Below are 53,030 nucleotides of genomic sequence, written 5' to 3'. Positions count from 1 at the left end.
TGGGGCCACGCCTGTCGTGGGCGGCCGCCAGCCGTGGGTTGATGTCTTCTTCCGGGCGCTCGGTCGACGTCGGGTTCTCGTCTCGGGTGTCAGCGGGCCGAGGTGGTGGCCCGTACCCAGGGCAGGGCCAGACGCTCGACCAGGCTCAGGGCGGCGTAGAGCGCGATGCTCATCAGCGCCACCAGCACGATCGCCGCCCACGCGGTAGCGGTGTCGCCGACGCCGTTGTACTGGAGGATCTGGTAACCCAGGCCCGGGCGGTCCGAGTAGAACTCCCCGATCACCGCGCCGATCGCGGCGAGCGGCATCGCCACCTTGAGACCGACGAAGATCTGCGGCAGCGCCGCCGGGAAGCGCACCTTGCGGAACGACTGCCACCACGAGGCGTTGAGCGACCGGCCCAGCTCCGCCAGGTCCGCCGGGGTGGTGGTCAGCCCGGTCGCGGTGGAGAGCACGATCGGGAAGAAGCAGAGCAGGAACACCATGGTCAGGATCGGCTTCTGCCCCCAGCCCACGGCCACCACGAGCAGCGGCCCGAACGCGATCTTCGGAACCGCGTTCACCGCCACCAGCAGCGGCGCGAACATCCGTTCCACCCGGCTGGAGGCGGCCAGTGCCATCCCGATCAGCACCCCGGCCACCGACGAGAGCACGAAGCCGAACACCGTCATCCAGGTGGTGATGCCCAGCGCGGGCAGCAGCACCTCGGTGGTGCCGGCGAGGGACTTCCCCACCGCCTGCGGCGGGGGCAGCGCGGCCGGGTGCACCAGGTTCAGGCCCGAGGTGACCAGCCACCAGGCCGCCACCGCGATCACCAGGCCGAGCGCCGGCAGCCCGACCGCCGCCGGGCGTACGGCGATCCCGCGCCGGACTCCCGGGCGCGGCGGCGCCTCCGGCCGGGCCTCGGTCGACTGTGTCAACGTGTCCTCCTCTCTGCGCCGGTCGGTGTGACCGGCACGCGAAGGGGGTGCGCCCCACCGGGGTGTCCGGCGGGTCGCACCCCCGTTGGCCCGAGCGGGCCGGTCAGGCCTTCGGCGCGAGGTTGAAGTCGATGATCTGGTCCGGGGTGAGGTTCTGCTTCAGCGCACCGGCGCCCTGGAGCAGCGCGATGCTCTTGGCCACCCGGCCACTGTCCAGCGTGCCGATCGCGGTGCCGGAGTTGCTCGACCGGACGTACGCGGCCATCAGCTGAAGCTCGGCGGACGCCGCGGCCGGCACGGCGGCCGGCACGTTCTTCTTCAGGATCTCGCCCGCCTCGTCCGGGTTGGCCAGCGAGTACTCCAGGCCCTTGAGCAGCGCGGCGGTGAACTTCTTCACCATGTCCGGCTTCTCCTTGGCGATCTTCGACGAGGTGATCAGCGCGTTGCCGTAGAGGTCCTGCATCACGTTGCTGTACGGCAGGACGACCGGCTTCTTCTTGGTCACCGTCTCCACCGTCGGCTGGCCGACGACGAACTGGCCGATGCCGTCCACCGAGCCCGAGCCGAGCATGCCGATCAGGCCCTGCGCCTCACCGTTGACCCAGGTCACCTTGCTGCCGTCGATGCCGGCGAGCCGCGCGTACGTCGGGAAGAGGTTGCGCACGACGGACGTCGGGGTGTCGGCGAGCTTCTTGCCCTCGAGGTCCTTCGGGGTGGCGATGTTCTTGCCCTCGACCGTGACGATCGCGGCCATGGTGCGCTGCTGGATCGCGGCCACCGCCACGAAGTCCTTCGCCTGGCCGTTGCCGAGCTGCAGGATGCCACCGGTCAGGTCGATCGGGCCGAAGTCGGCCTGACCGCCGGTGATGGTCTGGATCACGGAGCCGGTGCCCTGACCGGGCTTGATGTCGACGTCGAAACCGGCCTCCTTGAAGAAGCCCTTGTCCTTCGCCACCCAGGCGTAGGAGTCACGCCCGAAGTTGCCGAACGAGGTGAGGTACGTCACCTTCTCCAGCGCCGCGCCGTTGCCGCCGCCGCTCTCGGACTTGTCCGAGTCGCTGCTGCAGCCGCCCACCAGGGCGAGGGCGGTGGCCAGAGCCGCGGCGGCGACCGTACGGGTCAGCCTTCTCATCAGTGCACCATGTCCTTTCCGACCAGGACTTCTTCGCCGGTCGGGTCGTGGGTCCGACGGGGTCGGCACGTGGGTTCGGCCGACTGGACCGTCGTGAGGGGACTCTTCGCGCGCAACAGCGTACGAGAAGCCAGATGACCTGCCGTCGCCGTCCCGGTTGCGGAACGGAAACGAAGTTGCGTGACGGAAAGCGGACTGACGTCCACCCCGGACGGTGCTATAAGCACGGTCCGCTACGCTAGCCCGGCTCGCGTTCGGACGACGTGGAAGGGAGCCGGCGGAAGATGATCCGACTGTCCGGGGTGTCCCGCACCTTCGACGGCCGTTCGGGGCGGGTGGAGGCGTTGCGCGGCATCGACCTCGACGTCGCCGAAGGCGAGTTCGTCGCCGTCCTCGGCCGGTCCGGCTGCGGCAAGTCCACGCTGCTGCGCATGATCGCCGGCCTGCTCCCGGTCACCGGCGGCGAGATCACCGTGGGCGGTACGCCGATCACGAAACCCCGCCGCGACGTGGCGATGCTGTTCCAGCGGCCGGCGCTGCTGCCCTGGCGCTCGGTGCTGGACAACGTGCTGCTGCCGGTGGAGATCTTCGGCTGGCGCCGCGCCGAGCACCGCGACCGGGCCCGCCAGTTGCTGGAGATGGCCGGGCTGGGCGGCTTCGAGAAGCGCCTCCCGCACGAGCTGTCCGGCGGCATGCAGCAGCGCGTGTCGCTGTGCCGGTCGCTGATCGGCTCACCCCGGGTGATGCTCATGGACGAGCCGTTCTCCGCGCTCGACGCGCTCACCCGCGAGGAGCTCTCCGGCGAACTCCAGCGGGTGCACATGGAGACGAAGGCGACGATCGTCTTCGTCACCCACTCGATCGACGAGGCGGTGCTGCTCGCCGACCGGGTCGTCGTGCTCAGCCCGCGCCCCGGGCGCATCCGCGAGGTGGTCGAGGTGAACGTCCCCCGGCCACGCACGCTGGGCCGCCACGAACACCTGGAAGACGTCGCGCGCATCAGCGCCGAGCTGCACGAACTGCTGATGGAGCGGGACGCCCCCGGCGTACCCGTGGGAGGACGGTGACCATGCGGGTCTCGGTGTTCACCGAACCCCACCGCGGTGCGGACTACGACGACCAGCTCCGGTTCGCCCGGCTGGTCGAGGAGACCGGCTTCGAGGGCTTCTTCCGGGCCGACCACTACCGGGCCATGGGGGACGAGCCGGCGCTGCCCGGCCCCACCGACGCCTGGCTGACGCTCGCCGCGCTCGCCCGGGAGACCTCCCGGATCCGGCTCGGCACGCTCGTCACGTCCGCCACGTTCCGGCTTCCCGGGCCGCTGGCCGTCATGGTCGCCCAGGTCGATCGGATGAGCGGCGGCCGGGTCGAGCTGGGCATCGGCGCCGGATGGTACGAGCGCGAGCACACCGCGTACGGCATCCCGTTCCCGCCGGTGAGCGAGCGCTTCGACCGGCTCACCGAGCAGCTGGAGATCGTCACCGGGCTGTGGCGCACCCCGTCCGACGAGACGTACAGCTTCACCGGTGAGCACTACCGGCTGGTCGACGCGCCCGCGCTGCCCAAGCCGGTGCAGCAGCCCGGCCCGCCGGTGATCGTCGGCGGCCGGGGACCGAAGCGCACCCCCGAGCTGGCCGCCCGCTACGCCGACGAGTTCAACATGCCGTTCAAGAGCGTGGTCGAGACCGCCGCCGCGTACGAGCGGGTGCGCGAGGCGTGCGACCGCGCCGGGCGGGACGCCTCCGGCCGCGCGCCGCTGACGCTCTCCGCCGGCATCGTGGTGGCGATCGGGCGCACCGACGCCGAGGCGCAGCGCCGGGCCGCGCCGCTGCACGTCACGAGCGCGCTGCCGCCGGAGGACCCGGTGGTCGGCTCCCCCGCCCAGCTGGTCGACCGGATCGGCGAGTTCGCCGCGATCGGGGCCACCCGGGTGCACCTGCGCCTGATCGACTTCGACGACCTCGACCACGTGGAGCTCATCGCCGCCGAGGTGCTCCCCCGACTGGACGGACCGCGATGACCGAACTCTCCGCCGACCTCGAACTCGGCCCGGTTGGCCAGGAGATCGTGTACGAGAACGACCGCGTACGCGTCTGGCACATCCGGCTGAAGCCGGGTGAGCGCCAGCCGCTGCACCGCCACGACCACCCGTACCTGGTGGTGGCCATCCAGGGCGCCAAGAACGTGGTGCAGACGATCGACGGCACCACCATCGACGCCGACGAGCCGACCGGCGGCGTGGTCTACCGCGACCCGGGCGCGGTGCACATGCTCACCAACGTCGGCGACACCACCTACCTCGCGCGCCTGGTCGAGCTGAAGTAGCCACACCGGCAGGTTCGCCGCGCCGCGCGGCGGCAAGGTGGCGATCGGGGGCACCGGGCCGTAACGTGCCCGACATGGCCTTTCGGACGTGGGGCAGGCTGCTGCTCACGGCGCTCGGGGTGAGCGTACTGGCCGGGGCCGGCCAGTTGGGGATCGCGTACGGCTTCGGAGTCGTACGCCTCGACGGCGCGTTCGTGGACGTCTCGGTCAACCGGTGGCCCGCCCAGCTCGTCTGGGTGGGCTGGTTCGCCGCTGTCGCCACGGTCGCCGGAGCCGTCCTCACCGAGCGCTTCGCCCGCCGTGACGACAGTCCCGGCGGCACCACCGAACTGCTCTCCATCGCCGGCGTCAGCGCGCTGGGCGCGATGGTGGTCGCCCCGCTGTGCATGCAACCGGCCCGCGCAGCCGAGCTGGGCGGATCCGTCGACCCGGTCTGGGCCGCCGGCATCTGCGCCGCCCTCGGCGCGATGGTCGGGGCGGGCGCGGCGATCGCCGTCCTGCTCAAGCCGCCGTTCGGCTGGGGCGTGGCGGTCACCGCCGGCATCGTCTGGCTGCTGGCGCTGCTCTCCGTCGCTCCCACGATCGTCGCCAACCGTCCGCTGGCCACGGTACGGCTCGGCGTCCTCGAACCCTCCTGGCTCGATCCGGAGGCGGCCCAACGCCTGTCCATGCTGCTGCTGCCGGTGCTCGCCCTGCTGGCCGGCGGGGCCGTCGGCGTACTCGCGCGCCGGGCCGAATGGCCGCCGCTTGTCGGCGGCGCGGCCGGGGCTGCCGGTCCGGTGCTCGTCGCGTTCGCCTACCTGACCGCCGGCCCCGGCTCGGCGACCGACCGCTACCAGGTCGCGCCCTACTACGGCGCGCTGATCGCCGTGATCGCCGGGGCGCTCGGCTCGACCGCCACCACCGTGCTGCCCCGCCCGGTCACCGCCACCGGTGACCCCGACGCGGTCGAGGCCACCGACATCCTCGCGCCGCTGCCGCACTCGTCCACTCCGGGCGTCCCGGCCGCCCCGCCCGAGCCGCCGGTGACGAGCGGCGCCGCCGCGCCCGCGCACTGGAACTGGCCGGAGCCCGGCGGCGCGGCCACGGCGACGGTTCCGGCCGGTACCGATCTGCCCGCCGCCGGCCGGCCGGGTCTCACGGATCTGCCCGCCGTCGATCAGCCGGCCGTTGCGGACCGGCCGGTGGGTGAGCGCTCGGCCGTCGCCGACACGGGCCACGGCCAGCCCATGCCGGGTCTGCTGCCCCCGGGCCGCCGGACCTCGGCCATCGACGTCCTCGCCGCGGGCCGCCCCGACCCGGTCCCGGGTCCAGTCCCGGGCACGGGCACGGTCGGGGGTCCGGGCACGGGCACGGCCCACGCGAGCGACACCGGCGAGGCGGCCACCGCGGATCGTGCGACCACTCTCGACCCGGCCGTCGCCGGTTCCGGACCCGCCGATGCCACACCGGAGCCGGAAGCGGCGACGACCACACCACGGGTGACCCGGCCGCGCCGTACCCGTGCCGGCCGGTCCAGCGGGACGACCGACGGGCCGGTGTCACCCGCCGACGGCACAGCACCCCGCCCGGGGGACGACTCCTCCCCGAGCGCCGGCGCGGGCACGTCACAGGCCACCGGCGGCACCGCCGGCAGCCACGTTCCCGGCCCGCGTTCGGACAGCGGCGCCCTCGCCGGACCGGTCACGGCCGACGCGGACAGCGACACCCTCGCCGCGCCCCCGGCCGAAGCCGCTGGAGACACCGGCGCGACGGGCCGTACCACCCGCCCCCGGCGTACCCGCACGCCGAAGGCCCCGCGCGCCACCGGCCCGGCCGCCCCCGACTCCACCCCGGCCTCCCCCGGGTCCGGGCCGGCCGACACCGCGCCGACGACACCGAGCGGCCACACCGACGCCGCGCCGACGACGCCGAGCGGGCGAGCCGACGCCGAGCCGGCACGCACCGGCGCCGAGGCCGCGACGACGGCGACCGGCGGGCGGACCCGACCCGCCCCGGACGCCACGAACGCCGCCGCGATCCCCCAGGCCACGAACCCGCACCGGGACGGCACGGGCACCGACTCGAACGAGATCGCACCGGCCGGACGTACCGGACGCACCTTCTTCTTCGACGACCCGGCGCCGGCCCCGTCGCCCCGGCCCCGGTTCCCGATGTTCGAGGACGTGACCGGGGCGCCCGGCGAGGTGCGCCCGGCCTGGCCGATCACCCCGGCGGCCCGCCCGCACCGCACGACCACCGACCCTGACGCACCGGCCCGGGACGGCGCGGAGGCGACCGCCCCGGCCGAACCGGCGCCGCGTCCCCGGCACCGGGGTCTGCCCGAGCCGGGCGCGAGCACCGGATGGGACGCGCTCGCCACGAACGCCCGGCCGGCGGGGCCGCTCGCCCGGCCGGAGGCGGGGAAGCCGGTCGCCCGGCCCGAGGCGGCGACCGCCGCACCGGGCGCTGCCGCGCTGCCGGACACCACCGCCGCACTGCCGGACACCGCCGCGCTGCCGGAGGCCACCGCCGCGGAGACGGACTCCCGGCACGGGCGGCACGCCGGACCGGACGACGCCGACGCGTCCGGCGGGAAGCCGAAGCCCCGGCGCGGCCTGTTCCGGCGCAACCGGGCCAAGGACGAGCCGGAGCCGGCCGAGCGTACGGCCGAGCCGACCACCGCTGCCGACGACGAGTACGTCGACTGGGTCGCCGGTCTCGCCTCGGACGACAACGCCGACGGCGCCCGCTCGCTGCGGACCGGACGGCACCACCGCGACTGACCGACGGCCGGGGCGGACCGGATCGAAACGGCCCGCCCCGGCCCCGCTCACGCCAGCGGCAGGTAGACCCGTGACCCGCCGGCGACGAACTCCTCCGACTTGCCGCGCATGCCCTGCGCCGCGTAGTCCTTCAGCTCCTGGGTGATCTTCATGGAGCAGAACTTCGGCCCGCACATCGAGCAGAAGTGCGCGGTCTTGGCGGGTTCGGCGGGCAGCGTCGCGTCGTGGTACGCCCGCGCGGTCTCCGGGTCGAGCGCCAGGTTGAACTGGTCGGACCACCGGAACTCGAACCGGGCCTTGGAGAGCGCGTCGTCCCACGCCTGCGCGCCGGGGTGCCCCTTGGCCAGGTCGGCCGCGTGCGCGGCGATCTTGTACGCGATCACGCCCGCCTTCACGTCGTCGCGGTCGGGCAGCCCGAGGTGCTCCTTCGGAGTGACGTAGCAGAGCATCGCGGTGCCGAACATGCCGATCATCGCCGCGCCGATCGCGGAGGTGATGTGGTCGTACGCGGGCGCGACGTCGGTGGTCAGCGGCCCGAGCGTGTAGAACGGCGCCTCATGGCACCACTCCTGCTGGAGGTCCACGTTCTCCTTGATCTTGTGCATCGGCACGTGCCCGGGGCCCTCGATCATCACCTGCACGTCGTACTCCCAGGCGATCTTCGTCAGCTCACCGAGCGTACGCAGCTCGGCGAACTGCGCCTCGTCGTTGGCGTCCGCGATGGAACCGGGGCGCAGCCCGTCGCCGAGGGAGAACGTGACGTCGTACTTCGCGAGCAGCGAACACAGCTCCCGGAAGTTCGTGTAGAGGAAGTTCTCCTCGTGGTGCGCCAGGCACCAGGCCGCCATGATCGAGCCGCCCCGGGACACGATCCCGGTGACCCGGTCCACCGCCAGCGGCACGTACGGCAGCAGCACCCCGGCGTGCACCGTCATGTAGTCGACGCCCTGCTCCGCCTGCTCGATGACCGTCTCGCGGAACACCTCCCAGCTCAGCTTCACCGGGTCGCCGCCGACCTTCTCCAGCGCCTGGTAGATCGGCACCGTGCCGATCGGCACCGGCGCGTTCCGCACGATCGCCTCGCGGGTCTCGTGGATGCGCTTGCCGGTGGACAGGTCCATCACGGTGTCCGCGCCCCACCGGGTGGCCCAGGTCAGCTTCTCCACCTCCTCGGCCACCGACGAGGTGACAGCCGAGGTGCCGATGTTCGCGTTGACCTTCACCAGGAACGCCTTGCCGATGATGGCCGGCTCGCACTCGGGGTGGTTGACGTTCAGCGGCAGCACGGCCCGCCCGGCCGCGATCTCGTCCCGGACGAACTCCGGCGCCACCGACTCCCGGACCGCCACGAACTCCATCTCCGGTGTGACGATCCCGGCGCGGGCGTACGCGAGCTGCGTCGGTCGCTTCCCGTCCACACCCGCCAGCGGCGTGCCGGCCCCGCGTACCGGTGCGACGTCACCGCGCTCGGCGATCCACGGTCCGCGCAGCGCGGGCAGCCCCACGTCGGGGTCGGAGCCGGGACCGGAGGTGTCGTAGAGCCGTACCGGAGGGTTGTCCCCGGTCAGCGTCACCTCGGCGAACGGCACCCGGATGTCCGGGCGTGACCCTTCCACGTACACCTTGCGACGTGCCTGCATGACAGCCTCCCTGTCGCTCATGCGGACCAGCCGAAGTGGTCCAGCGGGCCGCGTCCCGCGCCCAGCTCCCAGGTCCGCGCGCCGGTCAGCGCGCGGGTGACGTACTCCTTGGCGGCGGCCACCGCGACCGGCACCGCGTCGCCCGCGGCGAGCCGGACCGCGACGGCCGCCGAGAACGAACAGCCGGTGCCGTGGTTGTGCCGGGTGTCCACCCGGGTCGCGCGCAGCAGCCGCGTGGTCCCACCGCCGGCCAGCACGTCCACCGACTCGCCGTCGGCGTCCACGTCGCCGCCGGTCACCACCACGAACGCCGGTCCGCGCGCCGCCAGCGCCTCGGCCGCCGCGACCATCTCCTCGACGGTGCCCACCGGGCCTCCGGTGAGGGCCGCGGCCTCCGCGCAGTTCGGTGTCGCCACTTCCGCGTACGGCAACAGCCGCTCGACCGCCTCCACCACGCCGAGCCGGTGCCCGCTCGTGGCGACCAGTACCGGGTCGACGACCAGGTGCGGCAGCCGCCCGGCCCGAGCCGCCTCGGCCACCGCGTCGGCGACCGCCGGGGTGCCGAGCATCCCGGTCTTCACCGCGCGCACGTCGAAGTCGCCGAGCACGCTGTCCATCTGGTCGCGCACCGTCTGCGGGGGCAACGGCAGGACGGCGTCGACACCCCTGGTGCTCTGCGCGGTGACTGCGGTGAGCACTGTGGTGCCGTACGCCCCGAGCGCGGCGAACGTCTTGAGGTCGGCCTGGATGCCCGCTCCCGCTCCGGAGTCGGAGCCGGCGATGCTGAGAACTGTTTTCGGCGTCACTGCTTTCCTCCACCGGTGGTTGCGGTTGAGGGCTGCGGCCGACCGTGCCCACTCCGGGCGGTCAGGCTTGATCCCTGCGTGGTCACGGTCGGCCGCAGCCCTTCTCGTGTGGGCCTTCGTCGGATCGCGCGGGGTGGGTGCCTGTCACACGGGTGGCCGCCTCCTGGAAGGCGCTGCCCAGCGTGGTGGCAGTTTCGGTGGGGTCGTTGGCGCGCATGACGGCTCCCAGGACTGCTACTCCTGTTGCGCCCGCCTCAACGCAGGCCGCTACCTGAGCTGCCGTTTCGATGCCGCCGAGGGCGAGCACCGGGACCGGGCTGGCTTTCACCAGCTCGCTCAATCCGTCAGGTCGCAACGCCGGGCCGTAGCCGGGCTTCGTCCTCGTCTCGTAGACCGGGGACACTGTCGCGTAGCGCTCGGTGGTGAGCCGGGCCAGTTCGGCGGTGTCGTGGCAGGAGCGGCCGACGAGTCCGACGGCGGGCGGCGGGTACGGGCCGGCGGCGGGCAGGTGCACCGCGTCCCCGTCGAGCGGATCGGGTCCGGCCACGATCAGCGTGCCGCCCGCCTCGGCGAGGATCGCGCGCAGGTCGGCGGCGAGCGCGAGGCGTTCGGCGCGCGGCAGATCCTTCTCCCGCAGCACCACCCACCGCACTCCCCCACCCACGGCCCCCGCCACGACGTCGACGAGCGCCCCCCGAGCGACCCGCCGATCGGTGAACACCACGACCCCACTCGGCCCGCCCTGGATCTTGGTACGCGGCCGCCCGTCCAGGGGCGCCTCCGTACCAAGATCCGCAACGCGTAGGGCGGTCACAGGTCGGGCCGTCCGTCGTCGGGGGTGGACGGCAAGGCGTGGAAGCGGCGGGTGATGCGGCCCGCGCCGTACGCCAGGCGGCCGGCCTCGACCGCGTACCGCATGGCCGTGGCCATCGCCACCGGGTCGGCGGCCCGGGTCACGGCGCTCGCCAGCAGCACCGCGTCGCAGCCCAACTCCATCGCCAGCGCCGCATCCGAGGCGGTGCCGATGCCCGCGTCCAGCACCACCGGCACGTCCACCGCCGCCCGGATCAGCCGGATGTGGTGCGGGTTGCCGATGCCCAGCCCGGAACCGATCGGCGACCCGGCCGGCATCACCGCCGCGCAGCCCACGTCGGCCAGCCGCCGGGCCAGCACCGGATCATCAGAGGTGTACGGCAGCACGGTGAACCCGTCGGCCACCAGTTCCTCGGCGGCGCGCAGCAGCTCCACCCCGTCGGGCAGGAGCGTGCGCTCGTCGCCGATCACCTCCAGCTTCACCCAGTCGGTGTCGAACGCCTCCCGGGCCAGGTGCGCCGTCTTCACCGCCTCCACGGCGGTACGGCAGCCGGCCGTGTTCGGCAGCAGCCGTACGTCGCACCGCTCCACCAGATCGAGCAGGCCGCCCGACCCGCCGGGCGTGGTGTCCACCCGGCGCAGCGCCACCGTCACCAGCTCGGTGCCGGAGGCCCGGATCGCCTGCTCCAGCACGTGCAGGTTCGCCGCGCCACCGGTGCCGAGGATGAGCCGCGAGCCGAACGTGACCCCACCGATCTCCAGTGTGGACATGCCGTTCACCCGCCCTGGGTGGCGCTGAGCACCTCGACCCGGTCGCCGTCGCGCAGGACGCTCGCCGACCAGCCGCCGCGCGGCACCACCTCGCCGTTCACCGCCACCGCGAGCCCGCGCTCCCGGTCCGTGACGGTGCGGACCACCTCGGCGACGGTGACACCCTCGGGCAGCGTCCGGCCGGTGCCGTTGACGATCAGTTCCACGTGTGCTCCTTCCCGAAGCGGTCCGGGGTGAAGGGGGCGAGCGCGGGATCCGGCTCGCCGGTGACGATCAGCTCGGTGACCAGGTCGGCGGTGACCGGGGTGAGAACGATGCCGTGCCGGTGGTGCCCGGTCGCCGCGAGCACGCCCGGCTGCCCGGGCAGCGGCCCGATGATCGGCGCGTTGTCGGGCGTACCGGGGCGCAGCCCGGCGACTGCTTCCACCAGCTCGTACTCGACGAGTTCCGGCACCAGCTCGGCGGCGGCGCGCAGCAGTGTCAGCACGCCACCGGCGGTGACAGCGGTGTCCGCGCGCTCCTCCACAGTCGCCCCGACCACTACCTCACCGCTGTCCCGGGGCACCAGGTAGACCGACTCGCTGTCCGCGTACCCCCGGATCACGTGCCGGAAGCCCGGCGGACCGCCACCCGGCGCGCGCAGCCGCAGCACCTGGCCCTTGACCGGGCGGACCGGCAGGCCGGTCAGCGCCGCCGCGCCGCAGCCCGCCGCGACCACAGTGAACCTCGCGTCCACCTCGGACAGCGCGCCGACGCGGGCCGGGCGCAGCTCCACTCCCACGCGTTCCGCAGCGGTGCGCAACGCGGTGACCAGCCGCCGCGGGTCGACCTGGTGGTCGCCGGGGGCGACAGCGCCGCCGCGCACGCGCGGCGACAGCGCCGGTTCGCGGTCGCGCAGCTCCGACGGGCGCAGCGACGTGATCGGCAGTCCCAGACCCCGTTGGTACGACCACAGCCGCCCCGCCTCGGCCAGGTCGTCGGCGGTGAGCCCGACGACGAGCGTGCCCTCGGTGCGGTAGCCGAGGTCGACGCCGCTCGCCCCGGTCAGCTCGGCCGCGAAGCCGGGCCAGCGTGCGGCGGACTCGACGAGCAGGGCGGTCAGCTCGTGCTCACCGAAGTACGCCTCGGCGACCGGCGACAGCATCCCGGCGGCCACCGACGAGGCGCCCGACCCGGGCCGGTCGTCGTGCACCACCACACGCAGTCCGCGCTGCGCACATCGCCACGCGATCGCCCACCCGATCGGCCCGCCCCCCACCACCGCCACATCGGTAAGGAAGGGCCCCCTATTAACGCCTCCGGTAGAGGAAGGGCCCCCTTTTAACACGTCAGGGCCCGCAGCAGCTCAGCCGTGGCGTGCGCGGGATCGGCGGCCAGGCTGAGCGCGCCGACCACCGCCACCCCGTACGCCCCGGCCGCCCGCAACGCCGGCACGCTCGCGGCGGTCACCCCGCCGATCGCGATCACCGGCACGGTCACCGCCTCGGCGACCGCCCGCACCCCGTCAGGGCCGATCGGATCCGGCAGGCCGGGCTTGGTGGTGGTGGCGTGGCACGGGCCCACGCCCAGGTAGCTCGCGCCCGCGTCCACCGCCGCGCGGGCGCCGGCCGGCTCGCGGGCGGTCGCGCCGAGCACGGCGTCCGGGCCGAGTACCCGGCGGGCGGCGGCGACCGGCAGGTCGTCCGCGCCGACGTGGCCCCCGGCGGCGTCCACCGCGAGCGCTACGTGCAGCCGGTCGTTGACCAGGCACTGTGCGCCGTACGGCCGGCACGCCTCGGTCACCCGGCACGCCAGCTCGTACGCCTCCCGGTCAGTGGCGTCGTCCTCCACGCGCACCTGCACGACGAGGTCGGCGCCCGCCACGGGCAGGGCGGCACGCAGCACGGCGAGCGGGTCACGCCCCGGCCGGGTGTCGGTGATGAGATGCAGTCGTCCCAGGGACAGCACGGCAACGCTCCTCCCTGCGCCGGCATTACCCGGATCAGGTTCGACGGTCGGGGGCTCCCAGCCCCCCTCTCAGCCCGGTCCGCACCGGGCTCCCGTGGGTCACTTGCGGCCTACCGTACGACGCCTCCCGCCCGTACGGAAGCCCGGGTGAGGTTTTTCCCAGGAACCGTTCACATGGCGTACCGGGACAGCGGGTGACCGTCCCATCACGACACGCTGCCCGAATGTCCGTTCCCGCCCGCGTTCCGCGCCGCCTGGCGGTCCTGCCGTTCCGGGGCAGCAGTGCCGTCTCCGATGGGCTGCTCACCTGGACGATGCTGCGCGGGCCGACGTGGATCCGCCTGCTGCCGGACGTGTACGTGCACCGGGACGGATACCGCGCCGGCGACCACGGGATGTGGTGCGAGGCGGTGTCGTTGCGCCTGCCGCCGGATGCCGTGCTTGCCGGGCGCAGCGCCGCCTGGTTGTTCGGCGTGGACGTACTCACCCGCGACGCGCCGGTGACCGTGGTGCTGCCGACTGCTGCTCGACTGCGCCCCCATCCGCGGTTGCGCGTGGTCCGGTCACCGCTGGCGGCGCGGGACCGCACCCTCGTCGGCGGGCTGCCGGTCACCACCCCGCTGCGCACCGCGTTCGACCTGGGCCGCCACGGCAGCCGCGTCGAGGCGCTCGTCGCCGTCGACGCGCTACTTCACCGCCGGCTGGTACGGCTACCGGGTCTGCGCGACTTCGCAGCGGCCCGAGCCGGGTGGCCAGGTCTGTCGCTGCTGCGGGAGGTGCTGGCGCTGGCCGAGCCGCTGAGCGAGTCCCCGATGGAGACACGGATGCGACTGCTCCTGCTCGACGCCGGCCTCGGCCCGCTCACCGCTCAGCACGAGGTACGCGCCGGCGGACGTTTCGTGGCCCGGGTGGACCTGGCCTGGCCGGCGCTCCGCCTCGCGGTCGAGTACGACGGCGACCACCACCGCGAACGGGCGCACTTCCGGCGGGACGTGGGGCGCCTGAACGCGCTCCGCGCGGCCGGGTGGGTCGTGCTCCGGTTCACCGCCGACGACGTGCTACGCCGCCCCGACGCCACAGTCGCCCTGGTCCGCCAGGCCCTGGCAGAACGTCGCGCCACCGCAGCAGACCACTGATCCGCGCCCGCACGCCACCAGCCTCGCCCCGGCCCGCCGGTTCGCCACCTGCCACCCGCCACCCGCCGTGCCGCCCGGTTCGCCACCCGCCACCCGCCGTGCCGCCCGGTTCGCCACCCGCCACCCGCCGTGCCGCCCGGTTCGCCACCCGCCACCCGCCGTGCCGCCCGGTTCGCCACCTGCCAGGGGTCGCCCGGTACACCACGGGCGTCAGAAGACCACCCGCAGACACCCATGGCGTTCCACTCGCGACTGGATCTGCCGACGAGTGGAACGTCATGGGTGTCTCAAGGCCCTCTTGACACCCATACCGTTCCACTCAGAGGCAGCGCTGACGATGGGTGGAACGCCATGGGTGCCTCCGCGCGCGGGCGGCCACGGTGGGCGCACGCCCGCCGCGTGGGGCAAGCCCCGTCGCTCGCACGCCGACGAGTGGACGCACCTGCGACGCGCGGGCGCACCGAACACGGGCGCACCGAACACGGGCGCACCGAACACGGGCAGACCGAACACGCGGACGGAGCCAACGCGCGGGCGGGCGCGCCGGTGCCCGTCAGCGACGGTCAGAGGATGGCGTCGAGGGCGTCCAGGTCCTCGTCGGACGGCTGCCACGTCCCGGCCTCGGCGTTCAACCTCACCTGCTCGGGAGTCGTGGCGCCGGCGATCACGGACGTGACGGCGGGACGGGCCGCCAGGCCACCGATGGCCACCTGCAGCATGGTGATGCCGCGCTCGGCCGCGTACGCCTCGATCGCCTCGATGACGTCCCAGCGCGCGGCGGCCAGCCGTTCGGCGTACCGGCCGCCACCGGCCAGGCGGCTGCCCGCCGGGGGCGCCTCGCCGCGCTTGTACTTGCCGGTGAGTAGCCCGTTGGCGAGCGGGAAGAACGGCAGCATGCCGAGGCCGAACCGCTCGCAGGCGGGGATCACCTCGTCCTCCACACCGCGCTCCACCAGCGAGTAGTGGTTCTGCGCGGAGATGAACCGGGTACGCCCCTGCGACGACGCGGTCCAGTCGGCGTCGGCGATCTGCCAGCCGGCGAAGTTGGAGTTGCCGAGGTAGCGCACCTTGCCGGCGGTCACCAGGTCGTCCAGCGCGGCGAGCGTCTCGTCGATCGGGGTGCCCGGGTCCGGCTCGTGCATCTGGTACAGGTCGATGTGGTCGGTACCGAGGCGGCGCAGCGACGCCTCGACCGCGCGGGCGATGTAGCGGCGGGCGCCCCGGGCACCGTGGTCCGGCCCGTTCGCGCCGTTCATGTCCATGCCGAACTTGGTGGCCACCACCACGTCGTCGCGGCGGCCCTTGAGCGCCTGGCCGAGCAGTTCCTCGGAGGCGCCCTGCGGCTCGCCGTAGATGTCGGCGGTGTCGAAGAAGTTGATCCCGGCGTCGAGCGCGGCGTCCACCACCGCCCGGGTGCCGTCGAGGTCGAGTTTGCGGCCGAAGTTGTTGCAGCCGATTCCGACCACTGACACCACGAGCCCGGAGTCGCCCAGCCGGCGATAGGTCATCTCACTCACGAGATCCACCCTATGCCCGCTGCCCGGGTGTCATCCGGAGAGCGGCAGCACCTCGGCGGCCAGCGTCCGGGCGGCGGCGATCGTCGCCGCCAGCTCGGACGGGGTACGCCCCGCCGCGCCCAGCAGCGCCTGCGTCCGCTCGGCGAAGTCCGGCGGCGCACCGGGCAGGCCCCCGGCGGAGGCGATCATGCCCTTCTCGTTGACGAGCCACCGTCCGGCGCGGCCGTGCAGCGCGTGGACCAGCACGCCGACCACCCGGAACAGGCAGCCCGCCACGTAGCCGGCGTCGCCCCCTGCCGCGCCCTTGGCCGCACCGTCGAGCAGCAGCCCGGTCTCCCAGCCACCGGCGACCAGCGCGGCGCCGAGCGCGGGCGGGTAGTCGACGGTCTCGGCCCGCAGCGCGGTCAGTTCGCCGGTCGGGTCGCCGAGCACCCGCCCGAGCGCCACCTCCCCGGCGTACGCGTGCGAGTAGAAGCCGAGCGGGTGCCCGGCCTGCGCCTCGACCGTGTAACGGCCGGCCCGGCAGTCCGCCCACACCCGGTGCACCCGGTCCAGGTCGCGGTAGATCCAGTCCACCGCGACGCCGCCGACACGCAGCCAGCCGCCCCCGTCGACCCACGGTCCCCAGCCGCCCGGTGCGGTGAGGTCCACCGGCCCGTCGGCGATCGAGGCGGCCACCGCGCGCAGCCCGGCCAGGTCCGGCGTACCCCGGTAGTAGAGGCCCAGGTCCCAGTCGGAGTCGGGCCGGTGGTCGCCGCGGGCGCGGCTGCCGCCGAGCGCCACCGCGACCACACCGTCCACCGCGCACAGCCGGTCGGCCAGGTCCTGGTCGATCATCAGCCCACGTCCCAGACCGGCTCCGGCGTCTCCACCACGTCGCCGTCGCCCCGGAACAGCACGAACCGGTCGAAGGTACGGGTGAACCACCTGTCGTGTGTCACAGCGACCACAGTCCCCTCGAACGCGGTCAGCCCGGCCTCCAGCGCCTCGGCCGAGGCCAGGTCGAGGTTGTCGGTGGGCTCGTCGAGCAGCAGCAGCGTCGCCCCGGACAGCTCCAGCAGCAGCACCAGGAAGCGGGCCTGCTGCCCGCCGGAGAGCGTGCCGAACCGCTGGTCGCCCTGACCGGCGAGCTCGTACCGGGACAGCGCCGCCATCGCCGCGTGCCGGTCCATGCCGGCCCGGTGGTCGTCGCCGCGCCACAGCACCTCGACGAGCGTCTTCGCCATCAGCTCCGGCCGGTCGTGGGTCTGCGAGAAGTGCCCGGGCCGGACCCGCGCGCCGAGCCGCACCACCCCGCCGTGCGCGACAGGTGCGAGCGCGCCGGCGCCGTCGACGGGGGTGTTGCCCGGTTCCGGGTCGGTGCCGCCGCGGGCCAGCAGGCGCAGGAAGTGCGACTTGCCGGTGCCGTTCGCGCCGAGCACCGCGACCCGGTCGCCGTACCAGAGTTCCAGGTCGAACGGGTACGTCAGGCCGTCCAGCTCCAGTTGCTCGGCGATCACCGCGCGCTTGCCGGTCCGCCCGCCCGTCAGCCGCATCCGGATGTCCTGGTCCTTCGGGGGTACGGGCGGCGGCCCGGCCTCCTCGAACTTGCGTAACCGGGTCTGCGCGGCCTGGTAGCGGGACGCCATCCCGTCGTTGTACGCGGCCTTCTGCTTGTACATCAGCATCAGCTCGCGCAGCTTCTGGTGTTCCTCGTCCCAGCGTTTGCGCAGCTCGTCGAGGCGGGCGTGCCGGGCCACCCGCGCGGAGTGCCAGCTCGCGAAGCCGCCCGGGTGCACCCAGGCGCTGCCGCCCTCCACCGCGACGACGCGGTCGGCGGTCTGCGCCAGCAGTTCCCGGTCGTGCGAGACGTACAGCACGGACTTGCCCGACTCGCGCAGGCGCGCCTCCAGCCAGCGTTTGCCGGGTACGTCGAGGAAGTTGTCCGGCTCGTCGAGCAGCAGCACCTCGTCCGGGCCGCGCAGCAGCAGTTCCAGCGCGAAGCGTTTCTGCTGGCCGCCGGAGAGCGTGCGGACCGGCCGTTCCCGCGCGCTGTCCCACGGCAGGTCGAGCACGATGGTGGCGACGGTGTCGAAGAGGACCTCGGCGTCGTACCCTCCGGTCTCACCCCAGGCGGCGAGCGCCTCGGCGTACGCGAGCTGGGTCTTGGCGGCGGCGGAGCTGTACTTGCCGCGCACCTCGGCCGCCCGCATGGCCGCCTCGGTCTCGGCGAGCCGCCGCCCGGCGTCGCGCAGCGCCGGTGGCGCCAGCGACAGGGCGAGGTCGGCGAGCGTGGACGCGTCGCCGATCATGCCGATGAACTGCCGCATCACGCCCAGCCCGCCGGAGCGGGCGACAGCGCCGGTCTTCACCGGCAGGTCACCGGCGACCATCCGCAGCAGCGTGGTCTTGCCGGCGCCGTTCGGGCCGACCAGCGCCACCTTGGCACCCTCACCGACCCGGAACGACACGTCGCTGAACAGCTCACGCCCGTCCGGGAGGATGTGCCCCACTCCTGCCACGTCCACGTATCCCACGCGGGCATCCTGCCCGAGCCGGGTCGGTGGACGACACCGGATTACCGGGTGACCCGCAGCACCCGGTAGCCCTTCTGGCTGGCGTGCCGCTCGACGGACCAGCCCTGCTCGACCAGCCAGCGGTGCAGCGAGTCGCCGCCGAGGTGCCGGGCGACGACCAGCCAGGCCACGCCGTCCGGGGCGAGCCGGGGCAGCCAGCGCAGCAGCAGGCCGTGCAGTTCCGGCTTGCCGATGTGGATCGGCGGGTTGGACCAGATCTGGGCGAAGGTGACGTCGTCCGGCAGTTCGTCGGGCGCGACGGCGCGTACCCGGTCGGCGGCGCCGACCCTCGCCGCGTTGTCGATGGTGAGGGCGCGGGCCCGCTCGTTGACGTCCACGGCCCAGACGGTGGCCTTCGGCGCGACAGTGGCGAGGACGCAGGTGATCGGGCCGAAGCCGCAGCCGATGTCGAGCAGCGCGCCGGTGACGTCGGCGGCCGGCAGGTCGGCCTTGCGCAGCAGCACGGCGGTGCCCGGGTCGAGCCGGTCGGCGGAGAAGACGCCACCGGCCGAGCCGAGTGTGTAGTCGCGCCCGGCGACGGTGAACTCGACCTCGCGCGGGCGGGCCGGGGTCGAGGGTTCAGCGGTGAAGTAGTGGTCGCCGGTCACGCAGGCATTCTCGCACCGGGCCGGGGCGGTTCCGGCGACGGTGTCACCGGCGGAGCCGGACGCCACTCCGCCAGAATTTCCCGATATTACCCCTGAAAGGGACAATCAGCCCTACTCTATGCCACATGGTGTACCGGTACGAGTCCGATGAGGACGCCTTCCTGGAGTACCCGACGCCCGGGTCGGCCCCGAACGGGCCCGCAGCCACGACGCCGCCGCCCGCGGGTCCGTCACGCTCCCGGTTCCCCACGCCGTCGCTGCCCCCGCCGCCGCGCCCGCAACCGGCGCTGCCGCCGGCCGGCACGGCCGAGCAGGCCATCCCCGACGGGCAGGCGGTGGCAGACGACGCCCGCGCACCCGTTCCGGCACCACCGGCCCCGGCGCCGACACCCGGACGGCCCGCGCCACCACGGGAGCCCTCCCCGGTGCCGCAGCCCGCGCCGCCCATGCCCGCGCCCGTACCGGCGGCGGTGAACCGGCCGACGGTGCCGATCCCGGCCAGCCCCACCGCCCGCGCCGCCGACGTCTCCGAGCTGCCCCGGACCCGGCGCGCCGAACGCCGCGGCGGCGGCCGGTTCTGGCAGACGCTCGTCGGCGGCGCCGCCGTCCTGCTGCTGCTCTCGCTCACCGGGCTCGCCGTCGCGGCCCTGCTCGACGAACGCACCGCCACGCCCCCGGCCGGCCAGCCGACCCCGCAGCCGACCGAGTCCAGCACCCCGTCCGGCGGCACCGACCTGGACTCCCGGGACACCGACCAGGCGTCACTCACCGCCAAGGAGGTCTTCCCGGCAAAGGATCTGGTGGTCACCGACGGGAAGCCCGCGTACCGGGTGCTGAAGACCCAGGCCAGCACGAAGTGCCAGGTAGCGGCCACCGGCGAGATCGCCGACCTGCTGGTCCGGCTCGGCTGCAACCAGGTCGTGCGGGGCACGCTCCGCTCCCCCGACGGCGACCACCTGATCACCGCCGGTCTGTTCAACCTCACCGACGTGGCCACCGCCCAGCGGGTACGCGACCGCATCCGGCCGCTGCTCGACGCGCGCCAGGGACGGTTCCGTGGCATGGCGGCCGGCGACGACACCGAGGCGGTGGAGAAGGCCGCGGCCCGGGTCGCCTGGCAGGTACGCGGACACTACGTCGCCTTCTGCCTGGTCACCCGCGCCGACGGGGAACGTATCCCGAGCGACGACGCGACCGCCCGCGAGATCATGTTCGACATGGTCGAGCTGCACCTCAACCGGGGTGTGCTGGACCGTCGCGCGGCGGCCGGAACGGCCGGGCAGCCCGATGCCGAATCGGCCGGGGACAGCGCCGGTCAGCGGGGCACGGACTGAGCCGGGTTCAGCCCTCGGCCACCGGCACCCGCAACCGGCGGGTCGCCTCGGCCCGGCGGGCGTACTCGGCCGGGTCGGCCGGGTAGCCCACAGCGACCAGGGCGAGGCCGTGCGCCGGCGCGACTGTCACCTCGCTGGAGCGCTCGCGCCGGGTCAGCAGACCGGCCGGCCACTGGACCGGCCGCCGCCCGTCGCCGGCCACCAGCATCGCCCCGACCAGGCTGCGCACCATGTTCTGGCAGAACGCGTCGGCCTGCACGGTGGCGACAAGGATCCCGTCCGGGTCGCGCCGCCAGTCCAGCCGGGTCACCTCGCGCAGCGTGGTGGCGTTCTCCTTGCGCCGGCAGTACGCGGCGAAGTCGTGCTCGCCCACCAGCCCGGCGGCGGCGGCGTTCAGGGCCGCCAGGTCCAACGGCTTGGGCCAGGCCAGGGTGTCCCGGCGGCGTAGCGGCTCGGCACCCCACGGGGCGTCGGTGACCCGGTACTCGTAGCGCCGGAACGTGGCCGAGAACCGGGCGTCGAAGTCGGCGGGCACCTCGGTCATCGCGCGTACCCGGGCATCAGGCGGCAGGAGCCGGGCCAGCCGGCGCAGCAGCCGGCCCTCGTGCTCCCGCCACACGGGAGTCGGCAGGTCGAGGTGGCAGACCTGCCCGGTGGCGTGCACCCCGGCGTCGGTACGCCCGGCCACCGTCAGGCCGGTCGCCGTGCCCGCGCCGAGCACCAGGTCCAGCGTCTGCATGAGTACGCCGGCCACGGTGCGCCGGGTCGGCTGGGGCGCCCAGCCGGAGAAGTCGGTGCCGTCGTACGAGACGTCCAGCCGCAGCCGGGTCCGCTCGTCCACCTCGTACCTCCTGTCGACGGCGACGGGCCCGGCACCCCCGAGGGGATGCCGGGCCCGGTCGAGCCTGATGTCAGGCCTTGTCGTTCTCGGTGGCCTCGTCGCTGTCCTCACGGGCGGCGGCGGTGTCACCCGACGCGGAGACCGGCGCCTCGGCGTCCTGGTCATCGGCGCTGGAGCGCGGGGTCTCCTCGGCCGGGGCCAGGGCCTCGACCTTGTCCTGCTGGGCGGCCTTGCGGGCGGCGGTCTTCTTGTTCGCCTTCGGCTCGGCGACCTGAAGCTCCTCCACCAGCTCGATGATCGCCATCGGAGCGGCGTCACCCTTGCGCGGACCGGTCTTCACGATCCGGGTGTAGCCACCGTTGCGGTTGGCGTACCGGGGCGCGATCTGGTCGAACAGGGCGTAGACCACGTCCTTGTCCTTGACGACGCCCAGCACCCGGCGGCGCGAGGCGAGGTCGCCGCGCTTGGCCTTGGTGATGAGCTGCTCGGCCAGCGGACGCAGCCGCCGGGCCTTCGTCTCGGTGGTCTGGATCTTGCCGTGCTGGAACAGCGCGGTGGCCAGGTTGGCCAGCATCAGCCGCTCGTGCGCGGGGCTGCCGCCGAGGCGGGGGCCCTTGGTGGGCGTGGGCATGCTTGGTGCTCCTCAGGTGTGGCGGCAGCGCGGACTAGAGCTGCTCGGTCTCGCGGTAGTCGTCGGTGTCGTAGTCCGCCTCGCCGAAGGCGTCCACGACGTGCGCCGGGTCGAAGTTCGGAGCCGAGTCCTTCAGCCCCAGGCCCATCCCGGCGAGCTTCATCTTGACCTCGTCGATCGACTTCTGACCGAAGTTGCGGATGTCGAGGAGGTCGGCCTCGGTACGCCCGATGAGCTCACCAACGGAGTTGATGCCCTCGCGCTTGAGGCAGTTGTAGGAGCGGACGGTGAGGTCCAGCTCCTCGATCGGCAGGGCCAGGTCCGCAGCCAGCTGGGCGTCCTGCGGGGACGGCCCGATGTCGATGCCCTCGGCGGTCTCGTCCAGCTCCCGGGCCAGCCCGAACAGCTCCACCAGCGTCGAACCGGCCGAGGCCAGCGCGGTACGCGGGCCCATCGACGGCTTGGTCTCGACGTCGATGATCAGCCGGTCGAAGTCGGTCCGCTGCTCGACACGGGTCGCCTCGACCCGGTACGTCACCTTGAGCACCGGCGAGTAGATCGAGTCGACCGGGATCCGGCCGATCTCGGCGCCCGCCTGCTTGTTCTGCGCCGCCGTGACGTAGCCGCGACCCCGCTCGACGGTCAGCTCCATGTCGAGCCGGCCCTTGCCGTTGAGGGTGGCGAGCTTCAGGTCCGGGTTGTGCACCGAGACACCGGCCGGGGGCTGGATGTCACCGGCGGTCACGTCGCCCGGGCCCTGCTTGCGCAGGTACATGCTGACCGGCTCGTCGTGCTCGGAGCTGACGCACAGCTCCTTGATGTTCATGACGAGCTCGACCACGTCCTCCTTGACACCGGGGATCGTGGTGAACTCGTGCAGCACACCGTCGATCTTGATCGAGGTGACCGCCGCACCCGGGATCGAGGACAGCAGCGTACGCCGCAGCGAGTTGCCCAGCGTGTAGCCGAAGCCGGGCTCCAGCGGCTCGATGGTGAACCGGGAGCGGGTCTCGTTGATCGACTCTTCGGAGAGAGACGGTCGCTGGCTGATGAGCATCTTTTCTCTTCTCTTCCGGGGCGCCCGCTATTTGACGCCCACGACACAACTGTTCCGGTGGCCCGCCCCGGAGGACGGGCCACCGCAACGAGCCCTTACTTGGAGTAGAGCTCGACGATCAGCTGCTCCTGGACCTGGGTGTCGATCACCTGGCGGGCCGGGAGCGAGTGCACGAGGATCTTCAGCTGGCTCGGGATCGCCTCCAGCCACGCCGGAACGGTCCGCGAGCCGGCCTCACCCTGCGCCACGAGGAACGGGGTGAGCTCCTTGCTCTTGGCACGCACCTCGACGATGTCGTGCTCCTTGACGCGGTACGACGGGATGTCGACCTTCTTGCCGTTCACCGTGAAGTGGCCGTGCTTGACCAGCTGACGGGCCATGTCCCGGGACTTGGCGTAGCCGGCCCGGTAGACCACGTTGTCCAGCCGCGACTCGAGGATCTGCAGCAGGACCTCACCGGTCTTAGCTTCCTTGCTCACGGCCTCTTCGTAGTAGCCGCGGAACTGCTTCTCCAGCACGCCGTAGACACGACGGGCCTTCTGCTTCTCACGGAGCTGGAGCAGGTACTCCGTCTCCTTCGTGCGGCCGCGGCCGTGCTGCCCGGGCGGGAACGGCCGGGACTCGAACGGGCACTTCGGACCATCGCACTTGCTGCCCTTGAGGAACAGCTTCATCTTCTCCCGCCGGCAACGGCGGCAGTCAGCACCGGTGTAACGAGCCATCTCTCTCTAACCTCTCAGACCCGGCGACGCTTCGGCGGACGGCACCCGTTGTGCGGCTGCGGCGTGACGTCGGAGATCTGCCCGACCTCGAGGCCCACTGCCTGCAGCGAACGGATGGCGGTCTCCCGGCCGGAGCCGGGGCCCTTGACGAACACGTCGACCTTGCGCATGCCGTGCTCCATCGCGCGGCGCGCGGCGGCCTCGGCGGCGAGCTGCGCGGCGAACGGAGTCGACTTGCGGGAGCCCTTGAAGCCCACCTGGCCGGAGGAGGCCCAGGAGATGACCGCACCGGTCGGGTCCGTGATGGACACGATGGTGTTGTTGAAGGTGCTCTTGATGTGCGCCTGCCCGTGGGCGACGTTCTTGCGTTCCTTGCGCCGGACCTTCTTGACGGCGGCTCCGGCACGAGCCTTCGGTGGCATAAGTCTGTGCGCTCCTAGTTACTTCTTGCCGGGCTTCTTCTTGCCGGCCACGGTCCGCTTCGGGCCCTTCCGGGTCCGCGCGTTGGTCTTGGTGCGCTGGCCACGCACGGGCAGACCGCGGCGGTGCCGGATACCGGCGTAGCAGCCGATCTCGACCTTGCGGCGGATGTCAGCGGCGACCTCGCGGCGCAGGTCGCCTTCAACCTTGTAGTTGCCCTCGATGTGGTTCCGGAGCTCGACGAGCTCCTCGTCCGTGAGGTCCCGAACGCGCTTGTCCGGCGAGATGCCGGTCGCGGCGAGCGTCTCCAGGGCGCGGGTGCGACCGACCCCGAAGATGTAGGTGAGCGCGATCTCCATCCGCTTCTCGCGGGGGAGATCCACGCCGACTAGACGTGCCATGTGCGGGCGTACTCCTCGTGATGTTGTGGCGGAGGTGTGGACCCGTCCCACCCCGCTACCGGCCGTCCCTGTCCTTCCGGCGTCAAGAACGCCGGCGACCGGGATCGGTCGCTGCCCGAGCGGGCCCCGGCCTCCGACCGGGGGTCAACCACGAGGGGGGTACGCGCTGCGCACCCGACCGCGGCTGGGACGAGCTGGTGATGTGTGGGGCGTCAGCCCTGGCGCTGCTTGTGGCGCGGGTCGGTGCAGATGACCATGACCCGGCCGTGCCGGCGGATCACCCGGCACTTGTTGCAGATCCTCTTGACGCTCGGCTTGACCTTCACGGTTGCCTTACTTCCCATCTGGCCCGGAGCCGCGGCGGTGCGCGATCCGGACGTCGAAGACGGACACGGGTCTCCCGGCCGCCGTCAGGCTTACTTGTAGCGGTAGACGATGCGCCCGCGGGTCAGGTCGTACGGCGAGAGTTCGACGACGACCCGGTCCTCCGGCAGGATGCGGATGTAGTGCTGGCGCATCTTGCCGCTGATGTGAGCGAGCACCTTGTGGCCGTTCGCGAGCTCCACCCGGAACATGGCGTTCGGCAGGGGCTCGATGACCCGACCCTCGATCTCGATTGCTCCGTCTTTTTTCGGCATGTCCTCCGCTGTCCTGACGTCGGTTACTCCGGACGGCCCACAACGTCTTACACGGGTGAACTGACCAAGATCAGGAAACCCGCGCCAGCCGCGGCTCCGACTCCCACCGAAGCGCAGGGTGGGCATGGCGGAGTGGACGCTGTGCGCCGATCAGAAAGTGTACGCCGACCCGCACGTGCTCGCCAAACCGACCGGTGCGACAGTCACCCGGACGGCTCGGATATGACGCAGGTCACGTCTCCGGCAGCTCGCGCTTCGCCTGGCGGCGGGCCTCCCGCTCGACCTGCTTGCGTCGCCGGCGCTCGGCGTCCTTCTCCGGCGCGCCGGACGCCAGCCCCTGGATCGTCTGGTAGAGCACCACAGCGCCCCACGGGCCGAGCACCCAGAGCGGCCAGTAGTCGTCGAACTCGAACTCGCCCTCACCCAACTGCGAGACGAACCAGATCGCGGTGAGGATCAGGGCCACCTTCAGCCAGGGGCCCCAGACCGCCAGCAGCCAGGCGCTGCGCGCCCCGCTCACGGCCGCGGGGCCCGGGACCGCCACCCCGCCCTCCCCGGCCGCGCGAGGCGCCGGCAGGGGGCGCCCGGCCGGTCCGGTGCCGGGCAGGTCGGTCAGCAGCTCGTCCAGCTCGCCGTAGGTCTTCGACCCGTACGCCCGGCGCAGCCGGTCGTCGTACTCGTGCAGGTCGAGCCGGCCCTCGTTCAACGCCGCCCGGAGTCGCTCCGCGGTGGCCTCACGGTCCGCGTCGGCCGCCCGCATGCGGTTGCGCTCCTCCATGGGAGCAAGCATGTCACCCGATCGCCAGCCCGGCACGGCGTGGCCGGTCATCCGGCACCGCCGAGGGCTTCGATCAGGCCGGGGAGTCCACCGACGTCTGCCGCTTGGTCACCAGGTCGCCCAGACGGGCCCGTCCGCCGTCCTCGGCGGTCAGCACCCACACGCCGTCGTCCAGCAGCGCCATCGAGTGCTCGACGTGCACCGCCATCGACCCGTCCCGGGTCACCACGGTCCAGCCGTCGGACAGCTCGACCGTACGCGGCGAGCCCATCGTGATCATCGGCTCGATGGCGAGCGCCAGGCCCGGCACCAGGCGCGGCCCCTTGCCGGGACGCCCGTGGTTGAGCACGTGCGGGTCCTGGTGCATCTCGGTGCCGATGCCGTGACCGCCGTAGCCGTCGACGATGCCGTACCGGCCGCCCTTGCGGACCGCCGTCTCGACCGCGTGCGAGATGTCGGTGAGCCGGCCCTTGCCGGAGGCCGCCCCGCGCGCCGCGGCGGCGATCCCGGCCCACATGGCGTCCTCGGCCACCGCCGTCATCCTCAGCAGCGCCGGGTCGACCTCGCCGACCGGCACCGTGACCGCCGCGTCGCCGTGCCAGCCGTCCAGCACCGCGCCGCAGTCGATGGAGATCAGGTCGCCCTCGCGCAGCACCTGCTCGGCCGACGGGATGGCGTGCACCACCTGCCGGTTGACCGACGAGCAGATCGACGCCGGGAAGCCGTGGTAGCCCTTGAACGACGGCACGGCGCCCGCCTCGCGGATGGTCGACTCGGCGATCGCGTCCAGGTCGGCCGTCGACACGCCCGGCGCCACCGCCTCCCGCATCCGGCGCAGGGCACGGGCGACGACCAGACCGGCGGCCCGCATCAGCTCGATCTGCTCGGGGGTCTTCAGCTGGATGTCCAGCTGGGGACGGCGCATGGTGGTGGTTACCTTTCGTCACGCGTACGCGGAGCAGCGGGGCACGTCGCACGTACCCCGCTGTTCGCACTCTATCCGCCGGATGGCGGGTGGGACCTCAGCCGCCGTACGAGCGCAGCGCGTCGATGGCGCGGACGGTGACGTCCTCCACCGGGCCGGTCGCGTCGATGCCGACCAGCTTGCCCTGGGCGCCGTAGTAGTCCACGAGCGGCGCGGTCTTCTCGGCGTACTCCCGCAGCCGGGCGGCGATGGTCTCCGGCTTGTCGTCGTCGCGCTGGAACAGCTCGGCGCCGCAGCGGTCGCAGACGCCCTCCCGGCTCGGCGAGTCGAACTCGACGTGCCAGATCTTGCCGCAGCCGCGGCAGGTGCGCCGGCCGGACAGCCGCCGGATCACCTCGTCGTCGTCGACGACGAGCTCCAGCACCAGGTCCAGCGCGGTGCCGAGGTCGGCGAGGAGCTTGTCCAGCGCGGCGGCCTGCGGAGTGGTCCGCGGGAAGCCGTCGAGGAGGAAACCCTCGCTCGCGTCCGGCTCGGCGAGCCGGTCCCGCACCATGTTGATGGTGACCTCGTCCGGGACCAGCTTGCCGGCGTCCATGTATCGCTTGGCCTCGACCCCCAGCGGCGTGCCCTGGGAGACGTTCGCCCGGAAGATGTCACCGGTCGAGATCTTCGGCACCGAGAGGTGCGCGGCGACGAACTCCGCCTGTGTGCCCTTGCCCGCGCCCGGCGGACCAACCAGAACGAGTCGCATCTACCGCAGGAACCCTTCGTAGTTCCGCTGCATGAGTTGGCTCTCGATCTGCTTCACGGTCTCCAGACCGACGCCGACCATGATGAGCACAGCGGTGCCGCCGAACGGAAAGTTCTGGAACTGCTGGTTGTCGAGCCAGATGAAGAAGAAGTTCGGCAGGATCGCGACGATGCCCAGGTAGAGCGCGCCCGGCAGGGTGATCCGGCTGAGGATGAAGTCGAGGTACTCGGCGGTCGGCTTGCCGGGGCGGATGCCCGGCACGAAGCCGCCGTACTTCTTCATGTTGTCCGCGACCTCGGTCGGGTTGAACGTGATCGACACGTAGAAGTACGTGAAGAAGATGATCAGCAGGAAGTAGATCGCGATGTGCTCCGGCGCGCTCGCCTTCACGATGTGGTTCTGGATCCACGCCTGGACCTTGCCCGGGTCGTTCTGATCGAAGAACTGGAGCGCGAGCTGCGGCAGGTAGAGCAGCGACGAGGCGAAGATGACCGGGATGACACCCGCCTGGTTCACCTTCAGCGGGATGTAGGTCGACGTCCCGCCGTACATCCGCCGGCCGATCATGCGCTTGGCGTACTGCACCGGGATGCGGCGCTGCGCCTGCTCGATGAAGGTGACAGCGGTGATGACCAGCAGCACCAGGGCGATGACGAGGAGGAACATCCCCCAGCCCTTTGTGGTCTTGATCTTCCAGCCCTCGCTGGGGAGCCGGGCCGCGATCGAGGTGAAGATCAGCACGGACATGCCGTTGCCGACGCCCCGGTCGGTGATCAGCTCACCGAGCCACATCACCACGCCGGTGCCGGCGGTCATCGTCATGACCAGGATCGTCAGGGTCAGCCAGTCCGGGATGCCGGTGCCCTGGGGCACGATCGGGAACTGGTCGCACTGGTTGTTGAACAGCTGCCCGGAGCGGGCCAGCGCCACGAACGCCGAGGACTGGAGGATGCCCAGGCCCAGCGTCAGGTAGCGGGTGTACTGCGTGATCTTGGCCTGTCCGGCCTGGCCCTCCTTGCGGAGCTGCTCCAGGCGCGGGATCACCACCGTCAGCAGCTGCAGGATGATCGACGCGGTGATGTAGGGCATGATGCCCAGCGCGAAGACCGAGAGCTGGAGCAGCGCGCCACCGGAGAAGAGATCCAGCAGGTTGAGCACACCGGTGCTGCCACCCTGGATCGTGTCGAGGCACTTCTGCACGTTGCCGTACGAGACGCCCGGGCTGGGCAGCGTGGCGCCCAGCCGGTAGACCGCGATGATGCCTACTGTGAACAGCAGCTTCTTGCGCAGGTCAGGCGTACGGAACGCACTGAGAAAGGCGGACAGCAACTTCTTCCTCCTGCGCGACGCGGGCCGCCGGTGAACGAGTCCCTGGCGGGGCGGGGTGTGGTGCCGGACGGAGTGTCCGGAATCCATGGCTGGGAACGGACTCTAACAGCCCGGTCCCGGTCCGGGCAGATGTGCCCGGCTACATAAACCGAATCCGATGTTACCCGGCGCACACGTCGCCGGTAGACCATGGCGCCCGCCCAGTTGCGAACAACTGAGCGGGCGCCATGAACATCGTCTTACAGCTCGGTGACCGAGCCACCGGCGGCGGTGATCTTCTCCTTGGCCGACGCGCTGAACGCGTGCGCCGACACCTGGAGGGACACGCCGCCGAGGTCGCCGGTGCCGAGCACCTTGACCGGGTGGCCCTTGCGGACCGCACCGGCCTCGACCAGCTCGACCGGGCCGACCTGGCCGCCGTTCGGGAACAGCTCGGCCAGCCGGTCCAGGTTGACCACCTGGAACACGACCTTGAACTTGTTCTTGAAGCCCTTCATCTTCGGCAGGCGCATGTGGATGGGCATCTGCCCACCCTCGAACGCCGGCGAGATGTTCTTGCGGGCCTTGGAACCCTTGGTACCGCGACCGGCCGTCTTGCCCTTCGAGCCCTCACCGCGACCCACACGGGTCTTGTCGGTCTTGGCGCCGGGAGCCGGACGCAGGTGGTGCACCTTGATCGTCATTACTCGACCTCCTCGACCTTCACGAGGTGGTTGACCGTGAAGATCATGCCGCGGATCTCCGGCCGGTCCTCCTTGACCACCACGTCGTTGATCCGCTTGAGACCGAGGGAACGCAGCGAGTCACGCTGGTTCTTCTTGGTCCCGATCTCGGACCGGACCTGGGTGACCTTCAGGCGTGCCATCAGGACGCCACCCCCGCCCGCGACGCCAGCATGGCGGCCGGCGCGACGTCCTCGACCGGCAGACCACGACGGGCCGCGACCTGCTCCGGGGACTCGAGCCCCTTCAGGGCCGCCACCGTGGCGTGCACGATGTTGATCGGGTTGGACGAGCCGAGGCTCTTGGAGAGCACGTCGTGGATGCCCGCGCACTCCAGCACGGCACGCACCGGGCCACCGGCGATGACGCCCGTACCGGCGGAGGCCGGCTTGAGCAGCACCACACCGGCCGCGTCCTCGCCCTGCACCGGGTGCGGGATCGAGGCGCCGATGCGCGGCACCTTGAAGAAGTGCTTCTTGGCCTCCTCGACACCCTTGGCGATCGCCGCGGGCACCTCCTTGGCCTTTCCGTAGCCCACACCGACGGTGCCGTCGCCGTCGCCCACGATCACCAGGGCGGTGAAGCTGAAGCGACGACCACCCTTCACGACCTTGGCGACGCGGTTGATCGCGACGACCCGCTCGAGGTGCGGGGTCTTCTCGACGGGCGCGTTTCCGCGGCCGCCCTCACGGCGGTTGTCGCGGCGACCACCCTCGTTGCCACCGGACCCGCCGCCACGGCGCTGTTGACCTGGCATCAGCAGCCTTCCTTCTCTCTCGTGACGGGGTTTCTAGAACTCGAGCCCGGCTTCGCGGGCGGCGTCGGCAAGCGCGGCGACACGCCCCGCGTACCGGTTGCCACCGCGGTCGAAGACGACCTTCGAGACGCCGGCGGCCTTGGCGCGCTCGGCGAGCAGGGCGCCGACCTTGCCGGCCAGGGCGCTCTTGTCGCCCTCGGCGCCGCGCAGCGAGGCGTCCATGGTCGAGGCCGACGCCAGGGTGTGACCCTTGGTGTCGTCGACGACCTGGGCCACCATGTGCCGCAGGGAGCGGGTGACGACCAGGCGGGGACGCTCGGCGGTGCCGCTGACGTTCTTGCGGACCCGGAAGTGCCGACGCGCACGCCCGACGGCACGCTTGGCGGCGACGCCGCGGCGGCGCTTGAGCAGCGTGGCGCTCACTTCTTACCTGCCTTTCCAGCCTTGCGGCGGATGACCTCGCCCTGGTACTTCACGCCCTTGCCCTTGTAGGGCTCCGGCGGACGGATCTTCCGGATGTTGGCGGCGACCTCGCCGACCTGCTGCTTGTCGATGCCGGCCACGTGGAACAGCGTCGGCTTCTCGACCGTGAAGGTGATGCCCTCCGGCGCCGGCACCAGGACCGGGTGCGAGAACCCGAGCGCGAACTCGAGGTCCTTGCCCTTGGCGGTCACGCGGTAACCGGTACCGGCGATCTCCAGGCTCTTGCGGTAGCCCTCGGTGACACCGACGATCATGTTGGCCACCAGCGTACGGCTCAGGCCGTGCAGCTCCTTGGCCTTGCGCTCGTCGTTGGGCCGGTTGACGTGCAGCTCGCCGTCCTCGCCCCGCTCCGCCGTGATCGGCTCGGCCAGCACGTGGCTCAGTTCGCCCTTGGGGCCCTTGACCTTGACGGTCCGGCCGTCGATCGTGATGTCGACGCCGGCAGGCACCGGGATCGACTTACGTCCAATACGCGACATTTCTACCTGTCTCCCGTTACCAGACGAAGGCGAGGACTTCCCCGCCAACGCTCCGCTTGCGGGCCTGCCGGTCGGTGAGCAGCCCCTGGGACGTCGAAATGATCGCCACGCCCAGCCCGCCGAGCACCCGCGGGAGCCCGTCCGACTTGGCGTACACCCGGAGACCGGGCTTGGACACGCGCTTGATGCCGGCCAGGCTCCGCTCGCGGTTCTGGCCGTACTTCAGCTCGACGACCAGTCGCTTGCCGACGGCGCCCTCCTCGGGCTCCTCGACCGACCAGGTGGCGATGTAACCCTCGGCCTTGAGGACCTCGGCGATGTTCGCCTTGATCTTCGAGTAGGGCATCGTCACCCGGTCGTGGTACGCCTGGTTGGCGTTACGCAGACGCGTGAGCATGTCTGCGATCGGGTCGGTCATCGTCATGAAAACTCGTCAACCTTTCTCGCCGGGGTTCCCCGGGCCAGGCCCGGGGCCTACGGCGAAGAGACAGTTCAGCTGACGCGCCGGAGCGCGCCGGGCTATTACCAGGAAGCCTTGGACACGCCGGGCAGCTCACCGCGGTGGGCCATCTCCCGGATGCACACCCGGCAGAGACCGAACTTGCGGTAGACCGCCTTCGGACGCCCGCACCGCTGGCAGCGGGTGTACGCGCGAACCGAGAACTTCGGCTTCGCGGCCGCCTTGAGGATCAGCGCCTTCTTGGCCATCTCAGTTCTCCTTGAACGGGAAGCCCAGGAGCTTGAGCAGCGCCCGGCCCTCGTCGTCGGTCGTGGCGGTCGTGACCACCGTGATGTCCATGCCCCGCTGGCGATCGATCTTGTCCTGGTCGATCTCGTGGAACACCGACTGCTCGGTCAGGCCGAACGTGTAGTTGCCGTGCCCGTCGAGCTTGCGCCCGTCCAGGCCGCGGAAGTCACGGATACGCGGCAGCGCGATCGAGAGCAGCCGGTCCAGGAACTCCCACATCCGGTCGCCGCGCAGGGTGACCTTCGCGCCGATCGGCATGCCCTCGCGGAGCTTGAACTGCGCGATGGACTTGGTGGCCCGCCGGACCTGCGGCTTCTGGCCGGTGATGGTGGCCAGGTCGCGGACGGCCCCGTCGATCAGCTTGGCGTCGCGAGCGGCCTCGCCGACACCCATGTTGACGACGATCTTGACCAGCCGCGGCACCTGCATCGGGTTGGCGAACTCGAACTGCTTCTGCAGCTCGCCCACGATCTCGTTGCGGTACCGCTCCTTGAGGCGCGGCAGGGTCTTGGTTTCGGTAGCCGTGGTCATCAGAGGTCCTTACCGGTGCTACGCGCGATGCGGACCTTCTGGCCGTTGTCGTCGATCCGGTAGCCGACGCGGGTCGGCTTGCCGTCGGAGTCCAGGACCATCACGTTCGAGACGTGGATCGGGGCCTCCTGGGTGACGATGCCACCGGTCTTGGCGCCACGCTGGGTGGTGCTGATGCGGGTGTGCTTCTTGACCCGGTTCACGCCCTCGACCAGGACCTTGTCCTGCCGCGGGTAGGCCGCGATGACCTTGCCCTTGGCACCCTTGTCCTTGCCGGCGATGACGACGACCGTGTCGCCCTTCTTGACCTTCACGGTCACAACACCTCCGGCGCGAGAGAGATGATCTTCATGAACCGCTTGTCCCGCAGCTCCCGGCCCACCGGGCCGAAGATGCGGGTACCGCGCGGGTCCCCGCCGTCCTTGATGATGACGGCGGCGTTCTCGTCGAAGCGGATGTACGACCCGTCCGGCCGCCGCTTCTCCTTGGCGGTCCGAACGACGACGGCCTTGACGACGTCGCCCTTCTTCACGCCGGCACCGGGGATCGCGTCCTTGACGGTCGCCACGATGACGTCGCCGATGCTCGCGTAGCGCCGACCGGAGCCACCGAGCACCCGGATGCACAGGATCTCCCGGGCACCCGTGTTGTCGGCGACGCGCAGTCGCGACTCCTGCTGAATCACGTCTATCTCCTATGTCTGCCGGTTCTCCGGCCGCTCGGGGCGGCCGGAGCCTGGCGGAACCTGCGCCCGACCGAGACCGGCCGAGCTCGAGCCTTCGCTACTTGGCCTTCTCGAGGATCTCCACGAGCCGCCAGCGCTTGGTGGCGGACAGCGGCCGGGTCTCCATGATCAGGACCCGGTCGCCGATGCCGGCCGAGTTCTGCTCGTCGTGGACCTTCAGCTTGCTCGTACGGCGCATGATCTTGCCGTACAGCGCGTGCTTGACGCGGTCCTCGACCTCGACCACGACGGTCTTGTCCATCTTGTCGCTGACCACGAGGCCCTCGCGAACCTTGCGGCGGGCCCGCGCGGGGGCGGTGGTGTTCTCACTCATGATGCAGTCACCTCAGTCGGCGCGGCCGAGAGACCCAGCTCACGCTCACGCATGATCGTGTAGATCCGGGCGATCTCCCGACGGATGACCTGCAGCCGCCGGTTGTTGTCCAGCTGCCCGGTTGCGGCCTGCACGCGGAGGTTGAACAGCTCCGCCTTCGCCTCGCGCAACTTCGTGACCAGCTCCTCCTCGGAGAGCTCACGCAGCTCGGAGGGCTTGACGCCCGCTGCCATCAGGATTCACCCACTTCGCGCGTAACAATGCGGCACTTCATCGGGAGCTTGTGGATCGCGCGACGCATCGCCTCTCGCGCGATCTGCTCGTTGGGGAAGGACATCTCGAAGAGGACCCGCCCCGGCTTCACGTTGGCGACCCACCACTCGGGCGAACCCTTACCGGAACCCATCCGGGTCTCGGCCGGCTTCTTGGTGAGGGCCTGGTCCGGGAAGATCGTGATCCAGACCTTGCCGCCACGCTTGATGTGACGGGTCATCGCGATACGCGCCGACTCGATCTGGCGGTTGGTCACGTACGCCGGCTCGAGAGCCTGGATCCCGAACTCGCCGAACACCACCCGGTTACCACCCTTGGACGCGCCACTGCGGTCCGGGTGGTGCGGCTTGCGGAAGCCCTTCGGGGGCTTGCGCGGCATCAGCATCTGTCAGCCCTCCTGCTGCTTTTCTGCCGGCTGCGTCGCGGCCGCGGCCACGGCACCGGCGTCGACCGGCTCACCGGCCGGCGTCTCCGCCTGCTGCGCGATGGTGGTCGCGGCAGCCCGGCCGGCCTCGGTGCCACCGGCGGTCGTACCGGACGAGCCCGAGCGGCCACGGCGCGGCCGGTCCGGCCGGTCGCCACGGTCACGGCGCGGGCCGCGCGACGGGGCGGCCTCGGCCGGGGCCTCGCGGCCCGGGACGGCGTCGCCCTTGTAGATCCAGACCTTCACGCCGATCCGGCCGAAGGTGGTACGGGCCTCGAAGAAGCCGTACTCGATGTTGGCCCGCAGCGTGTGCAGCGGAACCCGGCCCTCGCGGTAGAACTCGGTCCGGCTCATCTCGGCGCCGCCCAGACGGCCCGAGACCTGAACCCGGATGCCCTTGCAGGCGGGGTTCTTCATGGCGGACTGCATCGCCTTGCGCATGGCCCGGCGGAAGCTGACCCGGCTGGACAGCTGCTCGGCGACGCCCTGGGCGACCAGCTGCGCGTCCGACTCGGGGTTCTTCACCTCGATGATGTTCAGCTGGACCTGCTTGCCGGTGAGCTTCTCCAGCTCGCCGCGGATCCGGTCGGCCTCCGCACCCTTACGGCCGATGACGATGCCCGGCCGGGCGGTGTGGATGTCGACGCGGACCCGGTCACGGGTGCGCTCGATGTCGACCTTGGAGATGCCGGCGCGCTCGAGGCCCTTGGACATCATCCGGCGGATCTTGACGTCCTCGCCGATGTAGTCCTTGTAGAGCTTGTCCGCGAACCAGCGGGACTTCCAGTCGGTCGAGATGCCGAGCCGGAACCCGGTCGGGTGAACCTTCTGACCCATTACTCGGCACCCTCCGTCGTGCTCTGCTCCTCAGCGGCCGGCTTGGCCGGAGCGGCCTTCTTCGCCGACTTCTTCGGCGTGGCCGCCGCGACCGCCTCGACCGCCACGGTGATGTGGCACGTGCGCTTGCGGATCCGGTACGCCCGGCCCTGCGCCCGCGGCCGGAACCGCTTCATGGTCGGGCCCTCGTCGACGAACGCCTCGCTGACGAGCAGCGCGTCGGGGTCCAGCCGCTCGTTGTTCTCCGCGTTGGCGATCGCGCTCGCGAGCACCTTGTACACCTGCTCGCTCGCAGCCTGCGGCGCGAACTGCAGCACCGTGAGCGCCTCCTTCGCGGGCAGGCCGCGGACGAGGTTGACCACCCGGCGCGCCTTCATCGGCGAGATGCGCACGTGCCGCGCAACCGCCCGCGCGCCCGGAAGCACCGGAGCGTCGCCCTTTCCTGGCATCGCTGTAACCCCTTGTTCCTCTATCCGTATGCCCGCGGCGTCAGCGCCGGCGGCTCTTCCGGTCGTCCTTCTCGTGACCCTTGAACGTGCGGGTCAGCGCGAACTCGCCGAGCTTGTGCCCGACCATGGCCTCGGTCACGAAGACCGGGACGTGCTTACGTCCGTCGTGCACGGCGATCGTGTGACCCAGCATCTCCGGGATGATCGTCGAGCGGCGCGACCAGGTCTTGATGACGTTCTTCGAGCCCTTGTCGTTCTGCGTCTCCACCTTCTTGAGCAGGTGGTCGTCGACGAACGGGCCCTTCTTCAGGCTGCGAGGCATGTCTTATCTCCCTCAGCCGCGCTTACGCGTGGCGTAGCGGCGGCGGACGATCAGCCGGTCGCTCGGCTGGCCCTTACGACGGGTGCGGCCCTCGGGCTTACCCTGCGGGTTGACCGGGTGGCGACCACCGGAGGTCTTACCCTCACCACCACCGTGCGGGTGGTCGACCGGGTTCATCGCGACACCACGGACGGTCGGGCGCTTGCCCTTCCACCGCATACGGCCGGCCTTACCCCAGTTGATGTTCGACTGGTCGGCGTTGCCGATCTCGCCGATGCTGGCGCGGCAGCGCACGTCCACACGCCGGATCTCACCGGACGGCATACGCAGGGTCGCGTACGCGCCCTCACGGCCGAGCAGCTGGATGCCGACGCCGGCCGAGCGGGCCAGCTTGGCGCCGCCACCCGGACGCAGCTCCACGTTGTGGATGGTGGTACCGACCGGGATGTTGCGCAGCGGCAGGTTGTTGCCCGGCTTGATGTCGGCGCCCGGACCGGACTCGACGCGGTCGCCCTGCTTCAGGTCCTTCGGCGCGATGATGTAGCGCTTCTCGCCGTCGGCGTAGTGCAGCAGCGCGATGCGCGCGGTGCGGTTCGGGTCGTACTCGATGTGAGCGACCTTCGCCGGCACGCCGTCCTTGTCGACCCGCTTGAAGTCGATCAGACGGTACTGGCGCTTGTGGCCGCCACCGTGGTGCCGCGTGGTGATCCGGCCGTGGGCGTTGCGTCCGCCCTTCTTCGGCAGCGGAGCCAGCAGCGACTTCTCGGGCGTCGACCGGGTGATCTCGGCGAAGTCGGCAACGCTCGAGCCACGCCGGCCCGGCGTCGTCGGCTTGTACTTACGGATAGCCATTGTCTACACCCCTCAGCTGACCGGGCCGCCGAAGGCCTCGATACGGTCACCGTCAGCCAGCTTCACCATCGCGCGCTTGGTGTCCTTGCGCTTGCCGAACCCGGTACGGGTCCGCTTGCGCTTGCCCTCGCGGTTGAGCGTGTTGACCGTCAGGACGCGGACGTTGAAGATCTGCTGGATAGCGATCTTGATCTCGGTCTTGTTGGCGTCCGGGTGCACCAGGAAGGTGTACCAGTTGCGGTTCAGCTCGCTGTAGCTCTTCTCCGAGACGACCGGCGCGACGATGACGTCACGCGGATCGGCGATCGTGCTCACTTGCCATCCTCCTCGGTGGTCTCGGCGGGAACGCCCAGGAACTCGTCCAGGGCCTCCTTGGTGAAGACCACGTCGTCGGCCACCAGCACGTCGTAGGTGTTGAGCTGGCCGGCCTCGATCAGGTGCACCCGGCTGTCCCGCGCGTTGCGCAGGTTCCGCAGCGACACCCAGTTCAGCTCGTCGGTGCTGCTCAGCACGACCAGGACCCGACGGGCCTCGGTGAGCTTGGTCAGCGTGGCCAGGGCCGCCTTGGTGGACGGCTTCTCGCCGGAGACGAACGCCTCGACGACGTGCACCTGGCCGGCGCGGGCCCGGTCGGAGAGGGCGCCACGCAGGGCGGCGGCCTTCATCTTCTTCGGGGTGCGCTGGCTGTAGTCGCGCGGCACCGGGCCGTGGACCACGCCACCGCCGGCGAACTGCGGCGCGCGGGTCGAGCCCTGGCGGGCACGACCGGTGCCCTTCTGCTTGTACGGCTTCTTGCCTCCACCGGAGACCTCGCCGCGGGTCTTCGTCTTGTGCGTACCCTGACGGGCCGCCGCGAGCTGGGCCACCACGACCTGGTGCATCAGGGCGATGTTGGCCTGCGCGTCGAAGATGTCGGCCGGCAGCTCGACGGAGCCGCTCTTGGCGCCTTCGACGTTGATGACGTCAACGGTGGTCACTTGGCCGCACCGCCCTTCTTCACCTTCGCCTTGGCCGCAGTGCGGACCAGGACCAGCGCGCCCTTCGGGCCGGGGATGGCGCCGCGGACGAGCAGGAGGTTGTTCTCGGTGTCGACCGCCTGGACGGTCAGGTTCTGGACGGTGTAGCGCACGCCACCCATCCGGCCCGCCATCCGGGTGCCCTTGAAGACGCGACCCGGGGTCGCGCAGGCGCCGATCGAGCCGGGCGAGCGGTGCTTGCGCTCGACACCGTGGCTGGCACGCAGACCGTGGAAGCCGTGCCGCTTCATCGGGCCGGCGTAGCCCTTGCCCTTGGTCTTGCCGGTCACGTCGATCACGACGCCGGCCGGGAACTCCTCGACCGTGACCTCCTGGCCCGGCGCGTAGTCCGCGGCGTCGGAGGTGCGCAGCTCGACGATGTGCCGGCGCGGCGCGACGTCCGCCTTGGCGTAGTGGCCGGCGACCGGCTTCTTGACCTTGCGCGGGTCGATGACCCCGTACGCCAGCTGGACCGCGGAGTAGCCGTCCTTGTCGGCGCTACGAACCTGGCTCACGACGCACGGGCCGGCCTGAACCACGGTCACGGGCACAACCTTGTTGTTGTCCCAGACCTGGGTCATGCCGAGCTTGGCGCCCAGGATCCCCTTGACTTGCCTGTCCATTTGTCCGGTCCCTACAGCTTGATCTCGATGTCGACGCCAGCCGGCAGGTCGAGGCGCATGAGCGAGTCGACCGTCTTCGGGGTCGGGTCGATGATGTCGATCAGACGCTTGTGCGTACGCATCTCGAAGTGCTCGCGCGAGTCCTTGTACTTGTGCGGCGAGCGGATGACGCAGAAACGGTTGATCTCCGTGGGCAGCGGCACCGGGCCAGCGACCTGCGCCCCGGTACGCGTCACCGTCTCGACGATCTTCCGAGCCGAGGAGTCGACGACCTCGTGGTCATAGGCCTTGAGCCGGATGCGGATCTTCTGTCCCGCCATGGTGGCTTCTGTTCCTTCTCTCGATGCCGCTGTGTTGCGGGCGCCTGTACCGGCTGGCACAGGCCCACTTCCGCCGACCCCCGCGGTCGGGCGTGTCGCGCCCGTGGGCCAGGCTCCGCCCCGGGACTCCGGAGCGATTCTCTGACCACGCGGTGGGTCATGGCGCCGATCGCGGGGACCGCGACCTGGACGCCGCGCGAGGGTGGTTGACCGCCGATGGCGATCAACCACCCTACGCGAGACAGTCTGACTCCCGGAGGTCCAGCGTTAACCGGACGCAGGCGACCGACTGTCGTTACGCAACCTGACTAGTATGCCGCACGACCGGCGGCGACGCTAATCGGGGTTACCCAGCTCACTTGATGATCTTGGTGACGCGACCCGCGCCGACCGTACGACCACCCTCGCGGATCGCGAACTTCAGGTTCTCCTCCATGGCGATGGGCTGGATCAGCTTCACCGTCATCGAGGTGTTGTCGCCCGGCATGACCATCTCGGTGCCCTCGGGCAGCGTGACGACGCCGGTGACGTCCGTGGTCCGGAAGTAGAACTGCGGGCGGTAGTTCTGGAAGAACGGGGTGTGCCGGCCGCCCTCCTCCTTGGAGAGGATGTAGACCGTCGCCTCGAACTCCGTGTGCGGGGTCGTGGTGCCCGGCTTGATGACGACCATGCCGCGCTCGACGTCCTCGCGCTTGATGCCGCGCAGCAGCAGACCGACGTTCTCACCCGCGCGGGCCTCGTCGAGCAGCTTGCGGAACATCTCGATGCCGGTGCAGGTGGTCTTCATCGACTTCTCACGGATGCCGACGATCTCCACCTCCTCGTTCGGCTTGAGGATGCCGCGCTCGGCGCGACCGGTGACCACGGTGCCGCGACCGGTGATCGTGAAGACGTCCTCGATGGGCATGAGGAACGGCTTCTCGGTCTCGCGCTCCGGCTGCGGGATCGCGGTGTCCACGGCGTTCATCAGGTCCAGGAGCTTCCCGGTCCACTCCGGGTCGCCCTCGAGGGCCTTCAGCGCCGAGACCCGGACGACCGGCAGGTCGTCACCCGGGTACTCCTGCGAGGAGAGCAGCTCACGGACCTCGAGCTCGACGAGCTCGAGGAGCTCCTCGTCGTCGACCATGTCGCTCTTGTTGAGCGCCACGACGATGTACGGCACACCGACCTGACGGGCCAGCAGCACGTGCTCGCGGGTCTGCGGCATCGGGCCGTCGGTCGCCGCCACCACCAGGATCGCGCCGTCCATCTGCGCGGCACCGGTGATCATGTTCTTGATGTAGTCGGCGTGACCGGGGCAGTCGACGTGCGCGTAGTGACGCGCCTCGGTCTGGTACTCGACGTGCGCGATGGAGATCGTGATGCCGCGGGCCTTCTCCTCCGGCGCCTTGTCGATCTCGTCGAACGGCGTGTACGGGTTCAGGTCCGGGTACTGGTCGTGCAGGACCTTGGTGATGGCCGCCGTCAGCGTCGTCTTACCGTGGTCGATGTGACCAATGGTGCCGATGTTGACGTGCGGCTTAGTCCGCTCGAACTTCGCCTTCGCCACTGGTGTCCTCCTGTGGACTTTCTTGGTTCGTTCGCCCCGGCGCGCCGTTCGGCGCTTAGGACTCTGTCGACAGCCTTTCCGGCCGGAAGGCCGGAGAGCTTTTGTGGGTTCTGCGGCGATGAAGCCTACAGGCCCGGTCTCACGCAACCCGATCGAGGTGGCCGCGGGCGGGAGAACCCTCCCGCGACCGCCCTCGCGTCATCGGATCAGCCGATGGTGAGTGTCACTCACCCGTCGACTTGGCGATGATCTCCTTGGCGACCGAGGCCGGAACCTCGGCGTAGGAGTCGAACTGCATGCTGTAGCTAGCCCGGCCCTGGGTCTTCGACCGCAGGTCGCCGACGTAGCCGAACATCTCCGACAGCGGCACCAGAGCCCGGACGACGCGAGCGCCGCTGCGCTCCTCCATCGCCTGGATGATGCCACGCCGGGAGTTGAGGTCGCCGATGACGTCACCCATGTTCTCCTCCGGAGTGGTGACCTCAACGGCCATCATCGGCTCGAGGAGAGCGGGGTCGGCCTTGCGGGCCGCCTCCTTCATCGCCATCGAGCCGGCGATCTTGAACGCCATCTCCGACGAGTCGACCTCGTGGTACTGGCCGTCCACCAGGGTGAGCTTGACGCCCACCAGGGGGAAGCCGGCGAGGATGCCGTACTGCATGGCGTCCTGCGCGCCCGCGTCCACCGAGGGGATGAACTCCCGGGGGATGCGGCCACCGGTCACCGCGTTGGCGAACTCGTACGTCGGGGCGTCGTTGCCCAGCGGCAGCGGCTCCACGCTGATGATCACGCGGGCGTACTGGCCGGAACCACCGGTCTGCTTCTTGTGGGTGTACTCGACCTTCTCCACCTTGCGGCGGATGGTCTCGCGGTACGCCACCTGCGGCTTACCGATGTTCGCCTCGACGTTGAACTCGCGGCGCATCCGGTCGACCAGGATGTCCAGGTGCAGCTCGCCCATGCCGGAGATGACCGTCTGACCGGTCTGGTCGTCCAGCTTGACGCGGAAGGTCGGGTCCTCCTCGGCCAGCCGCTGGATGGCGGTGCTGAGCTTCTCCTGGTCGGCCTTGGTCTTCGGCTCGATGGCCACCTCGATGACCGGCTCCGGGAAGGTCATCGACTCCAGGATGACCGGGTTCGCCGGGTCGCACAGGGTGTCACCGGTGGTGGTCTGCTTCAGACCCTGCACCGCGATGATGTCGCCGGCCTGGGCGGAGCTGCGCTCCTCCCGCTTGTTGGCGTGCATCTGGTAGATCTTGCCGATCCGCTCCTTGCGGTCCTTGGTGGAGTTGATCACCTGGGAACCGGACTCGAGCGTGCCGGAGTAGATCCGGACGTACGTCAGCTTGCCGAGGTGCTTGTCGGTCTGGATCTTGAAGGCCAGGCCGGAGAACGGCTCGGAGACCGAGGGCTTCCGCTGCAGCGGGGTCTCGCCGTCGGTGGCCGTACCCTCGATCGCCGGGATGTCCAGCGGCGAGGGCAGGTACGCGACGACCGCGTCCAGCATCGGCTGGATGCCCTTGTTCTTGAAGGCGGTACCGGTGAGGACCGGGTTGGCCTTGCCGGCGATGGTGGCCCGGCGGATGGCGGCCTTGATCTCGTCGACCGAGATCTCCTCGCCCTCGAGGTACTTCTCCATCACCGAGTCGTCGACGTCGGCGAGGGTCTCCATCAGCTTCTCGCGCCACTCGGCGGCCGAGTCGGCGAGGTCGGCCGGGATGTCCTCGACCGCGTAGTCCTCACCCTTCTGGGTCTCGCCGCGCCAGGTCAGCGCACGCATCTCGACCAGGTCGACCACGCCGATGAAGTCGGACTCGGCGCCGATCGGGATCTGGAGGACCAGCGGGGTGGCGTTGAGCCGGTCGATCATCATCTGCACGCAGCGGAAGAAGTCGGCGCCGGTCCGGTCGAGCTTGTTGACGAAGCACATCCGGGGGACGTTGTACTTGTCCGCCTGCCGCCAGACGTTCTCCGTCTGGGGCTCCACGCCGGCCACGCCGTCGTAGACCGCGACCGCACCGTCCAGAACACGCAGCGACCGCTCGACCTCGACCGTGAAGTCGACGTGGCCGGGCGTGTCGATGATCTGGATCGTGTGGCCCTTCCACTCGCACTTGGTGGCGGCGGAAGTGATGGTGATACCGCGCTCCTGCTCCTGCTCCATCCAGTCCATGACGGCGGCGCCCTCGTGGACCTCACCGATCTTGTACGTGATGCCGGTGTAGAACAGGATTCGCTCGGTGGTAGTGGTCTTACCGGCATCGATGTGGGCCATGATGCCGATGTTGCGTACGTTGGCGAGCGCGTCTGCGGCGGCCACTTCAATCCCTACTTATCGTCGTCTCGACACAACTGGTGGCGGTTCCGGCGCCGGTGGGCGCCGGAACCTCAGGTGTTACCAGCGGTAGTGCGCGAAGGCCTTGTTGGACTCGGCCATCTTGTGCGTGTCCTCACGCCGCTTGACGGCGGCGCCGAGGCCGTTGCTCGCGTCCAGCAGCTCGTTCATCAGCCGCTCGACCATGGTCTTCTCGCGCCGCGCCCGGGAGTAGGTCACCAGCCAGCGCAGACCGAGCGTGGTCGCGCGGGACGGCCGGACCTCGACCGGAACCTGGTAGGTGGCGCCACCGACACGGCGGCTGCGCACCTCGAGGGTCGGCTTGACGTTGTCCATCGCGCGCTTGAGCGTGACGACGGGGTCGGTGCCGGACTTCTCGCGGCAGCCCTCCAGGGCGGCGTACACGATGCGCTCGGCGAGCTGACGCTTGCCGCGCAGCAGGATCTTGTTCACCAGCTGGGTGACCAGGGGCGAGTTGTACACCGGGTCAGCGACCAGCGGCTTCCGCGGAGCGGGTCCCTTACGCGGCATGTCAGCTCTTCTCCTTCTTCGCGCCGTAGCGGCTGCGAGCCTGCTTGCGGTTGCGGACACCCTGGGTGTCCAGCGAACCGCGCACGATCTTGTACCGCACGCCCGGGAGGTCCTTCACACGGCCGCCGCGCACGAGCACGATCGAGTGCTCCTGGAGGTTGTGGCCGACGCCCGGGATGTAGGCGGTCACCTCGATCTGGCTGCTGAGCTTGACACGAGCGACCTTGCGCAGCGCCGAGTTCGGCTTCTTCGGGGTGGTGGTGTACACACGGGTGCACACGCCGCGCCGCTGGGGAGACCCCTTGAGCGCCGGGGTCTTGGTCTTGGTCGTCTTGGCCTGACGGCCCTTTCGGACCAACTGCTGAATGGTGGGCACCGGGTTTCTCCGCTCCCTTCGGCCGCTGCGAGGCGACCGCGCCGTCTGCTCCAGCCGTCCGGGTGGGCGGCTCTCCTACATTCCAACCAGGGCCGCCTGACGGCTCCCCAGCACCCGCGGTCGGGCGTGTCGCCCGAGTCACGGTTCCGGTGCCGGCCGCTGACGCGTCGTACCGGATCTTCTGGTCTTGGTGGTGCGACCGCGCGATCACCGGCTGACCGGTTCCAGCGCACGCACGCATTGCCCGGGCGGGCCCGGGCACAAGGGGAAAGAGTACCTACCACAGCCGCGCCGGTCAAAACGGATGGGTCGGGAAGGACCGCTGTGCGGTCCGCCGCCCGGTCTCCGGGTCGCCGATGCGCCGGTGATGGGCACCTACAGTGACAAGTGTACCGGCTCGTCCGCCGCGCGACCCGGCGGCCCCGACACCGCCCGGCCTTCGGGCGCCCGGACAAACCGCACAACCCAGGTCACCGGCCGCAGGCGTCGCAGACGCGACGTCACGTGATCTGCACCACCAGGGCCAGCGCGAGCCCGATCAGGCCGAACAGCAGGCCCGCCGCCCCGCAGGAGATCCCCGCCACGGCCAGCCCGGCGCCGGTGAAGCGCACCGACGGCGGCGGCGCCGGCCGCCGGATCTGCCGCCGGGCGAGCAGCCCGGCCACCATCGCGCCGACACCGATCAGCCCGCCGAGCACGGTGAACGCGCCCGCCGCCCAGGCGCCGCCGACGTTGCGGCCGGCCAGGCCGAAGCACAACACCAGCAGCGACACCCCGATCGCGGCGATACCGGCGACGAGCGACCCGATCGCCAGGCCGGAGGTGACCGGCGGCACGTCGAGGTGAACCACGCCGAACGGCGTACCGGGCACCGCGTCGACCCGCTTCGGCGGCCGCGGCGTCTCGGCCGGCGGAGGCGGAAGCCCCGGCCCGCCGTGCGGGCCCCAGCCACCGTGGCCCGGCGCGCTCCCCGGTGCCGGCCACCCGCCGCCGTGCACCGGCTGACTCCCCGGGTACGCCCCGAACCCCGGCCCGTGCGCCGGCGGACTCCCCGGGTACGGCCCGTGCGCCGGCGCGGACGCGGGACCCGGCGGGTACGGCCCGGGGCGGGTCGGATCGCCTCCCGGCGCGGCCGGTTCCGTCACGGGGTCCTCCTGTCCACACGCCCGCCGCGCGGCGGACACCGGCCAGGCTACCGCCGCCGATCATTGCGGGGTGGGCGGGCGCGGGCCCGCTCCCCCACCGGGTCAGTCGAAGTTCGGCGCGAAGTCGTGGCCGAACGACGCGTCAGCGGCCCGGACCACGCCGATCACCACCGCCGCGACCACCGCGGCGGCGGTCAGCACCAGGCCGGTCCGCGCCATCTGCTCGCCACGCCGCAGCCAGTCCGCGCCGGTGAGATAACCACCCGACGCGTACGCCTCCCGGCGGGCCTGCCGGGCGAGCACGAGCGCGATGGTGGCCGGCACCGCCCCGCCGATGAAGAACCCGGTGAGCGCGCCGATCAGCCCGAGCGCGAAGACGGCGCGGGCCTTCGTGGAGCGGACCGGCTCCGGATCGTGCGGATGGCGGTATGCCTGCGGCACGACGGGCGCCTGCCCGGGCACGGTCGTCATGCCTCCATCATGCCCCGGATCCGCTCCCCCGGTCCCGGCACTCCGGACACGACGAGGCCCCCGGCGGATGCCGGGGGCCTCGTCGTCGCCTACTGCTTAGCGGTACGACCCGAAGTCGAAGTCGTCCAGCGGAACCGCCTGGCCGCTGGCCGGCCCGAAGCCGTAGTCGGTCTCCGGGTAGCCGGTCATCGAGTAGACCTTGGCCTTCGCCTCCTCGGTCGGCTCGACCCGGACGTTGCGGTACTTGCTGATGCCCGTACCGGCCGGGATGAGCTTACCGATGATCACGTTCTCCTTCAGGCCGATCAGCGAGTCGCTGCGGGCGTGGATCGCCGCGTCCGTCAGCACCCGGGTGGTCTCCTGGAAGGAGGCCGCCGACAGCCAGGAGTCAGTGGCCAGCGAGGCCTTGGTGATACCCATCAGCACCGGGCGACCGGCGGCGGGCTCGCCACCCTCGCCGACGAGCCGGCGGTTCTCCGACTCGAACAGCGCCCGGTCGACCAGCACACCCGGCAGGAACTCGGTCGAGCCGGAGTCGATGACCGTCACCCGCTTGAGCATCTGGCGGATGATGATCTCGATGTGCTTGTCGTGGATGAGCACACCCTGCGAGCGGTAGACCTCCTGGACCTCCTGGGTCAGGTGGACCTGGACCGCGCGCGGGCCGAGGATGCGCAGCAGCTCGTGCGGGTCGATGGTGCCCTCGGTGAGCTTCTCGCCGACCTCGACGTGGTCGCCGTCGTGCGCCCGGAGCCGGACCCGCTTCGAGATCTTGTCGTAGACGATCTCGTCGCTGCCGTCGTCCGGGATGACCACGATCTTGCGGGACCGCTCGCCGTCCTCGATCCGGATGCGACCCGGGGTGTCGGCGATGGGCGCCTTACCCTTCGGCACCCGGGCCTCGAAGATCTCCTGGACACGGGGCAGACCCTGGGTGATGTCCTCACCCGCGACACCACCGGTGTGGAAGGTACGCATCGTCAGCTGCGTACCCGGCTCACCGATCGACTGGGCGGCGATGATGCCGACCGCCTCGCCGACGTCCACGGTCTTGCCGGTCGGCAGCGAGCGGCCGTAGCACGCACCGCAGACGCCCAGCTTCGACTCGCAGGTGAGCACGCTGCGCACCCGCACCGTCTCCACGCCGGCGGCGACGATCGCGTCGACCCCGATGGAGTTGATGTCCTGGCCGCGGTGGGCCACCACGGTGCCGTCCGGGCCCTTGATGTCGTCGGCGAGCGTCCGGGCGTGCACGCTGGTCTCGGCGTGCTCGTGCACGACCAGCTTGCCGTCGATGCGCTCACCGATCTGCATCGGGATGGCACGGTCGGTGCCGCAGTCCTCCTCGCGGATGATGACGTCCTGCGAGACGTCCACCAGACGCCGGGTCAGGTAACCCGAGTCGGCGGTACGCAGGGCGGTGTCCGCGAGACCCTTACGGGCACCGTGCGTGGAGATGAAGTACTCCAGCACGGACAGACCCTCCCGGTAGCTGGCCTTGATCGGCCGCGGGATGATCTCGCCCTTCGGGTTGGCCACCAGACCACGGATCGCCGCGATCTGCCGGAGCTGGAGCAGGTTACCGCGGGCACCCGAGTTGATCATCTTCCACAGCGGGTTCTCCTGCGGCAGCGCGGTGTCCATCTCCTTGGCGACCTCGTTCGTCGCCTTGGTCCAGATCTCGATGAGCTCGCCGCGGCGCTCCTCGGCGGTCATCAGACCACGCTGGTACTGCTTGTCGATCCGGTCGGCTTCCTTCTCGTACCGCTCCAGGATCTCCCGCTTGCGCGGCGGAGCGATGACGTCCTCCATGCCGATGGTGACGCCGGACCAGGTGGCCCAGTGGAAACCGGCCTCCTTGAGCCCGTCCAGGGTGGCCGCCAGGGCCACCTTCGGGAAGCGCTCGGCGAGGTCGTTGACGATCGCGGAGAGCTGGCCCTTGCGGATCTCGTAGTTCACGAAGCGGTAGCCCGGGGGCAGCGTCTCGTTGAACAGGACCCGGCCCAGCGTGGTCTCCACGGTCACCGGCTCGCCCTCGGTCCACCCCTCGGGGGCGGTCCACGGCTCGGCGCCGGCGCCGTTGTCCACACCGACCACGTCGCGCAGCCGGATCCGGACCGGAGCCTGCAGGTGCAGCTCGCCGTTGTCGTACGCCATCCGCGCCTCGGCGTCCGAGCTGAACGCCCGGCCCTCGCCCTTGCCACCCGCAGTGAGGTGGGTCAGGTGGTAGAGACCGATGACCATGTCCTGGGTGGGCATGGTGACCGGCTTGCCGTCGGCCGGCTTGAGGATGTTGTTCGACGACAGCATCAGGATCCGCGCCTCGGCCTGGGCCTCGGCGGACAGCGGCACGTGGACCGCCATCTGGTCACCGTCGAAGTCGGCGTTGAACGCGGTGCAGACCAGCGGGTGGATCTGGATGGCCTTGCCCTCGACCAGCTGCGGCTCGAAGGCCTGGATGCCCAGACGGTGCAGGGTCGGCGCGCGGTTCAGCAGCACCGGGTGCTCGCCGATGACCTCTTCCAGCACGTCCCACACGACCGGCCGCTGCCGCTCGACCATCCGCTTGGCGGACTTGATGTTCTGCGCGTGGTTGAGGTCGACCAGCCGCTTCATCACGAACGGCTTGAACAGCTCCAGCGCCATCTGCTTGGGCAGGCCGCACTGGTGCAGCTTGAGCTTCGGGCCGACCACGATGACCGAACGGCCGGAGTAGTCGACGCGCTTGCCCAGCAGGTTCTGGCGGAACCGGCCCTGCTTGCCCTTGAGCATGTCGGACAGCGACTTCAGCGGCCGGTTACCCGGGCCGGTGACCGGACGACCACGACGGCCGTTGTCGAACAGCGCGTCGACGGCCTCCTGGAGCATCCGCTTCTCGTTGTTGACGATGATCTCGGGCGCGCCGAGGTCGATCAGCCGCTTGAGGCGGTTGTTCCGGTTGATCACACGCCGGTACAGGTCGTTCAGGTCGGAGGTCGCGAAGCGGCCACCGTCGAGCTGCACCATCGGGCGCAGGTCCGGCGGGATGACCGGGACGCAGTCCAGCACCATGCCGAGCGGCGAGTTGCGGGTGTTCTGGAACGCCGCGACGACCTTCAGCCGCTTGAGCGCCCGGATCTTCCGCTGGCCCTTGCCGGAGCGGATGGTCTCGCGCAGGTTCTCCGCCTCGGCCTCCAGGTCCATGTTCTGGACCAGGGCCTTGATCGCCTCGGCGCCCATGCTGCCGGTGAAGTACTCACCGAAGCGGTCGCGCAGCTCGCGGTAGAGCAGCTCGTCGGTGACCAGCTGCTTCGGCTCCAGCTTGCGGAAGGTGTCGAGAACCTCGTCGAGGCGGTCGATCTCGCGCTGGGCCCGGTCGCGGATCTGGCGCATCTCGCGCTCTCCGCCCTCCTTGACCTTGCGCCGGACGTCCGCCTTCGCGCCCTCGGCCTCCAGCTCGGCCAGGTCGGCCTCCAGCTTGGCGGCCCGCTTCTCGATCTCCGAGTCGCGGCTGTTCTCGGCCTGCCGCTTCTCGGCCAGGATCTCGTTCTCGATGGTCGAGAGGTCGCGGTGACGCGCTTCGGCGTCCACGCTCGTCACGACGTACGAGGCGAAGTAGATGATCTTCTCGAGGTCCTTGGGGGCGAGGTCCAGCAGGTAGCCCAGCCGGCTCGGCACGCCCTTGAAGTACCAGATGTGGGTCACCGGAGCGGCCAGCTCGATGTGACCCATCCGCTCCCGGCGAACCTTGGAGCGGGTCACCTCGACGCCGCAGCGCTCGCAGATGATGCCCTTGAAGCGGACCCGCTTGTACTTACCGCAGTAGCACTCCCAGTCCCGCTGCGGACCGAAGATCTTCTCGCAGAAGAGCCCGTCCTTCTCCGGCTTGAGGGTGCGGTAGTTGATGGTCTCGGGCTTCTTGACCTCGCCGTGGGACCACTGACGGATGTCGTCAGCGGTGGCGAGGCCGATGCGCAGCTCGTCGAAGAAGTTGACGTCGAGCACTATGTCCCCTATGTCGTCGTCTGTACTGCTAGCTAACGAGTGGGATCCGGGGCAGGGTGACCCTGCCCCGGATCACCACCTCAGACCTCTTCGACCGAGCTCGGCTCGCGCCGGGACAGGTCGATGCCCAGCTCCTCCGCCGCCCGGAACACCTCGTCGTCGGTCTCGCGCATCTCCAGGGCCACACCGTCGCTGGAGAGCACCTCGACGTTGAGGCACAGCGACTGCAGCTCCTTGAGCAGCACCTTGAACGACTCCGGGATGCCCGGCTCGGGGATGTTCTCGCCCTTGACGATCGCCTCGTAGACCTTGACCCGGCCCAGGACGTCGTCGGACTTGATGGTCAGCAGCTCCTGCAGGGCGTAGGCGGCGCCGTACGCCTGCATGGCCCAGCACTCCATCTCACCGAAGCGCTGGCCACCGAACTGCGCCTTACCACCCAGCGGCTGCTGCGTGATCATCGAGTACGGGCCGGTCGACCGGGCGTGGATCTTGTCGTCGACCAGGTGGTTGAGCTTCAGGATGTAGACGTAGCCGACCGCGATCGGGTCGGGCAGCGGCTCGCCGGAACGACCGTCGAACAGCTGCGCCTTGCCGCTGCCGCCGATGAGCTGGTTGCCGTCCCGGTTGGGCAGGGTCGACGCCAGCAGACCGGAGATCTCCTCCTCGCGGGCACCGTCGAAGACCGGAGTGGCCACGTTGGTGTCCGGCTCGGACTCGTGCGCGTTGATCGAGCGGAGCTGGCGCTTCCACTCGGCGTCGTCGCCGTCCACGCTCCAGCCGGTCTTGGCCACCCACCCGAGGTGGGTCTCCAGGACCTGGCCGATGTTCATCCGGGACGGCACACCGAGCGGGTTCAGCACGATGTCGACCGGGGTGCCGTCCTCCAGGAACGGCATGTCCTCGATCGGCAGGATCTTGGAGATGACGCCCTTGTTGCCGTGGCGGCCCGCGAGCTTGTCACCGTCCTGGATCTTGCGCTTCTGGGCCACGTAGACCCGGACCAGCTCGTTCACGCCCGGGGGCAGCTCGTCGCCGTCCTCGCGGGAGAAGGTACGCACACCGATGACCGTGCCGGTCTCGCCGTGCGGCACCTTCAGCGAGGTGTCCCGGACCTCGCGCGCCTTCTCGCCGAAGATCGCGCGGAGCAGCCGCTCCTCGGGGGTCAGCTCGGTCTCACCCTTCGGGGTGACCTTGCCGACCAGGATGTCGCCGGGGACGACCTCGGCGCCGATCCGGATGATGCCGCGCTCGTCGAGGTCCGCGAGCATCTCCTCGCTGACGTTCGGGATGTCGCGGGTGATCTCCTCCGGGCCGAGCTTGGTGTCCCGGGCGTCGACCTCGTGCTCCTCGATGTGGATCGAGGTGAGCACGTCCTGCTGCACGAGGCGCTGCGACAGGATGATCGCGTCCTCGTAGTTGTGGCCCTCCCAGCACATGAACGCCACCAGCAGGTTGCGTCCGAGCGCCATCTCGCCCTCGTCGGTGCACGGCCCGTCGGCGATGACCTGACCGGCCTCGACGCGGTCGCCCTCGAAGACGACCGGCTTCTGGTTGACGCAGGAGCCGGCGTTGGAGCGGCGGAACTTGTGCAGCAGGTACGTCCGGCGGTGGCCGTCGTCCTGGTGGACGGTGATGTAGTCCGCGCACAGATCCTCGACCACACCGCCGACCTCGGCGACGACGACGTCACCGGCGTCGACCGCGGCGCGGTACTCCATGCCCGTACCGACCAGCGGGGCCTCGGCCTTGACCAGCGGCACCGCCTGACGCTGCATGTTCGCGCCCATGAGCGCGCGGTTGGCGTCGTCGTGCTCCAGGAACGGGATCATCGCGGTGGCGACCGAGGTCATCTGCCGCGGCGACACGTCCATGTAGTCCACGGCGCCCGGCGCGACGTCCTCGGTCTCGCCGCCCTTACGGCGGACCAGGACGCGGTCCTCGGCGAAGGTGCCGTCCGACTTCAGCGGGGCGTTCGCCTGCGCCTTGACGAACCGGTCCTCCTCGTCCGCGGTCAGGTAGTCGATCTGGTCGGTGACCCGGCCGTCGATGACCTTCCGGTACGGCGTCTCGATGAAGCCGAACGGGTTGACCCGGGCGAACGTGGACAGCGCGCCGATCAGGCCGATGTTCGGGCCTTCCGGCGTCTCGATCGGGCACATCCGGCCGTAGTGGGACGGGTGCACGTCGCGGACCTCGAAGCCGGCCCGCTCGCGGGACAGACCACCCGGGCCGAGCGCGCTCAGCCGGCGCCGGTGGGTCAGACCCGCCAGCGGGTTGGTCTGGTCCATGAACTGGGACAGCTGCGACGTACCGAAGAACTCCTTGATCGCCGCCACCACCGGACGGATGTTGATCAGGGTCTGCGGCGTGATCGCCTCGACGTCCTGGGTGGTCATCCGCTCGCGGACGACCCGCTCCATCCGGGAGAGACCCACCCGGACCTGGTTCTGGATCAGCTCGCCCACGGTACGCAGGCGACGGTTGCCGAAGTGGTCGATGTCGTCGGCCTCATAGCCCTCCTCACCGGCGTGCAGCCGGCAGAGGTATTCCACGGTGGCGACGATGTCGTCCTCGGTGAGCGTGCCGGTGGTGATCGGCACGTCCAGCTCGAGCTTCTTGTTGAACTTGTAGCGCCCGACCTTGGCGACGTCGTACCGCTTCGGGTTGAAGAAGAGGTTGTCGAGCAGGGTCTGGGCGTTCTCACGGGTCGGCGGCTCGCCAGGGCGGAGCTTCCGGTAGATGTCGAGCAGGGCCTCGTCCTGGCCGGCGATGTGGTCCTTCTCGAGCGTGGTCATCATGAGCTCGGACCAGCCGAACTTCTCACGGATGCGCTCGGCGGACCACCCGATGGCCTTGAGCAGGACGGTGACGGCCTGGCGGCGCTTGCGGTCGATGCGAACGCCGACCGTGTCGCGCTTGTCGATGTCGAACTCCAGCCAGGCACCCCGGCTCGGGATGACCTTGACGCTGGAGAGGTCGCGGTCGGAGGTCTTGTCCGGCTGCTTGTCGAAGTACACGCCCGGCGAGCGGACGAGCTGGCTGACCACGACGCGCTCGGTGCCGTTGATGATGAAGGTGCCCTTCGGCGTCATCATCGGGAAGTCACCCATGAACACCGTCTGGCTCTTGATCTCGCCAGTGGTGTTGTTGGTGAACTCCGCGGTCACGAACAGCGGCGCGCAGTAGGTCAGATCCTTCTCCTTGCACTCCTCGATCGAGGCCTTGACCTCGTCGAAGCGCGGAGCCGAGAAGGAGAGCGACATGGTGCCGGAGAAGTCCTCAATGGGACTGATCTCGTCGAGGATCTCCGCGAGACCCGAGCGTGCGTGCGGGTCGTCCGCCGACCGGCCCTGCCAAGCCTCGTTGCCGACGAGCCAGTCGAAGGACTCGTTCTGAATGGCGAGGAGGTTGGGGACCTCGAGGTGTTCGGTGATCCGACCGAAAGAAACTCGGCGGGGCGCGAATGCGCTCGACGTACGACTGGTCTTCGCAGGGCGGGAAGCTGCCAAGATGCGTCCTTCCGAGGACCGGTGCTGCAGAACGGCTGGTACGCGTGCACTCCAATGACCCCACCAGAAATATCCACAATCGGACATTTCCGAGCAGGGGTCAAGTCGGAAGGCAGCGCAAACTAGCAGTGTAGCCGAGAGGCTAACCGCTGTCCAGCCCACCCCGCAGGTCGTCGCGGAACAAGCCCTGGAACCTCGGAAAACCGGGTCGACCGGGCCGCTCGGAACGCGACGCTCCTGCCGGTCCGCTCGGGAGCCGCGGCGACGGTGCTGCCGTTGCCCTTACCCGAGAGGCGGCCGTTGCAAGCGCGGAAGGTCTTGCTGATGTTCAGCGTGCCTGGCAGGCCGGTGCCGCGTCAAGGGCCGGTTACCGCTCGGGGTGTCTTTCCCACCGACGGGCTACCGACAGACGTCGCTGACCGGCCGATGAGAGGACGCTGTACGCCCTGCTCACGCCGTTCGCCGGCGGGT

At 70.7% G+C, this 53,030-nt stretch carries 60 protein-coding genes and 1 riboswitch; of the genes, 6 read left to right on the top strand and 54 right to left on the bottom strand.

The features are described 5' to 3' along the window. Positions 1–89: 89 nt before the first annotated feature. Positions 90–920 (bottom strand): ABC transporter permease, encoded by an 831-nt coding sequence (locus ACPCK6_RS18155; RefSeq protein ID WP_396883380.1) that lies wholly within the window; start codon positions 918–920, stop codon positions 90–92. Positions 921–1,023: 103 nt separating this feature from the next. Next, positions 1,024–2,052, bottom strand: coding sequence for an ABC transporter substrate-binding protein (locus ACPCK6_RS18150; protein ID WP_396883381.1), 1,029 nt, complete (start codon positions 2,050–2,052; stop codon positions 1,024–1,026). Positions 2,053–2,336: 284 nt separating this feature from the next. On the opposite strand from ACPCK6_RS18150, the gene ACPCK6_RS18145 reads away from it, so the two are divergent. The 4 genes from ACPCK6_RS18145 (at position 2,337) to ACPCK6_RS18130 (ending at position 7,142) form a co-directional block, all read left to right on the top strand. Beyond that, positions 2,337–3,119 (top strand): ABC transporter ATP-binding protein, encoded by a 783-nt coding sequence (locus tag ACPCK6_RS18145; protein WP_013288593.1) that lies wholly within the window; start codon positions 2,337–2,339, stop codon positions 3,117–3,119. Positions 3,120–3,121: 2 nt separating this feature from the next. Further along, positions 3,122–4,072, top strand: coding sequence for an LLM class F420-dependent oxidoreductase (locus ACPCK6_RS18140; protein ID WP_423481682.1), 951 nt, complete (start codon positions 3,122–3,124; stop codon positions 4,070–4,072). Then, positions 4,069–4,377 (top strand): cupin domain-containing protein, encoded by a 309-nt coding sequence (locus ACPCK6_RS18135; protein ID WP_423481681.1) that lies wholly within the window; start codon positions 4,069–4,071, stop codon positions 4,375–4,377. The genes ACPCK6_RS18140 and ACPCK6_RS18135 overlap by 4 nt, the downstream gene beginning before the upstream one ends. Before the next feature lie 74 nt (positions 4,378–4,451). Next, positions 4,452–7,142 (top strand): hypothetical protein, encoded by a 2,691-nt coding sequence (locus tag ACPCK6_RS18130; protein WP_423481680.1) that lies wholly within the window; start codon positions 4,452–4,454, stop codon positions 7,140–7,142. 47 nt (positions 7,143–7,189) lie between these two features. Here ACPCK6_RS18130 and thiC read toward each other — a convergent pair whose 3' ends face one another. The 7 genes from thiC to thiE form a co-directional block, all read right to left on the bottom strand. After that, positions 7,190–8,782: a phosphomethylpyrimidine synthase ThiC gene (gene thiC / locus ACPCK6_RS18125; protein WP_423481679.1), complete on the bottom strand. Its 1,593-nt coding sequence runs from the start codon at positions 8,780–8,782 to the stop codon at positions 7,190–7,192. Between the two features lie 17 nt (positions 8,783–8,799). Next, entirely contained in the window at positions 8,800–9,588 is a 789-nt protein-coding gene (gene thiD / locus ACPCK6_RS18120; RefSeq protein WP_396883386.1) for a bifunctional hydroxymethylpyrimidine kinase/phosphomethylpyrimidine kinase, read from the bottom strand. Positions 9,589–9,670: 82 nt separating this feature from the next. Beyond that, complete coding sequence (locus ACPCK6_RS18115) at positions 9,671–10,336, bottom strand: thiamine phosphate synthase (protein WP_423481683.1); 666 nt, start codon at positions 10,334–10,336, stop codon at positions 9,671–9,673. A gap of 62 nt (positions 10,337–10,398) precedes the next feature. Beyond that, positions 10,399–11,172 (bottom strand): thiazole synthase, encoded by a 774-nt coding sequence (locus ACPCK6_RS18110; RefSeq protein ID WP_423481678.1) that lies wholly within the window; start codon positions 11,170–11,172, stop codon positions 10,399–10,401. 5 nt (positions 11,173–11,177) lie between these two features. Further along, entirely contained in the window at positions 11,178–11,378 is a 201-nt protein-coding gene (thiS, locus tag ACPCK6_RS18105) for a sulfur carrier protein ThiS (RefSeq protein WP_013288601.1), read from the bottom strand. After that, entirely contained in the window at positions 11,369–12,499 is a 1,131-nt protein-coding gene (gene thiO, locus ACPCK6_RS18100) for a glycine oxidase ThiO (RefSeq protein WP_423481677.1), read from the bottom strand. Before thiO ends, thiS begins: the two co-directional genes overlap by 10 nt. Then, positions 12,493–13,119 (bottom strand): thiamine phosphate synthase, encoded by a 627-nt coding sequence (gene thiE / locus ACPCK6_RS18095; protein ID WP_396883389.1) that lies wholly within the window; start codon positions 13,117–13,119, stop codon positions 12,493–12,495. The genes thiO and thiE overlap by 7 nt, the downstream gene beginning before the upstream one ends. Then, a riboswitch (TPP riboswitch) is annotated at positions 13,114–13,225 on the bottom strand. It overlaps the preceding gene by 6 nt. 118 nt (positions 13,226–13,343) lie before the next feature. Here thiE and ACPCK6_RS18090 point away from each other — a divergent pair. Then, positions 13,344–14,255, top strand: a complete 912-nt coding sequence (locus tag ACPCK6_RS18090; protein WP_423481676.1) for a DUF559 domain-containing protein — start codon at positions 13,344–13,346, stop codon at positions 14,253–14,255. A gap of 563 nt (positions 14,256–14,818) precedes the next feature. Here ACPCK6_RS18090 and ACPCK6_RS18085 read toward each other — a convergent pair. The 4 genes from ACPCK6_RS18085 to ACPCK6_RS18070 are packed head-to-tail and all read right to left on the bottom strand — an operon-like array spanning position 14,819 to position 18,935. Continuing rightward, the gene (locus ACPCK6_RS18085) at positions 14,819–15,781 is read right to left on the bottom strand and encodes an aldo/keto reductase (protein ID WP_423481675.1); all 963 of its coding nucleotides are present in this window, start codon (positions 15,779–15,781) and stop codon (positions 14,819–14,821) included. Positions 15,782–15,802: 21 nt separating this feature from the next. Continuing rightward, positions 15,803–16,609: a nucleotidyltransferase family protein gene (locus ACPCK6_RS18080; RefSeq protein ID WP_396883392.1), complete on the bottom strand. Its 807-nt coding sequence runs from the start codon at positions 16,607–16,609 to the stop codon at positions 15,803–15,805. Next, positions 16,609–18,288, bottom strand: a complete 1,680-nt coding sequence (locus ACPCK6_RS18075; protein ID WP_396883393.1) for an ABC-F family ATP-binding cassette domain-containing protein — start codon at positions 18,286–18,288, stop codon at positions 16,609–16,611. The genes ACPCK6_RS18080 and ACPCK6_RS18075 overlap by 1 nt, the downstream gene beginning before the upstream one ends. 41 nt (positions 18,289–18,329) lie before the next feature. Next, complete coding sequence (locus ACPCK6_RS18070) at positions 18,330–18,935, bottom strand: class I SAM-dependent methyltransferase (RefSeq protein ID WP_396883394.1); 606 nt, start codon at positions 18,933–18,935, stop codon at positions 18,330–18,332. A 125-nt stretch (positions 18,936–19,060) separates the two neighbouring features. On the opposite strand from ACPCK6_RS18070, the gene ACPCK6_RS18065 reads away from it, so the two are divergent. Then, the gene (locus ACPCK6_RS18065; RefSeq protein ID WP_423481674.1) at positions 19,061–20,269 is read left to right on the top strand and encodes a hypothetical protein; all 1,209 of its coding nucleotides are present in this window, start codon (positions 19,061–19,063) and stop codon (positions 20,267–20,269) included. Between the two features lie 7 nt (positions 20,270–20,276). Here the strand turns inward: ACPCK6_RS18065 and truA are convergent, their stop codons facing one another. From truA to rpoB, 41 genes are all read right to left on the bottom strand, one after another. Then, complete coding sequence (truA, locus tag ACPCK6_RS18060) at positions 20,277–21,110, bottom strand: tRNA pseudouridine(38-40) synthase TruA (RefSeq protein ID WP_269697664.1); 834 nt, start codon at positions 21,108–21,110, stop codon at positions 20,277–20,279. Positions 21,111–21,180: 70 nt separating this feature from the next. Then, positions 21,181–21,741, bottom strand: a complete 561-nt coding sequence (gene rplQ / locus ACPCK6_RS18055; protein WP_354870412.1) for a 50S ribosomal protein L17 — start codon at positions 21,739–21,741, stop codon at positions 21,181–21,183. 34 nt (positions 21,742–21,775) lie between these two features. Continuing rightward, a complete protein-coding gene (locus tag ACPCK6_RS18050; protein ID WP_007073009.1) occupies positions 21,776–22,798 on the bottom strand; it encodes a DNA-directed RNA polymerase subunit alpha in 1,023 nt (340 codons plus the stop codon). 95 nt (positions 22,799–22,893) lie between these two features. Then, entirely contained in the window at positions 22,894–23,520 is a 627-nt protein-coding gene (gene rpsD, locus ACPCK6_RS18045) for a 30S ribosomal protein S4 (RefSeq protein WP_018784565.1), read from the bottom strand. A 14-nt stretch (positions 23,521–23,534) separates the two neighbouring features. After that, positions 23,535–23,942 carry a 30S ribosomal protein S11 gene (gene rpsK / locus ACPCK6_RS18040; protein WP_013288613.1) on the bottom strand — a complete coding sequence of 136 codons (408 nt, stop codon included), beginning with the start codon at positions 23,940–23,942 and terminating at the stop codon, positions 23,535–23,537. A gap of 18 nt (positions 23,943–23,960) precedes the next feature. Then, positions 23,961–24,341: a 30S ribosomal protein S13 gene (rpsM, locus tag ACPCK6_RS18035; protein WP_013288614.1), complete on the bottom strand. Its 381-nt coding sequence runs from the start codon at positions 24,339–24,341 to the stop codon at positions 23,961–23,963. A gap of 212 nt (positions 24,342–24,553) precedes the next feature. Then, positions 24,554–24,667, bottom strand: coding sequence for a 50S ribosomal protein L36 (rpmJ, locus tag ACPCK6_RS18030; RefSeq protein ID WP_012184307.1), 114 nt, complete (start codon positions 24,665–24,667; stop codon positions 24,554–24,556). 90 nt (positions 24,668–24,757) lie between these two features. Continuing rightward, on the bottom strand, positions 24,758–24,979 hold the full coding sequence (gene infA / locus ACPCK6_RS18025; RefSeq protein ID WP_007073013.1) for a translation initiation factor IF-1: 222 nt from the start codon (positions 24,977–24,979) through the stop codon (positions 24,758–24,760). 232 nt (positions 24,980–25,211) lie between these two features. Next, entirely contained in the window at positions 25,212–25,757 is a 546-nt protein-coding gene (locus tag ACPCK6_RS18020; protein ID WP_423481673.1) for a DUF1707 domain-containing protein, read from the bottom strand. Positions 25,758–25,830: 73 nt separating this feature from the next. Then, entirely contained in the window at positions 25,831–26,682 is an 852-nt protein-coding gene (gene map, locus ACPCK6_RS18015; RefSeq protein WP_013288617.1) for a type I methionyl aminopeptidase, read from the bottom strand. A gap of 97 nt (positions 26,683–26,779) precedes the next feature. Further along, positions 26,780–27,433, bottom strand: coding sequence for an adenylate kinase (locus ACPCK6_RS18010; RefSeq protein WP_013288618.1), 654 nt, complete (start codon positions 27,431–27,433; stop codon positions 26,780–26,782). Next, on the bottom strand, positions 27,434–28,762 hold the full coding sequence (gene secY, locus ACPCK6_RS18005) for a preprotein translocase subunit SecY (protein ID WP_194801423.1): 1,329 nt from the start codon (positions 28,760–28,762) through the stop codon (positions 27,434–27,436). Positions 28,763–29,001: 239 nt separating this feature from the next. Beyond that, positions 29,002–29,445 (bottom strand): 50S ribosomal protein L15, encoded by a 444-nt coding sequence (rplO, locus tag ACPCK6_RS18000; RefSeq protein WP_018784561.1) that lies wholly within the window; start codon positions 29,443–29,445, stop codon positions 29,002–29,004. Further along, positions 29,445–29,627: a 50S ribosomal protein L30 gene (gene rpmD, locus ACPCK6_RS17995; protein ID WP_013473693.1), complete on the bottom strand. Its 183-nt coding sequence runs from the start codon at positions 29,625–29,627 to the stop codon at positions 29,445–29,447. The genes rplO and rpmD overlap by 1 nt, the downstream gene beginning before the upstream one ends. Then, positions 29,627–30,241 carry a 30S ribosomal protein S5 gene (gene rpsE / locus ACPCK6_RS17990; protein WP_088987583.1) on the bottom strand — a complete coding sequence of 205 codons (615 nt, stop codon included), beginning with the start codon at positions 30,239–30,241 and terminating at the stop codon, positions 29,627–29,629. The genes rpmD and rpsE overlap by 1 nt, the downstream gene beginning before the upstream one ends. Before the next feature lie 33 nt (positions 30,242–30,274). Continuing rightward, positions 30,275–30,664 (bottom strand): 50S ribosomal protein L18, encoded by a 390-nt coding sequence (gene rplR, locus ACPCK6_RS17985; RefSeq protein ID WP_030501605.1) that lies wholly within the window; start codon positions 30,662–30,664, stop codon positions 30,275–30,277. Beyond that, positions 30,661–31,203: a 50S ribosomal protein L6 gene (rplF, locus tag ACPCK6_RS17980; RefSeq protein ID WP_013288623.1), complete on the bottom strand. Its 543-nt coding sequence runs from the start codon at positions 31,201–31,203 to the stop codon at positions 30,661–30,663. The genes rplR and rplF overlap by 4 nt, the downstream gene beginning before the upstream one ends. A gap of 16 nt (positions 31,204–31,219) precedes the next feature. Next, complete coding sequence (gene rpsH / locus ACPCK6_RS17975; protein WP_013288624.1) at positions 31,220–31,627, bottom strand: 30S ribosomal protein S8; 408 nt, start codon at positions 31,625–31,627, stop codon at positions 31,220–31,222. A 98-nt stretch (positions 31,628–31,725) separates the two neighbouring features. After that, a complete protein-coding gene (locus ACPCK6_RS17970; protein WP_007073023.1) occupies positions 31,726–31,911 on the bottom strand; it encodes a type Z 30S ribosomal protein S14 in 186 nt (61 codons plus the stop codon). Position 31,912: 1 nt separating this feature from the next. After that, positions 31,913–32,482 carry a 50S ribosomal protein L5 gene (gene rplE, locus ACPCK6_RS17965; RefSeq protein ID WP_013288625.1) on the bottom strand — a complete coding sequence of 190 codons (570 nt, stop codon included), beginning with the start codon at positions 32,480–32,482 and terminating at the stop codon, positions 31,913–31,915. Next, positions 32,482–32,802, bottom strand: coding sequence for a 50S ribosomal protein L24 (rplX, locus tag ACPCK6_RS17960; protein WP_013288626.1), 321 nt, complete (start codon positions 32,800–32,802; stop codon positions 32,482–32,484). Before rplX ends, rplE begins: the two co-directional genes overlap by 1 nt. Beyond that, positions 32,799–33,167 carry a 50S ribosomal protein L14 gene (rplN, locus tag ACPCK6_RS17955; protein ID WP_007073026.1) on the bottom strand — a complete coding sequence of 123 codons (369 nt, stop codon included), beginning with the start codon at positions 33,165–33,167 and terminating at the stop codon, positions 32,799–32,801. Before rplN ends, rplX begins: the two co-directional genes overlap by 4 nt. Before the next feature lie 97 nt (positions 33,168–33,264). Beyond that, complete coding sequence (gene rpsQ / locus ACPCK6_RS17950) at positions 33,265–33,540, bottom strand: 30S ribosomal protein S17 (RefSeq protein WP_030501606.1); 276 nt, start codon at positions 33,538–33,540, stop codon at positions 33,265–33,267. Further along, the gene (gene rpmC / locus ACPCK6_RS17945) at positions 33,537–33,773 is read right to left on the bottom strand and encodes a 50S ribosomal protein L29 (RefSeq protein WP_013288628.1); all 237 of its coding nucleotides are present in this window, start codon (positions 33,771–33,773) and stop codon (positions 33,537–33,539) included. The genes rpsQ and rpmC overlap by 4 nt, the downstream gene beginning before the upstream one ends. Beyond that, entirely contained in the window at positions 33,773–34,198 is a 426-nt protein-coding gene (gene rplP / locus ACPCK6_RS17940) for a 50S ribosomal protein L16 (RefSeq protein WP_007465292.1), read from the bottom strand. Before rplP ends, rpmC begins: the two co-directional genes overlap by 1 nt. A 3-nt stretch (positions 34,199–34,201) precedes the next feature. Beyond that, positions 34,202–35,074, bottom strand: a complete 873-nt coding sequence (gene rpsC, locus ACPCK6_RS17935) for a 30S ribosomal protein S3 (RefSeq protein ID WP_396883398.1) — start codon at positions 35,072–35,074, stop codon at positions 34,202–34,204. Next, positions 35,074–35,523, bottom strand: a complete 450-nt coding sequence (gene rplV, locus ACPCK6_RS17930; RefSeq protein WP_013288630.1) for a 50S ribosomal protein L22 — start codon at positions 35,521–35,523, stop codon at positions 35,074–35,076. The genes rpsC and rplV overlap by 1 nt, the downstream gene beginning before the upstream one ends. Before the next feature lie 40 nt (positions 35,524–35,563). Further along, positions 35,564–35,845 carry a 30S ribosomal protein S19 gene (gene rpsS / locus ACPCK6_RS17925; RefSeq protein ID WP_007073032.1) on the bottom strand — a complete coding sequence of 94 codons (282 nt, stop codon included), beginning with the start codon at positions 35,843–35,845 and terminating at the stop codon, positions 35,564–35,566. Between the two features lie 12 nt (positions 35,846–35,857). Beyond that, positions 35,858–36,697, bottom strand: coding sequence for a 50S ribosomal protein L2 (rplB, locus tag ACPCK6_RS17920; protein WP_013288631.1), 840 nt, complete (start codon positions 36,695–36,697; stop codon positions 35,858–35,860). A 12-nt stretch (positions 36,698–36,709) separates the two neighbouring features. After that, the gene (gene rplW / locus ACPCK6_RS17915; protein WP_013288632.1) at positions 36,710–37,012 is read right to left on the bottom strand and encodes a 50S ribosomal protein L23; all 303 of its coding nucleotides are present in this window, start codon (positions 37,010–37,012) and stop codon (positions 36,710–36,712) included. Further along, the gene (gene rplD, locus ACPCK6_RS17910) at positions 37,009–37,674 is read right to left on the bottom strand and encodes a 50S ribosomal protein L4 (RefSeq protein WP_135242074.1); all 666 of its coding nucleotides are present in this window, start codon (positions 37,672–37,674) and stop codon (positions 37,009–37,011) included. Before rplD ends, rplW begins: the two co-directional genes overlap by 4 nt. Then, entirely contained in the window at positions 37,671–38,336 is a 666-nt protein-coding gene (gene rplC, locus ACPCK6_RS17905) for a 50S ribosomal protein L3 (RefSeq protein ID WP_120573086.1), read from the bottom strand. The genes rplD and rplC overlap by 4 nt, the downstream gene beginning before the upstream one ends. Positions 38,337–38,347: 11 nt before the next feature. Then, the gene (gene rpsJ / locus ACPCK6_RS17900; RefSeq protein ID WP_007073037.1) at positions 38,348–38,656 is read right to left on the bottom strand and encodes a 30S ribosomal protein S10; all 309 of its coding nucleotides are present in this window, start codon (positions 38,654–38,656) and stop codon (positions 38,348–38,350) included. A 355-nt stretch (positions 38,657–39,011) separates the two neighbouring features. Continuing rightward, complete coding sequence (tuf, locus tag ACPCK6_RS17895; protein ID WP_013288635.1) at positions 39,012–40,205, bottom strand: elongation factor Tu; 1,194 nt, start codon at positions 40,203–40,205, stop codon at positions 39,012–39,014. Positions 40,206–40,428: 223 nt separating this feature from the next. Beyond that, complete coding sequence (fusA, locus tag ACPCK6_RS17890) at positions 40,429–42,525, bottom strand: elongation factor G (RefSeq protein WP_194801425.1); 2,097 nt, start codon at positions 42,523–42,525, stop codon at positions 40,429–40,431. A 75-nt stretch (positions 42,526–42,600) separates the two neighbouring features. Next, a complete protein-coding gene (gene rpsG / locus ACPCK6_RS17885; RefSeq protein ID WP_013288637.1) occupies positions 42,601–43,071 on the bottom strand; it encodes a 30S ribosomal protein S7 in 471 nt (156 codons plus the stop codon). Position 43,072: 1 nt separating this feature from the next. After that, positions 43,073–43,447, bottom strand: a complete 375-nt coding sequence (rpsL, locus tag ACPCK6_RS17880) for a 30S ribosomal protein S12 (RefSeq protein WP_007465318.1) — start codon at positions 43,445–43,447, stop codon at positions 43,073–43,075. 500 nt (positions 43,448–43,947) lie between these two features. Next, entirely contained in the window at positions 43,948–44,319 is a 372-nt protein-coding gene (locus ACPCK6_RS17875; protein ID WP_194801541.1) for a hypothetical protein, read from the bottom strand. Between the two features lie 375 nt (positions 44,320–44,694). Continuing rightward, a complete protein-coding gene (locus ACPCK6_RS17870; protein ID WP_167796934.1) occupies positions 44,695–45,063 on the bottom strand; it encodes a hypothetical protein in 369 nt (122 codons plus the stop codon). 96 nt (positions 45,064–45,159) lie between these two features. Further along, positions 45,160–49,047 carry a DNA-directed RNA polymerase subunit beta' gene (locus tag ACPCK6_RS17865; protein WP_262013094.1) on the bottom strand — a complete coding sequence of 1,296 codons (3,888 nt, stop codon included), beginning with the start codon at positions 49,045–49,047 and terminating at the stop codon, positions 45,160–45,162. 80 nt (positions 49,048–49,127) lie between these two features. After that, positions 49,128–52,559: a DNA-directed RNA polymerase subunit beta gene (rpoB, locus tag ACPCK6_RS17860; protein WP_013288641.1), complete on the bottom strand. Its 3,432-nt coding sequence runs from the start codon at positions 52,557–52,559 to the stop codon at positions 49,128–49,130. Between the last annotated feature and the right edge of the window lie 471 nt (positions 52,560–53,030).

It is taken from the genome of Micromonospora sp. AB353, assembly GCF_049538395.1.
Lineage (GTDB): Bacteria > Actinomycetota > Actinomycetes > Mycobacteriales > Micromonosporaceae > Micromonospora > Micromonospora aurantiaca.
The sequence above is the reverse complement of the archived record's forward strand: the minus strand, read 5'-3'. Positions and strand labels throughout refer to the sequence as shown.

What these genes read in the sequence shown, in the direction of transcription:
- ACPCK6_RS18130 (WP_423481680.1), top strand. Translation starts at nt 4,452, where the DNA reads ATGGCCTTTCGGACGTGGGGCAGGCTGCTGCTCACGGCGCTCGGGGTG.
- rpmD (WP_013473693.1), bottom strand. Translation starts at nt 29,627, where the DNA reads ATGGCACGCCTGAAGGTCACCCAGGTCCGGTCCGAGATCGGGACCAAG.
- ACPCK6_RS18080 (WP_396883392.1), bottom strand. Translation starts at nt 16,609, where the DNA reads ATGATCGACCAGGACCTGGCCGACCGGCTGTGCGCGGTGGACGGTGTG.
- rpsH (WP_013288624.1), bottom strand. Translation starts at nt 31,627, where the DNA reads ATGACGATGACCGACCCGATCGCAGACATGCTCACGCGTCTGCGTAAC.
- rplC (WP_120573086.1), bottom strand. Translation starts at nt 38,336, where the DNA reads ATGGACAGGCAAGTCAAGGGGATCCTGGGCGCCAAGCTCGGCATGACC.
- map (WP_013288617.1), bottom strand. Translation starts at nt 26,682, where the DNA reads ATGCGCCGTCCCCAGCTGGACATCCAGCTGAAGACCCCCGAGCAGATC.
- rpsE (WP_088987583.1), bottom strand. Translation starts at nt 30,241, where the DNA reads ATGCCAGGTCAACAGCGCCGTGGCGGCGGGTCCGGTGGCAACGAGGGT.
- rplP (WP_007465292.1), bottom strand. Translation starts at nt 34,198, where the DNA reads ATGCTGATGCCGCGCAAGCCCCCGAAGGGCTTCCGCAAGCCGCACCAC.
- ACPCK6_RS17970 (WP_007073023.1), bottom strand. Translation starts at nt 31,911, where the DNA reads ATGGCCAAGAAGGCGCTGATCCTCAAGGCGGCCGCGAAGCCGAAGTTC.
- ACPCK6_RS18065 (WP_423481674.1), top strand. Translation starts at nt 19,061, where the DNA reads ATGGTGTACCGGTACGAGTCCGATGAGGACGCCTTCCTGGAGTACCCG.
- rplV (WP_013288630.1), bottom strand. Translation starts at nt 35,523, where the DNA reads ATGCCAGGAAAGGGCGACGCTCCGGTGCTTCCGGGCGCGCGGGCGGTT.
- ACPCK6_RS18090 (WP_423481676.1), top strand. Translation starts at nt 13,344, where the DNA reads ATGTCCGTTCCCGCCCGCGTTCCGCGCCGCCTGGCGGTCCTGCCGTTC.
- ACPCK6_RS18010 (WP_013288618.1), bottom strand. Translation starts at nt 27,433, where the DNA reads ATGCGACTCGTTCTGGTTGGTCCGCCGGGCGCGGGCAAGGGCACACAG.
- rplF (WP_013288623.1), bottom strand. Translation starts at nt 31,203, where the DNA reads ATGTCGCGTATTGGACGTAAGTCGATCCCGGTGCCTGCCGGCGTCGAC.
- rpmC (WP_013288628.1), bottom strand. Translation starts at nt 33,773, where the DNA reads ATGGCAGCGGGCGTCAAGCCCTCCGAGCTGCGTGAGCTCTCCGAGGAG.
- rpsK (WP_013288613.1), bottom strand. Translation starts at nt 23,942, where the DNA reads ATGCCACCGAAGGCTCGTGCCGGAGCCGCCGTCAAGAAGGTCCGGCGC.
- ACPCK6_RS18150 (WP_396883381.1), bottom strand. Translation starts at nt 2,052, where the DNA reads ATGAGAAGGCTGACCCGTACGGTCGCCGCCGCGGCTCTGGCCACCGCC.
- ACPCK6_RS18050 (WP_007073009.1), bottom strand. Translation starts at nt 22,798, where the DNA reads ATGCTCATCAGCCAGCGACCGTCTCTCTCCGAAGAGTCGATCAACGAG.
- rplQ (WP_354870412.1), bottom strand. Translation starts at nt 21,741, where the DNA reads ATGCCCACGCCCACCAAGGGCCCCCGCCTCGGCGGCAGCCCCGCGCAC.
- rpsD (WP_018784565.1), bottom strand. Translation starts at nt 23,520, where the DNA reads ATGGCTCGTTACACCGGTGCTGACTGCCGCCGTTGCCGGCGGGAGAAG.
- infA (WP_007073013.1), bottom strand. Translation starts at nt 24,979, where the DNA reads ATGCCGAAAAAAGACGGAGCAATCGAGATCGAGGGTCGGGTCATCGAG.
- ACPCK6_RS17870 (WP_167796934.1), bottom strand. Translation starts at nt 45,063, where the DNA reads ATGACGACCGTGCCCGGGCAGGCGCCCGTCGTGCCGCAGGCATACCGC.
- ACPCK6_RS18135 (WP_423481681.1), top strand. Translation starts at nt 4,069, where the DNA reads ATGACCGAACTCTCCGCCGACCTCGAACTCGGCCCGGTTGGCCAGGAG.
- rpsQ (WP_030501606.1), bottom strand. Translation starts at nt 33,540, where the DNA reads ATGAGTGAGAACACCACCGCCCCCGCGCGGGCCCGCCGCAAGGTTCGC.
- thiC (WP_423481679.1), bottom strand. Translation starts at nt 8,782, where the DNA reads ATGCAGGCACGTCGCAAGGTGTACGTGGAAGGGTCACGCCCGGACATC.
- ACPCK6_RS18140 (WP_423481682.1), top strand. Translation starts at nt 3,122, where the DNA reads ATGCGGGTCTCGGTGTTCACCGAACCCCACCGCGGTGCGGACTACGAC.
- rplB (WP_013288631.1), bottom strand. Translation starts at nt 36,697, where the DNA reads ATGGCTATCCGTAAGTACAAGCCGACGACGCCGGGCCGGCGTGGCTCG.
- ACPCK6_RS18020 (WP_423481673.1), bottom strand. Translation starts at nt 25,757, where the DNA reads ATGGAGGAGCGCAACCGCATGCGGGCGGCCGACGCGGACCGTGAGGCC.
- rpsJ (WP_007073037.1), bottom strand. Translation starts at nt 38,656, where the DNA reads ATGGCGGGACAGAAGATCCGCATCCGGCTCAAGGCCTATGACCACGAG.
- rpsS (WP_007073032.1), bottom strand. Translation starts at nt 35,845, where the DNA reads ATGCCTCGCAGCCTGAAGAAGGGCCCGTTCGTCGACGACCACCTGCTC.
- rpsC (WP_396883398.1), bottom strand. Translation starts at nt 35,074, where the DNA reads ATGGGTCAGAAGGTTCACCCGACCGGGTTCCGGCTCGGCATCTCGACC.
- ACPCK6_RS18110 (WP_423481678.1), bottom strand. Translation starts at nt 11,172, where the DNA reads ATGTCCACACTGGAGATCGGTGGGGTCACGTTCGGCTCGCGGCTCATC.
- rpsM (WP_013288614.1), bottom strand. Translation starts at nt 24,341, where the DNA reads ATGGCACGTCTAGTCGGCGTGGATCTCCCCCGCGAGAAGCGGATGGAG.
- ACPCK6_RS18145 (WP_013288593.1), top strand. Translation starts at nt 2,337, where the DNA reads ATGATCCGACTGTCCGGGGTGTCCCGCACCTTCGACGGCCGTTCGGGG.
- rpsG (WP_013288637.1), bottom strand. Translation starts at nt 43,071, where the DNA reads ATGCCGCGTAAGGGACCCGCTCCGCGGAAGCCGCTGGTCGCTGACCCG.
- rplE (WP_013288625.1), bottom strand. Translation starts at nt 32,482, where the DNA reads ATGACCACGGCTACCGAAACCAAGACCCTGCCGCGCCTCAAGGAGCGG.
- rplO (WP_018784561.1), bottom strand. Translation starts at nt 29,445, where the DNA reads ATGACGATCAAGGTGCACCACCTGCGTCCGGCTCCCGGCGCCAAGACC.